The following is a 57,671-nucleotide window of genomic DNA, read 5'->3' on the forward strand; positions in this document are numbered from 1 at the left end:
GACGGCAGCTATCAAAGCGAAGCGCAGCTCGAAGAAGAGTTCATTAACATTTTGCAATCCCAAGGCTACGAGTACGCTCACATTCACAGCGAGAAAGATCTTATAGCAAATCTTCGCGTGCAAATCGAAAAGCTCAACGACTACCATTTTTCGAATGACGAGTGGGAAAGATTTTTCAAAGAAAATATTGCAAACAGCACTGACGATATAGTTAAGAAAACAGATACTATTCAGCGAGATAACGTTAAAATACTCAAAAAAGATGACGGCGTAGATAAGAACATTACTATTATTGACAAAGAAAATATTCACAAGAATATTGTGCAAGTAATCAACCAATATGCTGTTAACGCAAACGATAATGCAAACGATAATGATGCAAATGGCCCTGCGCGTAGCAATCGTTACGATGTGACTGTTCTGGTAAACGGCTTGCCAATGGTTCATATTGAGCTAAAGCGCAGAGGTGTGCCTATTCGAGAAGCGTTCAATCAAATTAACCGTTATGCTCGTGACTCATTTTGGGCTGGGAATAGGCTATTTGGATACGTGCAAATTTTCGTAATCTCAAACGGCACTGAAACGAAGTATTACTCTAACTCAACGCGCAATAATGCTTACAATGAGCAGAAAAGTAAAGGATCTAGTAAAACAACAACAAGTAACAGTTTTGAATTTACAAACTATTGGTCCGATGCTCAAAACACTATAATCTCCGACTTATGCGATTTTGCTAAAACCTTCTTTGCAAAGCACGTAATTCTTAACATTCTTACAAAATATTGCGTTTTTAATGCAGAAGACTGCTTGATGGTAATGCGACCATACCAGATTACTGCAGCAGAAAACATAGTGAATCGCGTAAAATACATGTTTGCTAATGCAAGCAAAATGCCGGCAGCAGAGCGTCAAAAGGGCGGATATATTTGGCATACTACTGGATCTGGTAAAACGCTAACTAGCTTCAAAACATCGCAGTTAGTAAAAGCTTTGAAAGACGCAGAAGGCAATAATCTTGTTGACAAAGTTTTGTTTGTTGTAGATCGTAAAGATCTTGACTATCAAACAATGAGAGAATATGACACGTTTGAAAAAGGAGCCGCAAATAGTAACACTTCAACAGGTGTGCTTACAAAACAGCTAGAAGACAATACGGAAGAATGCAGGCTTATTATAACCACTATTCAAAAGCTTAGTAGATTTATAAGCAACAACCCAAGCCATGAAATTTACAAAAAGCGCATAGTGTTTATTTTTGACGAATGCCACAGAAGCCAATTTGGAGGCATGCACGCGGATATTGTAAAACACTTTAAAAATAGCTTGCTTTTTGGGTTTACTGGCACGCCAATTTTTGAAGCGAACGCTACTGGCTCCGACGCTGCGCATATTTCTACAACAGAGCAAACCTTTGGGCCTTGCTTGCACACGTACACAATCATTAACGCGATTAACGATAAAAACGTGTTGCCATTCCGCGTGGAATACGTTGCTACTGTAAAAACATCGAGCGAGTTGGAAAAAGCAACCGACGAATTGGTTAAAGATATTAATCGACCAGATGTAATTAGGCATAAAGATCGCGTGCATAATGTTGTTCAATACATTATTGAGCATTTTAGTCAAAAAACGTATCGCAACGAGAAAACTTACAAATACAAGCGCATTCTTAACGTTAAAGAACTTGCCGCAGATAAGCATAATACTTTAGAAGCTAAAAAATCTTCTGAAGCAGTCGACGTAAACGGCTTTAATTCAATCTTTGCTGTTGCAGACATTCCTCTTGCAAAAGCGTATTACAACGAGTTCAAAAAGCAGCAGCAAAACTTGCCTACAAGCGAACGCTTAAAAGTAGCAACTATTTTCAGCTATGCAGTAAACGAGGGTGAGTCAGATTCTTCGGAGTATAGCAACGGCATGGGTTCTCTTGGAGAAGAAAATTCCGAAAGCACGGCAAAGCTAGACGCAAATTCGCAAGAATTCTTGGAAAGCGCAATAAAAGACTATAACGAAATGTTTAATACTGCGTATGATGCGTCAAATAACAAATTCCAAAACTATTACAAAGACGTTTCAATTCGCATGAAAAATAAGGAAATTGACGTTTTGATTGTAGTCAACATGTTCCTAACTGGTTTTGATGCAACAACTTTGAACACGCTTTGGGTAGATAAAAATCTTCGCATGCATGGGCTTATTCAAGCGTTTTCGCGCACGAATCGAATCTTAAATTCCGTTAAAACATTCGGAAACATTGTGTGCTTTAGGGATTTGAGTTATAGAGTTGACGAAGCGGTAAGTCTTTTTGGAGATAAAGATGCGCAAGGTATTGTGCTTTGCCCTACGTTTGAGCAGATTTTCAACGGTTACGTTGACGATAAAGGAATTGAGCGCTGTGGATACAGTGATTTAGTAAATGAGCTTATGGAAAAGTATCCGCTGCAAGGCTTCAACATTGTTGGAGAAGAGAATCAGAAAAAGTTTATATCGCTTTTTAGCAATATTTTGCGCTTGCGTAACATGCTGAAAGCTTTCGATCAATTTGAAGGCAACGAAATAATCAAAGAGCGTGATATGCAAGATTACTTGGGGCATTACCAAGATTTGCATGAAGAGTGGAAGCGCAAAGAGCAAAAAGGCGAGGTCGCCGACATTACGGATGACGTTGTGTTTGAGATGGAGCTTGTGCGCCAAGTAGAAGTAAATATTGACTACATTTTGATGTTAGTAGAACATTACCATAGCAAGCATTGTAAAGATAAAAATGTTCTTGCCTCTATTAGGGTTGCGGTTGACTCTAGCCCGCAGTTGCGTAGTAAAAAGAAGCTTATTGAAGGGTTTATTGCGCAGCTTAATGAGAATGAGCTTGATAAGCTTGTGGATTCTGGCGATACAATTACCGTTTACGATTCTAACGGAAACAAGTTGAGCATTGTTGATTGCTGGAGCGAGTATGTTGAGCAAAAGTATAATCATGATTTGGCGCAACTCGTGCAAAGCGAAGGGTTAAACGATGCTTTGACTCGCAAGTTTATGGAGAAATCTTTTAGCGCTGGCGAAGTGAGTGAGCTTGGTACAGACATTAATGATTTAATGCCTAGAATGAGCAGATTTGGCGCTGCGGCTAAGGCGCGCGCTGAGAAGAAAAGTCGCATTGTAGAAAGTATGAGAAACATGTTTAATGAGTTTGTTGGGCTTGTCGGCTTTAGTAAAAACGAAAGATAATTCTCGTTATCAATATCATTTTTGTAATATTTGCGTGTTTTTTGCGTTGAACTATATCAATCTACTTGATATGTCGATATTATGTACCTGTGGGGCCTTTGTAATGGCAAGTTTTAGTTGGGTGCGCTCAATTTGGGGTAGAGCGCGTAGATATGCAGGAAATGCGTTAACGCAAAAGGCGTAAAACGCGTGAGAAGTGCGGAATCGCAAGAAGACGCGGAAGAACGCGAGGAGATGTTATGCGCGCGTGTGTAAAAGTGCGCCGAATTATTCGTGACTCGGCTGCACTGATTCTGGCTGTGTGCATGTTGGTAGGTTGCATAGTGAGCTCGTTTGCTACAACTATTCCAGCTTTTGCAACAGATGCAGATCGTTCGTATACTAGCTGGACAGAAGTTTCTAAAGCAATTAACAAAGAATTGCTACAAGGTCAATCAGAATACAATAGTGGCAACAATTCTGGAGCTGCAACTCGATTTGAAGCAGCATACAATTCCGTTTACGTTGCTTCTAACATGATTACGGTTGTGCGAGATGCAATCGGGCAGAATAAAGTTCAGGCACAAACTGATCAATTCCAGCAGCTACAAACGCTTGTATACCAGCAAAATCAAGGTTCACAAATAAGTGCTGTTTCAACGGCTCTTTCAGTGGATGTTGCACAAACTGCATCTAGTCTCGATGCCAACTTAAAAGTGGATAAGCCAAATGTTTATGCACAAAAGTTGCGTGCGCAAATTAAAGCAGAGCGCAAAAAGCTTGATGCTGCAAAAAAGAAAAACCTCGGGCGCAATGGTCGTACGTGGGGTCAAGTTGCTCGAGAAATGAACGTTATTCTCGACGAGTCTGTTGCAAAATACAAGTCTGCAAAAGGTAATAAAACTCAAGTAGCATCTGCAGTTGATTTAATTAACGAAGCCTATTACCAGTATTACGAAAAGCTTGGTTTCGAGAAGAACGTGATGAATGCAATAAGCGGAAGTCGCGTTTCGACTGTCGAATATCAATTCAAAGAGTGCCGCCAAACAATGAACAACGGTGCAACTGTTGAGCAAGCTAAAAAGTTCGTAACGGATCTTAAAGCGATGCTTATTGAAGACGCAGCAAAATTAGACAAAGGCGCATCTTCAAGCGCAAATCCATTTATGCAATTCATAACTAGCTCATTTGGTCAAGCTTTCGTGATTTTGCTTCGTGAAGGTTTGGAAGCGTTGCTAGTTGTTGCAGCAATTATTGCATACCTTGTTAAATCCGGTCACAAGAATATGGTGAAGTATATTTACTTAGGTATTGCGGCTGGAATTGTGGCATCTCTTGCTGTAGCTGCACTATTCGGCTTGCTATTTAATGGCTCTGGTCCGCAGCAGGAGATTACAGAAGGCGTTGTTGCATTGTTCGCAATGCTTATGCTGCTTTACACGAGTAATTGGATGATTTCTAGATCTTCAGTGCAAGCATGGAATAAGTATATTAGTGAGCAAACAACGGCAGCAGTTTCTAAGGGAAGCTTGGTTTCTTTAGCGTTATTGAGTTTCCTTGCGGTGTTCCGCGAAGGTGCCGAAACTGTAATCTTCTATCAAGCAATCTTTGCAGTTTCAAACGGAGCTGACTCTATGATTTGGGGAGGCTTCATTTCTGCTGCTGCAGTTCTTGTAGTGATATTCTTGCTGATTCGTTTCGCATCTGTGCGCATACCAATTCGCCCATTCTTTACTGGAACAAGTGCTCTTATGTCTGTTCTCGTAGTGATTTTTGCAGGCGGTGGTGTGCACGCGTTAATCGAGGGTGATGCTCTCGAAGGAATGTATATTCAAGGCTTGCCAACTAACGATTGGCTTGGGTTCTATCCGTATGTTGAGACGATTGTTGCTCAAATTGTGGCAGCAATTGTTGTGATTTCACTGCTTTGCGTATCTATTGCGCGAAGTCGTGGGAAACGCGCGATAGAAAATAAATAAGCAAAACAACAAATAACCAACTAATAAATAATTAATAAACAACCAATAACAACAATTAAATAAAAATAACTAACAACAAACACAGAAGGTTAGATATGAAGAATAATAAAATGATGGCAATTGCAGCTTTGGCTCTTGCTGGGCTGCTTGCGCTCGCTGGATGCGGTTCTAATGGCAATTCAGCTAAAACTGATGCTAAGTCACAAGCAACCGAGCAGAAGGCTGACGACAAGGCTGACGACAAGGGCGGTGATAAGGGCTTTGAGGAGGTTCCAGTTGGTCCTCACCAAGATCAGAACATTGGACCTCTTACTATTGGCGCTGTGTACTTCCAGCCAGTGGACATGGTTCCAGCTGGCATGGGCTTGAAGGCAAGCGAAGCAAGCTTCCACCTTGAAGCCGATATCCACGCTAACCAAAAAGGTACAAAGCTTGGCTACGGTAAGGGCGAGTTCATTCCAGATTTGACTGTGAATTATGAGATTGTCGATAAGGCAAGCGGCGAATCCGTTGGTAAGGGCACGTTTATGCAGATGAACGCTTCCGATGGTCCTCACTACGGTGCAAACGTTAAGCTTGACAAAGCTGGAAATTACAAGCTCGTGCTTTCTATTGAATCCCCAGAAAAGAAGGGTTGGATGCTTCACGTCGATCCTGCTACCGGCGTAACTGGTCGCTTCTGGACTGAGCCAATTAAGGCAACCTTCGACGATTGGAAGTACACTCCTCGTCAGTGGTAGTGATAGCTAGTTAATAATTAGCGATTAATTAATAATTTTAGTAAATAATAAGTAATAGCAAAGGAGGGAGTTATGCTCAGACTGTTTGTGGCAGTTATGCCTGGGCTGCTCCCTCTTGCGCTACTCACAATGGGATTAAGCACATCGCTTACTGTTGGCGAGGGGCGAGATAAGCCTCTGAGTGCACGTTGGAGATTGTATGGGCTGTCTGCAGGCACAGTCGCAGCTCTTATTTTTGCTATACTCCGCGCATCTGTGGTAATTAATCAGCGAAACTTTATTAATATGCCGGCGTTGTGTATTGCGGTTCCGCTTGATATTGCTGCAATTATTGTGGTTATTTTTTCACACAAAATAATAAAAAATTGGCGTAATTGCCCGCTTTTAATGCACATAAGTAACGCGATTGGTGCATGTTGCTTAGCGTTTACTGTGTTTTATGCTTTACCAGATGTTATTTTGCAACTTACTATTTTCGTAGATTCAAGCACTCCGCCTTTTACATCAGACATGTTACTTCGCGCGCTTGGTTTTGTGCTTGGCGTTATTGCTGCTATCTGCTTAAGTCTTATGGTGCGTTCTTTGCGCACTACGTCTAACGCTATTTGCTTCAAAATTGCTGTAGTTTTAAGCATGATTATTTTGCTAGTGCAGCACATAACTTCACTTTTGCAGATTATGCAAGGAAGCATTCTGCTTTATATGGATGACTTTTCTTTCAGCGTGCTTGTTTGGCTAATTAATAACGCTCCATTAATGATTATGGCGCAAATTAGCGTGTTCATGATTCCTGCTGCTGCGTCTGTAATAATCGGCTTTAAAACGGCTGTAGTTGGTGAAAATGCAGCAGAAATTCGCACGAAGCGAGCGTTTAAAAGGAAATCTCGAAAGTCTGCGCTCGCAGCTCTTTTGGCTGCTATCACAGTAATACTTACGCTTACTGTAGGCGTATCTATTATGAATATTAAACCAACTCTTACGCCTCCAGAACCGTATGAATTGCACGATGGTGTTGCAACTATTAATTACGTTCAAGTTTCAGATGGTCATTTGCATCGTTTCCAATACAAAGCAAAAGACGGCACTATTATGCGTTTTATAATCATTAAAAAGAATGGTGGAGCGTATGGCGTTGGATTGGATGCTTGCGAAAACTGCGGCGATGCAGGCTACTATGAAAAAGACGGTAAGATTATTTGCCGTAAGTGCGACGTAGCAATTAATTTGGCAACTATCGGTTTTAAAGGTGGTTGCAATCCGATTCCGTTCCCGTATAAGGCTGGGCATGGCAAAATCACAATTCATACTGCTGATTTAGACGTGCTCAGTTCGCATTTTAAGTAAGGGAGAGTTGCTATGTTTATGATGCGCATGGTTGCTCGATCTCTTGTGCGGCAATTGAAAAAGCGTGTGTTAATTGCGCTCGTAGTGTGCTTAAGCGCGTGCGTTAGCGTGTCAATGCTTAGCGTTGTGTATGACGTTGGAGACAAAATTAACGCAGAGCTGAGTTCATATGGTTCAAATATTGTGGTTCAGCCAAAATCTAGCGCTGTTGTAAATGATTTGTATGCTTCTCGAGAGCAGATTGATACTAATGGTTCTGAGAGTTTAAAGGCTGCGGAAAGCCACGAGTCTACTGCTTCGCTAAAAGAATCTGATGCTGCAAAAATAAAAATGATTTTCTGGGCGTTTAATATCACTAATTTTGCGCCGAAAATAATTGTTCATGCAAATCTTGAAGCGAAATCTTCTGGCGATTTGGTAGTGCCTATTATTGGAACTTGGTTTAATCGTAAGCTTGCGCTCGCTTCCGGGGAAACAACAGTTGTTGGTGTTAGAGGTTTGCGCTCTTGGTGGAAGATTAATGCAGGTCGTTGGGCAAAAGATAATAAATCTGAAGCAATGGTAGGTGCGCAGCTAGCTGAGCGTTTGCACTTAAAACTTGGCCAGCGTTTGCGTTTGATTCGTGACGGACGCGAGGTTTCGTTGCGCTTGGTTGGCGTATACGATTCTGGCGACGACGACAATAACGCAATCTACGCAGGTTCTAGCGATGCTCAAGGCCTTGCAAATAAGCCGAATAAGGTTGATTCGATTGAAGTAAAGGCGCTTACTACTCCTGAAAATGATTTAGCGCGAAAGGCTGCTAAAAATCCGGCAGCGCTAAGCCAGGAAGAGTGGGAAACTTGGTATTGCACGGCTTACCCGAGTTCGATTACTTACCAAATTGAGGAGGTAATTCCTGGAGCTGTTGCAAAGCAGGTTCGTCAAGTTGCGGCGTTGCAGGGTAACGTATTAAATAAGACGCGTGCTGTTATGGTTTTGATGACTGCGTTGAGTTTAATTGCTGCTGCTGTTGCTGTGGCGAATCTTATGGCTGCTTCAATTTCTGAGCGTTCTGGCGAGCTTGCATTGCTTAAGGCTTTGGGTGCACGTGATGGTGCTGTTGCTCGTCTTATGCTTATGGAAACTGCGGTTATTGCGTTTGGTGGAACGTTACTCGGCATGGCTTTGGGATTTGCGGTGGCGCAGATTATTGGTTTCACAGTGTTTGGCTCTTCGATTTTGTTCCGACCAATGGTATTTGTTCTAGTGTTCGTGCTGCTTGCGTTGACTGTGCTTGCGGCTGCAGGCTCGTCGATTCGTTCGATTTTGAGTGTGCGTCCTGCGGAGGTGCTTCATGGCAGGTAAATCTTATATGACTTCCAACAATTCTATGTTTATTACCATGCTATTTAGCGCGGTATTTCGTAGAAAATCGCGTGCTTTGATGGCTGTTATTGCAACGCTTGTTGGTGCTGCTACGCTGTTTTGTTTAGCTGCAATCTGCCTGGTTGTGCCTCAGCAAATGAGCGATGAAATGCGTGCTTATGGAGCGAATATTATCGTAACTCCAATTGAGGGTGAGTGGAAAAACGGTATTGATCGCGCGATGGTTTTGCACACAAACGATATGGTTCTTGCAAAAGGTGCTATGCGATCTGCTACATATCGTTACGAAAACGTGCGTATTAACGCAGCTCCGTATGTTTTAGCAGGAATAGACGTTCGTTCAGTAAAGTCGCTTAATAAGCATTGGAATGTAGACGGCTCTTGGCCTAGCAGTGGAAATGTTATGGTTGGGCGAGATGTAGCTCTTGCGATGGGCTTAAAAATAGGTTCTCGAATTGCGATTGCATATAGATCTTCGGATAATACTGCCGGCTCGCATAAGCCAGCAGAGAAGTCTGCAAATAAGTCTGCAAATAAGTCTACAAGTGAATCTGCAAATAAGTCTACAAATCAGTCTGCAGATAAGCCAGCAGAGAATCAAGCGCAAAATTCTTCTGCAAATTCTTCAGATCAGTCTGCGCAAAATTCATCTCAACAAAAGCTCGTTGAAGGCAGAGTCTCAACGGATATTATGGATACTCACGGCACAACTTTCCGCGTTTGTGGCATTTTGGATACAGGCGGTGCAGAGGATTCTATGCTATATGCGCTAAACGCAGATGTAAATTCTCTTACGGGAGTTAAGCGTGGAGCAGATGTAATTGCTTACTCGTCTTCTTCACCTAGCGTTGATGCGGTTGTGAGAAGTATTAACGACATGACTTCTATGCGCGTGCGCGCTCAGCAAGTTACTAAAGTTACTGCTGCTGACACTGGTATTATCACTATGCTTCGCAGCCTGTTCTGCATTGTATCGCTAGTTGTTCTAGTATTGATGATGGTTGGCGTGAGCACTACGATTTCTTCGATTGTGCAGCAGCGTCGAAATGAAATTGGTTTGCGCAAAGCTTTGGGTGCGAGCGCACGGAGTATTGGCGTGGAGTTTACTGCTGAAGCTGGAGTATATGGCTTCGTTGGCAGTATTGCTGGTACTGCGGTAGGGTATGTGTTTGCCCGTTTGCTTGCTGCAATGGTGTTCTCGAGAGATTTGGGCGTGAATTGGTGGCTAGTCGTGTTCTCTATTGTATTTAGCGTTGCTGCGTCTTGCGTTGCTGCTTTGCCGCCTGTTTTGCGTGCTTCAAAGATCGACCCTGCGATTGTGCTTCGAGAAGAATAGCTTTTAGAGTGATTTTAGAGTGATTAGTTAAGGATTTAATATGACAGAGAATATAGAACATAAGTTAGATAGCGCGGAGTCTAAGCCAAAAATGCTGTTGACGTTGGATCATATTTCCAAGATTTACGGATCTCTTCGAGCTGTTGACGATTTGTCGCTTACTGTGCCAGAAGGCGAGTGGCTTTCTATTGTTGGCTCCAGTGGTTCTGGCAAAACAACGTTAATGAACATTATTGGCTGCATGGATTCACCATCCAAAGGTTCCGTGTCTTTGCAAGGTCGCAAACTTGAGGATTTGAATGCCGGTCAACTCGCTGACGTTCGTAAAAACGTAATCGGTTTAGTTTTTCAAAAGTTTTATCTTGTTCCGCATTTAACGGCAGTTGAAAACGTGATGGTTGCGCAATACTATCATTCTGTTGTTGACGAAGCTCAAGCAATGGACGCTTTGGATCGCGTGGGCTTGAAGGATCGCGCTCACCATCTGCCAAGCCAGCTTTCTGGTGGCGAGCAGCAGCGTGTGTGCGTTGCTCGTGCGCTTATCAACTGCCCTAAGTTGCTTCTTGCGGATGAGCCGACTGGTAATTTGGACGAAAAAAATGAGCAGATTGTGCTCGATTTGTTTAAGCAGCTGCACAATCAAGGCACTACGATTATTGTTGTAACTCATGATTCTTTGGTAGCTCAATGCGCGGATCGCGAAATTATGCTCAACCACGGTGTGCTTGTTGGTGAGCGTTGGAATAACGAGGATGCTCGCAAAGCGTACGAGGCGATTGGCGGCAAGCCTGCATTTACGAGTGCTCACGTTGATGAAAGTGTTGTGGAAGCTTTGCAAGACCATGAGCCTACTAAGTCGCCTAAATTAGCGAATTTAGATGATTAGTTGCGCAAGGTTTTAAAATATACAAGATTTAAAGGCGATGATTTTATGGTTTCAGATAATATGTTTCACGATGTTTCATGCGACGATTTGAAATCCAAAAAAGTTACGAAAACCGTTGCTGCGCTTGCGATTGTAGCTGCATCGTCCGCTATGTTTTCTGCTTGCGGCGAGCCGAGCGCTGTGCCGATGAACGATGAGTTTGCTGGCAATTCTGGTCAAAGCGCGGATGATGGTGGTAATCCTTCTGGAAAGTACGATGCTGGTGCTCAGCAATCTAAATCTTCTGCGCAAAGTGAGGATTCTCAGAACCAGCAGAATCAGCCTAAAACAGACACTGGCAATTACAAAGATGGCGACTATAAAGTCAAAGCTACGTATGGTCCGGTTGCAGAAGACAGTTTTGATGTGCGCTTAAGCGTTGCAAATGGGGATGTTAGCGATGTGCAAATGACGCCTCATCCGTTTACGCCGATTTCAAGAGGCCATATGGATGCATTCTCAAAGGATATCCCTGGAAAAATCGTTGGAAAGCCGTTGAAAGATTTGCATATTTCGGTTGTTGCTGGAGCAAGTTGGACTAGCGATGCCTTCAACAAAGCACTTGATGTTGCTCGCCAAGAGGCTTCAATCGCATCCGCGCAATAAATGTACTCAAAACTTAATACTCAACGTAATGGTAGATTGCCAATAAGTCTTAAATCTTTACAAATCGCTTTCATCAATAGGGTGACCTTGTGGACGCTTTATTACTCGCCACAAAATCACCAATGTTAAGACGCCATTTGCAATTCCGTAGTAATAAATCCAAGGAACGTGAATAAGCCCACAAATAAAGCATGAAATAATATTTGTTAAATTATTTGAGTAATTGTTAAGTATTTGCTTATTTTGTGATTCGACTTTTTTGCGTTCTTGCGTAAGAGCCATGCTTTCTTTGTTGCTGTCTATGCTCTTAACGTCACTACTTATATCGCTAGAGTTAGTGCTATCGAGCTCTGCAGTATTATTTGCTTCATTTGCATTAGTTGCGTTACTTGTGTTTTTTCCTTCAAGAACACTTTTGCGCAAGAAAAAATATGCATAAGAATACAATGCAACAGAAAGAAGTCCTAGAACAAGCCACAAAACGAAGAAGCCAAAGCTACGCATAAAAGCAGCTGTTGAGGCAAGCGCCATCGCAGCTACTTCTGCGGAGTGCAATACTACTAGTCGTTTTGTCATATAATCCTGCTGCAATCAATATTGAAAATGAATTTTCAACGCAACTAAAAGCTGCATATTGTTACTTATTATAATCACATTTGACTTACATGCATTACTTGTAATCATTTATTACTACACGATTTGCCCTACTTTGCGCATGCTTATAAAGTAGAATATAAGAAAAGTAGCATAAGATTGCAAGAAAGCCATTATGCAAAAAACGTATGCAATAGTAGATAACGACCCACTAGTTTTAGCGGTTATGCGAAACGTGCTCAGCAAGCTTTTGCCAAGCGAGTACGTGTGCAAATGGTGCGTAAAATCAGGCGTGCAAGCTTTGAAATATTGCCAAGTAACAAAAACGACTCCGGATTATATTTTGATTGATATGTCAATGAAAGACATGTCTGGAGTAGAGGTAATACGCGCAATTCGCGAGAAAAACAATAACATTATTTTAATTGGTATGACTTCGTATGACTGTAGATCCTACGCTTCGTCAGTAGCGCAAGTTGGTGGGCAGGCAATGGTTGCTAAAGACAATTTCAAAGGACTAGCAGAAGCTTTGCAATATTGCGATAATCAGAAGGTGTATGGCTGCCGATGTGTTAGAGATGTTGCTTACGATTTTGCTACTCCGCAAGAATCTTTTATTAGGCTTTCTAAATCAAGGTCGCGTAGCGTTTTGCCGCCTCAAGAACTAAAAATCATGGATCTGCTCTCTAAAGGTTGCACAACAAATCAGATTGCGGCTCAACTTGGTCTTATGCCAAACACTATTAACACGCATATTCATAGGATTTACAAAAAATTGCATGTTTCTAACCGAGTGCAAGCAATATCCGCGTTTGCTGCAATGCAAAATCGTGAGCAAACTAGCAATCTGCAATATTTTAATAATTCGCTTCAGAATCATCCGAATCCTTCTCAAGAAACGGATAACGCATGTTAATGAAAACATTTTCGCGCGTTATTGAGTTGGTTAAAAGCTGGAAAATTCAGCGAACTTTATTCATAATATTGGCGATTCTTGTAGTGTCAATGGATGTGCAATCGTGCAATACAGCTGGGCTGTGGCATAACCCGCAGCAATCTGCGTGTCAATACGTTTGGATGTTTGCAATATTTCTTTTGATTGCTTTTCCGCGTCAAGTATCACTCGTAACTCCGATTTTGTATTGCGTAACGTTAGCAGTACCAGGTGTAAATGCAACTTGCGTGCTTTTTGCGCTGATTGCTAGCATGTTTGTTGCAGGCTTTTATGATTCGTGGAAGTATTTGCTTTGTGCGTACATAGTTTCGCTGAATATTATGTACTTTGCAAAAATTGCGTACATTTCGCTTACTTTTCCTTGTTTTATTCTTATTTCCATGATTTGTGGTTACGTTTTGCGCAAATATTTGAACATGTTGGAAGAAAATAATCGCGCAAAAATGGATATTGTACGGAGTAAGTTCCAGTCTTATATTGCGTCGGTTGCGTTGCAATTGCATGACGATGTGAACAATGAGATTACGGATATTACACTGCTTGCAACGGATGCTTTATATGCTAAGAACAATGAACATACAAAAGAATCGTTAGAGCAGATTATTGAACATTCGCGTAATGCACTTTCCAAAGCGAGACTTGTTATCAGCCTGCTTGAGCAAACTGAACAAAAGTATGATGATTCTTTAGATTCAAATATTGCTAGTACGCAGTTTGTTTATAGTTCTAATAGCAATGATTGCATGAATTTGGCTGATTTCTTATGCAATATTCGTGCGCGTTTACAGGCTGAACGGCAAATTTGTGAGCAGCTTGGGTACTATGGTTCTCTAACAGTGGTTGATAAAAGTTCGGGGAGTGGTGATTTTGCTGCATCTGCAACTGTTAGTACTGAAAAAGCTCAATGTGCTATTCGCATGTGCAGTGAGTTGCTTACTAATATTCGTAAGCATTGCAGTACTAGCGTTGACTTTTCTATGAACGTTACTGTTGATGAGCGAGAATGCAAAATAATGTGTATGAATTCGTTGTCGAATAAGTTTGGTGGAAGACTTGTTTTTGGCAAAGGACTACTATTCCACAAAAAATCCGTGGAACGTTTAGGTGGATCTTTAAACGCGCAAAAAGATGATGATGCATGGTTGGTCAATGTTGTTATTCCGCTAAACTAGTATCAATCAGACTCTCGCTTTATCGTGGTTAATTTACGCTACCTGTCCTCTTCAAGACCAGCAGTGAATTTTTCTGCTAAGATGTGAAAGCCTTCTAAATATTCTTCATAACCATCGGCAATAATCGCATCGTCATGAACTACAAACTTATTATTTTCTAACACTACATACTTGGTAAAGAATTGCTCAAGCTCTGTAGCCAATTTATCAAAATCTTCTTCAGAAAGATTATCGTCATCGTTACTAATATTTGCTGCAGCAGATGGATTCCAATTTTTTACTCCAAAATCTTGACTCATGACATTCCTTCTTCTTAATGTAATCTATGAATATTGCATATTAGCATCTTAGACAGCAACCGAAAAGTTACTGATAAATAAAAACAACCAAATAGGATTAAAATCTACCGTAATATAACTTAGAAAATATGAAATAGAAGATTAGCGAAGTGCTGTGTGCATTTCGCTAATCGTCATGAAATAAATTGTTCAATAACGATTATCAGGTATAAAGGCACGTGCAAAAGCAACAATAAGTGTAAAAACAAATGTTTCAATCCACCTATTTGGAGATGAAATGTAAGCAATTGTATTGCCACTAAATATTGCAAAAATTCCAAGCAAGCCAATAAATGTTAACGGCATATAAGTAGCTTCTCGTTTGATAAGTCGCTTAAAATAAGCCAAGATTTGCTTTTTCATAATGATTTACCTACCACTGGTTGCGACACATTGTCACTGTTGTAACTATTGCAGCTACTGTCTTTGCTAAGCACTTCACCGCATAACTCCTTTATTTAAAACGCTATTTTGCTGCGCAAATAAATTGTGCAATGGCTCTCAGTGTAATAAAAAATACTGTCATGTAATCAGCTGTAACTATTTTTAGCGACACAGTAAAATTGGCAATACTTGTAATTGTTATTTTTGGCTCAGTAGAAATTTTATGCTGCAAAAATCAACCCAAACACATACGTTATAGTGGCAGAAATTGCAAAATTAGCAAAAACTGTCACGATAACTGATATGATTGTTTACTTATATTGCAAAACTGTATCCTACAGGATAAAATACTTTTATGGAGATACTTAAAACAGATGAGTATCGCAATTGGATGAAAAACTTCGCGATACTCAATCTAAAGCTCGAATTAACGCGAGACTGAGATTATGCGAAATTGCAGGTAAGCCAGTAGGTGATTTACATCCAGTTTGCAATGGTATTAGTGAACTGCGTTTCACTTTTGGACCAGGGTATCGTGTGTATTTTGCACAAAAAGGCTTAAAACTAATGCTATTACTTGCTGGTGGAGATAAAAGTAGTCAAAGTAAAGATATTAAGCAAGCGAAGATACTTCTCGCACAATTAATTGAGGAGAAAAAATGGTAAATATAAGTAAATGGGATGCGAGTGAGTATCTTGAGGACGATGATGATGTTATTGCGTATCTCAATGCTGCAGCAGAACTTAACGATCCTCGCTTGTTGCAAGCTGCTATAGGCGATATTGCAAAAGCTCGAGGCATGAAAGAGATTGCTCAAAAAGCTGAGGTTGGAAGGGAAAGCCTTTACAAAAGCCTAAGACGAGATGGCAATCCTAGCTTTCAAACTATTGCGAAAGTTGTTCGAGCGTTAGGTGGACGCATTGCAATAGAACCAGCAAATGCGTGACATACCAAGTTATCGTGGCAGTTTTGCTAATTTTGCAATTTTTGCCACGATAACTCGTATAGCATAGCGACTGTGCAATTAAAGTTATGCGATACAGTCGCGTAATCAGTTAAAAAATATTGCCTGTTCATCAACGATATTGATGAACAGGCAATATTTTCAAGACAACAAAATTTGGAAACTAATCTAAGTTATATTGCTAAATCGTTTACTATTTTGCTACGTCAAGAACTACTAAACGTTGTCCGCCATAAGTTCTGGCATCGAGACAAGTTTGAATAAAGTAAGCAGATTTAGGGAATTGCTCAACGTACTCTTTGAATACTTTTAGCAACTTATCCGAGCTTCCGCCACCCTCAAAGTCTTTATAATCCGCCACTTTGTAATCTTTGCCGTTTAATTTAACTGGCATGCCTTTTTGGAGTTTCTTTAATAAGATGCCTGAACTGTTCAAACGGTCTACAACCATATAATGGCCAGTGTTAACCTGGAACCAGTCGTCTTGAAGAGTCCAGTGATAGAAAGCATCTTTAACGTAAGCCAACTGATCAGGATAAGCGTCCCAAATAACGCGTTTAGTTTCACCTAGGGCTTCCAAAGTCCCTTCTTGTCCCTTTACAAAAGCTTCGGCGATTTTCTCTTTTGAGGCTTTTTTGATTGGTTTTGAATGTTTTTTGGTAGAATGACGGCTTATTTTTGTTGGTACTGGTTTGTTTGCTTCGGAGTTACCGCAGGCTGCTAGCCCCACTAGCGAGCTGAAGAGCACTACAACACAAAGTAATTTTTTATAAGTCATTTTCCCCATAAATGGATTTCTTTCTTCTTGTAGATGCGTCTAACGGATGTTAGTCATCTTTATAAACTTGAACTCCAACTTTAGTGCCTGCTCAGTTCAGTTCAAAAATCTTGGTTTGAACGTGAGTAGGAAGTGATAATCGCTGCCGATTTTTGCATAAACGAATCAACAAGACCAGTTCCTTTTCACATAGTGTACCATAAAGGCTGAGTGACCTGTGTTGCTTTCTGACTTTTTAGCTTTTTATATAGACTCTATTTAGCTGCAATAATTAACCTAACTAAATTAAAATTGGTTAACTAATTAAATTAATTAGTTAACCAATCAGTTAGTTATTCAGTTATTCAGCAAATCAGTTAGTAAATCAACTATTTGATTAGAAATCCCAATCATCGTCGTCGGTTTCAACTGACTTTCCCATAATGTAGCTGGAACCAGAGCCGGAGAAGAAGTCGTGATTTTCGTCGGCTGCAGGAGAAAGAGCAGCGAGAATTTCTGGGCTTACGTGAGTTTCTTCTTCGCTGTACTTAGCAGGGTAGCCAAGGTTCATTAAAGCTTTGTTAGCGTTGTAACGCACGAAGTCAAAAACGTCATCGTGGAAGTCAAATCCTTCATAAATCTGACCAGAATACTCAACTTCCAGATCATACAAAGTGTCGAGCAAGTTCATAGTGAACTTTTCAAGATTCTTCTTATCGTTCTCGCTTCTAAGCTCCAAACCGCGCTGGAACTTGTAGCCCGAATAATAGCCGTGAATTGCCTTATCGCGCAAAATCAAGCGAATCATATCGGCAGTGTTCATCATCTTGCCGCGAGAAGCAAAGTAAAGCGGAAGATAGAATCCCGCGTAAAGAAGCAACGAAGAAAGCATAGTTGCAGCAATCTTGCGCTTAAGCGGATCTTCGCTCTCATACTCGCAAAGCACAGTGGTGACGCGCTGCTGCAAAACGTCGTTGCCAACAGCCCAACGATAAGCTTCGTCAATCTCTTCGCTAGAGCAAAGAGTAGAGAAAATAGAGGAGTAGGAGCGAGCGTGAATCGACTGCATAAAAGCAATATTCGTGTAAATAGCCTGCTCGTGCTCCGTGCGAGCGTGCTCAATCTGGCAAAGCTCGCCAATAGTTGCCTGGCTGGTATCAAGCAAAGTCAAGCCTGTAAAAACGCGAGTAGTGGTCTTGCGCTCAAGATCGGTGAGGGAACGCCAAGAAGGAATATCGTTGCTCAGCGGAACCTTTTCTGGAAGCCAGAAGTTAGCAATAAGGCGATTCCAAACGTCCAAATCCTTGTCGTCAACAATATTATTCCAATTAACTGGGCGTACGCGCGATCCGTGATGGTAGCGGTACTGAGATGGTGTGATAGAAGCTGCCATCATAGCGTCATCTGCGATTACGCGATTTGTGCCGAAAGGCTTATCGAGGCTACTTCTAAGCTCGGTTGGGCTGAGTTCTGTCATTATTACTCCTGATTCTGTGTTTACGTTTTATAAAATTTTTAAGTTTTTGATTTGGCGTGCGAAAAATTCACAGCGTTACGACTTACAGCGTGCAGCTTACGCAACCTTCGATTTCCGTACCTTCCAAAGCCTTCTGGCGAATACGAATGTAGTAAAGAGTCTTAATGCCCTTACGCCATGCGTAAATCTGAGCCTTGTTCAAATCGCGAGTAGTCGTAGTGTCTGGGAAGAACAAAGTAAGCGACAATCCTTGATCCACATGCTGAGTTGCTTCGGCATAAGTGTCAATAATTGCCTTCCAGCCAATCTCATAGGCGTCCTTAAAGTACTGCATATTGTCGTTCGTCATGTATGCAGCAGGGTAGTAGACGCGTCCAACCTTGCCTTCTTTGCGAATCTCAATGCGAGAAGCAATCGGGTGGATTGAACTTGTGGAATGGTTGATGTACGAGATTGAGCCAGTTGGAGGAACAGCTTGCAAATACTCGTTGTAAATGCCATCGCTCAAAATCTCGTCGCGCAACTGCTCCCAATCGCTGACGGTTGGAATCGCAACGTTAAAACGGGCAAACAAATCGCGAACTTTTTGAGTTTTAGGCTCAAGCGAGCGGCTGCCATCTGTGTACTTATCGAAGTAGTTGCCTTTTCCTGCAGGCTTAGCGTAAGCGCTCGTCTTAAAGTTTGCAAAAGCGTGGCCGCGCTCTACAGCCAAAGCGTGAGAAGCCTTATAAGCGTGGTAAGCAACCGTCATAAAGTACATGTCTGTAAAGTCAAGAGCTTCCTCGCTTCCGTACTGCATGTGTTCACGCGCAAGGAAACCGTGCAAATTCATTTGACCCAAGCCAATAGCGTGACCTTCCGCGTTACCGCGACGAATCGAAGGCACAGAATCAATAGAAGTATGCTCCGAAACAGAAGTGAGCGCACGCACAGCCAAATCAACGCTTGTGCCCAAGTCGCCATCCATTGTCTTAGCAATATTAAGAGAGCCAAGATTGCAAGAAATATCGCGACCGACGTGGCTATAAGACAAGTCGGCGTTATAAGTGCTTGCTTCCTGAGTTTGCAAAATCTCTGAGCACAAGTTGCTCATAGTAATGCGACCCTCAATAGGATTCGTGCGATTCACAGTATCCTCAAACAAAATGTAAGGATAGCCAGACTCGAACTGAATTTCTGCAATCGTCATAAAGAATTCGCGAGCGTCGATGTACTTCTTGTGAATACGAGGATTTGCAACCATCTCATCGTAATGCTCGGTAACAGAAATATCTGCAAAAGGCTTGCCATATTCGCGCTCAACATCGTAAGGACTAAACAAAGCCATCTTTTCCTTACGCTTAGCAAGCTCGAAAGTAATATCTGGAATCACAACACCCAAAGAAAGCGACTTAATGCGAATCTTCTCGTCTGCGTTCTCGCGCTTAGTATCGAGGAAACGCATAATATCTGGGTGATGCGCGCTAATATACACTGCACCTGCACCCTGTCGAGCGCCAAGCTGATTAGCGTAAGAGAATGAATCTTCCAAAAGCTTCATAACAGGCACAACGCCACTCGACTGATTCTCGATTCGCTTAATAGGAGCGCCAAGTTCGCGCAAATTCGTAAGAAGCAGAGCCACGCCGCCGCCGCGCTTAGAAAGCTGCAAAGCAGAATTAATTCCGCGCGCAATAGACTCCATGTTATCTTCCAAACGCACGAGGAAGCAGCTCACAGCTTCGCCGCGCTGAGCTTTACCAAGATTCAAGAACGTTGGGGTGGCTGGCTGGAAGCGGCCTGCAAGCATTTCGTCTAAGTAGTTGGTCGCTGCTTTTTCGTCACCATCTGCAAGTTCCAATGCAACAGCAGCTGCGCGCTGAGCGAAGTTTTCCAAATACTGCTTGCCGTCGAAAGTCTTCAAAGCGTAAGAAGTGTAGAACTTAAAAGCACCCAAGAATGTGCCAAAAGTGTGGTGTGCGGCTTCCGCATGCTCGTAGAATTTATCGAGAAATTCATCGCTGTATTTGTTGAATACGTTACCGTTGTAGTAATAGTTGTCAATCAAATAGTTCAAGCGCTCGCGAGTTGAAGCAAACTTCATGCTATGTTCTTGCACGTAACCCGAAACGTAAAGCTTTTCTGCTTCTTGATCTTTATCAAACTGAATGCCTTTTTCTGGGTCAAAAAGACCGAGCATAGCGTTAAGAACGTGGTAGTCGCGGCTGTTGCGGATGCGCTCTGCTGTTGTACTGGCAGTTGCGCTTGCAGAATCAGTGTGATCAAGATTAAGCGAAGTAGATTCGCTCATCGGATCCGTGCTATTCATGGGGTTTGTTCCTTTCTTCATGCGTTATTTTTGCTTTTTTAAACGCTTTTTGTTTTGTTTCTTTTACTTATTTCGTTTGTTTTGTTTATTTTGTTTCTTCTGTTTCTTTGAGTTGTTTTAAAAATCTCGGTATGCCCTGCGCTACTTTTTCTATATCTTCTGCAGTTCCCGTAAGTTCAAACGAGTACATATTTGGGATTCCACACTTTCCTGCAATTTGATCACCTGCAGCGCAATATGCTTCTCCAAAATTCGTATTTCCGGAAGAAATTACTCCGCGAATAAACGAACGATTTTCGCGATTATTTAAGAATTTGCGAACTTGCATCGGTATTGCTTTCGCAATATTTCCACCGCCGTAAGTTGGAACAATCAAAACATACGGTTCGCGCACGTTTAATTCCGGTTCTTTAGGACGAAGCGGTATGCGATATACGTTCACGTTATTGCTTGGAAAATCGCAATTTTGCACAAATCTTAACGTATTTTCGGAAACTGAGGAAAAGTAGACTACAGCTCCGATTGATTCACCTTGTGCGCTAGATTCTGGTTCGCTTTGTTGTGTTATATTTTCTTGCTCACACATTTCTTATGCTTCTTTTGCTGCCTCTGCGGAAGTTCCAAGTTTATCCGCAATTTGCGCAATTAAATCTGGACGGTACCCACTCCAGGATGCGTCGGGAGCAATGACTACTGGAGCTTGACGGTATCCTGCATTTTTTAACTGTTCGAGTGATTCGGGGCTTTTTGACAAGTCTACAGTTTCGAAGTTCACGCCAAGTTTTGTGAACTGTCGCTTAGTTGCATCACACTGTGGGCAATGAGGTTTAGTAAACACTGTGATAGTCATTTCAATCTCCTCTGGTGATGGGGAATTTTGCAATTCCGTGTTGTATCGACAAAAGCCAAGTAGTTAGCTTACTCTGAATAAGCACTATTTATAGTGGTGTGTCGACTGTGTAAACACTATATATAGTTATTATTAAAATAGCTAAAAATAGCGTGTTTGTAAGCGTGTCGTGTTTTATGAAGTAAATATGAGCTTAGTTTTAACGATTAAAAATGTAATTTATTTCACAAAATTTATATTTAAAACTACTTAACTTGCACATTGTTAAGCCTTGTGCATATCCGCCTATAAAATTATTAAGTGCGTTTCTTGAAGGGGCGTAACGCAAAATAAAAAATTGTGTATTTTGTAGATAATGCAGATTGCTTGGGTGCGCAAAGCATGCGTGCAAATAACAAAACAAGTACAAGATAAGAGGTGTCATTATGACTCAAGCTCAGGCAAATATTGGTGTTGTTGGTTTGGCTGCCATGGGTTCGAATTTAGCGCGTAATCTTGCGCATCATGGAAATACAGTAGCTGTTTACAATCGTCATTATTCGCGCACTGAAACTTTAATGAATGAGCATGGCAGTGAAGGTGCTTTTGTGCCTTCAAAAACTGTTGAAGAATTTGTGGCTTCTCTCAAGCGTCCGCGCACCGCAATCATTATGGTAAAAGCTGGTGCTCCTACGGATGCTGTTATTGAAGAACTTGCAAATGCTATGGAGCCTGGAGATATTATCGTCGACGGCGGAAACTCTTATTTTGAAGATACGATTCGCAGAGAGCGTGACATTCGCGCGCGTGGTCTTCATTACGTTGGTTGCGGTGTTTCTGGTGGCGAAGAAGGTGCTTTGCGAGGTCCTTCGATGATGCCTGGTGGCACTGAGGAATCTTGGAAGACTCTTGGTCCTATTTTGAAGTCTATTGCTGCTGTTGCTGAAGGTGAGCCTTGCGTAACGCATATTGGTACCGATGGTGCTGGTCACTTTGTGAAGATGGTTCACAATGGCATCGAGTACTCGGATATGCAGCTTATTGCCGAAAGCTACGATTTAATGCTTCGCGGTTTGGGTATGAAGTCCGACGAAATCGCGGATGTGTTTAGCGAGTGGAATAAGGGCGAGCTTGATTCTTATTTGATTGAGATTACTGCGGATGTGCTTCGCCAGAAGGATGCTAAGACTGGTAAGCCTTTGGTTGAGATGATGGTGGATCATGCTGGCATGAAGGGCACTGGTACTTGGACTGTACAATCTGCGCTTTCGCTTGGCATACCAGTTACGGGTATCGCTGAAGCCGTGTTTGCTCGCGGACTTTCCAGTCAGGTTGCTTTGCGAGAAGCTGCCGAAAGTCAAGGTTTGACTGGTCCGGATGTGCATTTTGATTTGAATGATGCTGAGCGTAAGGCGTTTATTGAGGATATTCGTCAAGCTTTGTACGCTTCTAAGATTGTTTCTTATGCTCAGGGCTTCGATGAGATTGCGGCTGCTGCAATTGAGCATGATTGGAAGATTGATCAGGCTGCAGTTGCTCGCATTTGGCGAGGCGGCTGCATTATTCGCGCTCAGTTCTTGAACCGCGTTTCCGAGGCTTTTGAGTCCGGTGAAGCAAGCGTTTCTTTGCTTTTTGCACCGTACTTTAAGGCTGCTATTGAGAAGTCTCAGGCTGCTTGGCGTCGTGTTATTGCGCGTGCGGTGGAGCATGGTGTGCCTGTGCCAGCATTCTCTAGCTTGCTTGCATACTACGATGGTTTGCGTTCTAAGCGTTTGCCGGCTTCGCTTATTCAGGCTCAGCGTGATTTCTTCGGTGCTCATACTTACGGTCGTATTGACGAGCCAGGCGTATTCCACACTTTGTGGGCAGATCCTAATCGCCCAGAAGTAAAGCAAGATTAGTGCATGTAAAAGTGTATATATAAAATTTAAAATGTCAATTATGTAAAAAGCGTCACATGCGTTGTTATTCTGCATGCGACGCTTTCTTTTTACAATACAGAAGCCATGTAGTACGGTAGGTAAAGCAGTTTGCCTTCGCGCTTAATTTCTCCGTGGTGAAGCACGATTCCTTCGCTGCTGGTTTTACTAAAAGCTTCCATAAAGTTTGTAATTGACTTTACATTTTTACTGCTGCCAGATTTTACTTCTATCGGAATAATCTTGTTATTTTTTCTTAAGAGAAAATCTATTTCCATTACTGTCTTTTTGGTATTGGTATTTGTTTTTTTGTAAAAATACGCGTTGTGTCCATTTGCTTTTAGGCACTGTGAGACAATATTTTCTATTATCATTCCTTCATTAATGTGTAATTTGTCTAGCAGAATTGCCTTATAAAGTTCGTTTTCTAGGTAAGGCTTATCTTTGTATGCTAACGAAGTTAAGAGTCCTGTATCCATCATGTAGCATTTGAAAGAAGGATTGATAGTAGATAGATTCAAAGCTACACTCGGATCTTCAACGCTGTTTGCAATGTTTACTATCATCGCTTCTTCAAGCCAGCGTATTGGATCCCTATACTCTTTAATGCGCGCGTTGGAATCTACGTGAGATAGCATGTAACGTTTGTCATGTTTGGAAAGCTCTGCTGGAATTCTATCGAAAAAATTAGTTACGTAACTAGGGTTTTCTTCTTCCTGGTCTTGCATATCTTGCTTATAAAGATTGATTATTTGTTGTTTAGCAAAGTCAACCTTCGCAAAATCTTTTGTATCAACATATGCTTGAACAGCTTGTGGCATTCCTCCAGCCAACATGTACTCTCTAAAAGACTTCATTATGCTCTGGTGCATACTGCCCATAGGTTTAAGTGATTCAAAGTGATCTTTAATAGTAGGGAAAATCATGTTGTTATTGTTCGCTAATAAATACTCTTCATAGTCAAGTGGAAGTACTTCTAGCGTGTACTCTTCTGAGGGTATGAGAATATCCTTGCTTTTCTTTGTAATAGAAGCAAGTGAGCCTGTTTCAATGTAATCATAGCGAGCGTCTTCAAGCAGAGTTTTTATTGCTTGCCGAGCTTGCGGAAATAGTTGTATTTCGTCAAGTATTATAAGAGATTCTCGCTTATAAAGTCTGGTATTATAAGCTAACTGTATTGTGTTAAATAGAGTATCTAAATCTCTTAGACTGTTTATAAAAAGTTGCTTAATGTCTTCTTCGGTTTGATCGAAACGAATAAGAATATAAGACTTATACTCTTCTTTGCCAAGTTTTTCAGCTAATGTTGTTTTGCCAACTCGTCTTGCTCCTTTAAGAAAAAGCGCATAATTTGGCGCATATTCATGCTTCCATTTCAGCATTTCTTTGTATATTTTTCTATCAAACATGCGATTTTTGTGCTCTTTCTTTTATTACAAATTTGTGCTTGATTTGTTCAAGTGTTGCCGAGTGCGGTTTTCCTTGTAATTTCAACGGTTTTATAAAGATTTTCCCAAATGCGACATATTTTGTCAAGCAGATTTTCCCAAATGCGCCATGTTTTTAGGGGTCGATTTTCCCAAATGCGCCATGTTTTGAACACGCTATTTTCGCATTTGCGCCAATTTGTGTAGCGCATTTAATCTTTGACTTGCTGAATATTATGCATATTGCTAGAAAACTATGCAGTTATTCAATAGCAGCTTGCAAAGTTTCTGCGGTGGTTAGCCAAGAGATTTCGTCTGTTCCGTTTGCAAAAGACGCAGGATATTCAGGATTATTAGCTCCCGAAAGTGAATTCATTAAAGCAGCGCCCTTTTCTGCTCCGGCAGTCAAAAACCAAGTGCAGTGACTGTGAGCTAATACAGGAACAGTAAGAGTTAAGCGCATAGGCGGCAACTTAGGGGAGTGATTTACTCCAACAACAATGCGATCGCGATTATTAACCTGCGGTAATCCTGGGAAAAGTGAAGCCATATGCGCATCCGGCCCCATACCGAGAATTGCTAAATCAAACACTGGCTCTTTGCCAAGTATGCTCACAATTTCTTCCTCATAGTCGCGCGCTGCAGCATCTAAAATAGCGTCATTTTCAGCGTCGCTGGCTGCTGCAATTTCCTCCGCATTACGCTCATCTGCAGGCATTTCGTGAATATGAGATTCTGCCAAAGCTTTGTTAGAAGTAAGTAAGTTAAGAAACATTTCGCGAGCCTTGCGTGCATTGCGATCCTCGCTATCATAAGCTACGAAACGCTCATCTGCCCACCAAATATGCACTAAATTCCAATTAATTGCTGGTAAAAGTGGATTGCTAGCAAGCATTTGGAACATGCGTATTGAATCTGTGCCACCAGTAAGAAGTAAATGGAATGGTTTATTGAGATTTTGCACATCATTCTGTGATTCCATAATAAGAGTCACCAAGCGTTGGGCTGCAACAGCTGCAAGCACATCGCGATTATCGTATCCGTAAATACTTGCGTTATGCGCAAAAGTAACTTCATTATTTGTCATAGTTGTTCCTTTTATGCCATTGAAAATGTTTCACGAATTGTTTCACGTAATGATTCACGCATTTTCTGCAGGATTATCTCGCACCAACTGCGCGTAAATTTCGTCAGGATCAATGCGTCGCAATTCTTCGCTTAAGCAATCATCCAGAGTGCGAATAGGAAGCGCAATAGGTTGTGCAGCCTGTCCAGGCAGACTAATCAAAGCTTGATCTCCGCCAGCAGGGCGAGTGAGTGACAATGTGCCATCCTCGCGTTCTAAAGTTACGGAAGTAATAGCTTGAGCTTCAGGATTTTCAACTATTTCTACAGGAACATGCAAGCTACTCTTAAGCCAAGCTGCCAGTAAGTGCAAAGATACGTAATGAGTAGGACCCACAATCTTCGCGCTAAGAATAGGCAAATGTGGAGGTTGATCGAGCATAGAAGCAAGTAACGCGCGCCAAGGAGTTAAACGCGTCCAAGACAAATCTGCATCTTGCGGAGACCAGTTTTTGCGCAAGTTTTGCACAGTTTTAAGAGTATCGTCTGCTCGCTGTGCGTCAGTAATTCTGCTACTTGCCATAGCTCCAAGCAAATCGTGAGCAGGATCTTCAGGAGCGTTTGTTGGCCACCATGCAACAATCGGCGCATCTGGCACGAGTAGTGGAATAACAAGCGTATCCGGATGACGAACTAAACCGTTGTGCGGATACAAAATAATAATTTCACCAGCTCCAGCATCTGCGCCAAAACGCACTTGAGCATCAAGATTTGGCACAACTTCACCGCGCTCAGCAGCGTGTTCGCTAGACCAATCTCGAACCATTGCAATAACTCGGCAAGGATGCTCGCGACTAGCTGCGTTTGCTGCATCAAGTGCATGCTCTAATTCTTTAAGAGTTGTATCAATAAGCAAAGTGAGCACTCGACCAGTAGCGGATTCGCCGCGCTCTTCGTGCAATTCGTCGATTTTTGCTGCAATTTTGCTTGTATTGGTATCAGGAAGGTTGATAATCATGGCAATCTCCAATGGCGATTATCTCGAGCAAGCATAGCATCAGCTTCTGCTGGACCCCACGTTCCAGCGCGATACGGTTGCGGTTGTGTGCCAAGCGAACTCCAGAATTCCTCAATAGGGTCAAGAATTTTCCAACTTAAATCTACTTCTTGCGTAGTTGGGAATAGCGGTGGTTCGCCAAGAAGTACGTCAAGAATTAATCGCTCGTAAGCTTCAGGGGAACTTTCAGTAAAAGAGCGTCCGTAACTAAAGTCCATAGAAACGTCTCGAACTTCCATAGCTGTGCCGCCAGGAACTTTTGCGCCGAAACGCATAGTAACGCCCTCATCCGGCTGAACTCGAATCACAATAGCGTTACTGCCAAGTTCGCGCACAGCAGTAGACTCAAACGGCAAATGCGGAGCGCGCTTAAAAATAACAGCAATTTCCGTAACGCGCTTGCCTAAACGTTTTCCGGTTCGCAAGTAGAACGGAACTCCAGCCCAACGGCGAGTATCAACGTCAAGTCGCACTGCAGCGTACGTTTCAGTAGTGCTTTGAGGATCAATGCCTTGTTCTTCCAAGTATCCAACAGCTTTGTAAGAGCCCTGCCATCCTGCTGCATACTGTCCTCGAGCAGTGTTGGCAGCCAAGTCTTGAGGTAGTCGGATTGCAGATAATACTTTTGTTTTTTCAGCAGTCAAATCGCTAGCGCGGAAGCTTACAGGCTCTTCCATAGCAGTAAGAGCCATAAGTTGAAGCAAATGGTTCTGAATCACGTCACGAGCAGCACCGATTCCGTCGTAGTATCCGGCTCTTCCGCCAATGCCAATATCTTCAGCCATCGTAATTTGCACGTGATCGACGTAATTTGCGTTCCAGATCGGCTCGTACATTGCGTTAGCAAAGCGGAAAGCCAGCAAGTTTTGCACAGTTTCCTTGCCTAAATAATGGTCAATTCGGAATACAGAATTAGGATCAAAAACTTCAGAAACGACGCGATCCAATTCTCGTGCGCTTGCTAAATCGTGGCCAAAAGGTTTTTCAATAATTACGCGTCGCCAAGCATGCTCAGAAGAGTGCGAAAGACCTGATGCTGCAAGCTGTTGGGCAACAACTGGGAAGCTGGAAGGCGGAATAGACATGTAAAAAGCGTGATTTCCGCGAGTACCTCTGTCTCGATCAAGTTCGTTCACTGTTTTGCTTAAACGCTCAAACGCGGACGCATCGTCAAAGGTGCCGCGTACGAAACGTATGCCTTTAGCGAGATTAATCCAAGTTGACTCACGAAATGGCGTTCTGCAATGCTGCTCAATATTTTCGCGCACAAAGTTTACGAAATGTTCATCCGTCCAATCGCGTCTCGCAAAACCAGTTAAACCAAATCCTGGAGGCAAAAGCCCGCGATTAGCTAAATCATATACTGCTGGCATAAGTTTTTTGCGTGCTAAATCGCCAGTAATGCCAAAAATTACTAGGCTGCACGGACCCGCAATGCGAGCTAAACGCAAATCACGCGGATCGCGCAAAGGATTCGTCCAAGTAGATACGCTTTCCCCAGCGTCTTGCGAATCACGTAGTGTCCTCAACTCAGTCATAGATACTATCGTAATATTTCGTAGCTATTTTCACCACGCAAAACGCAATTTATTATGCTTAATAACAGTATTAAAAAGTTTTAGCGCGTTATAACTCTAATTTTCAGCCGCCGCATACAGCTAAACGAATCATCTTCGCGTATTGTGGACCGCCGATTGGAGTTAAGTGAACTCCATCGTCAGTCAAATATTCCGAGTGACCATTACTCAAACCATGCCAGTCTATAATGCCAACATTATGATGAGTTGCTGCGAACTTGCGTAAGCTATCGTTCGTTGCATCCTGCCAAGGTTGCGGAACTCGTGTGGTAACGAAATAAACAGGTCTACCTTTTGCGACATCAACCATGTGTTGAAGCACGCTATCGTCATGAGGAGGACCGTTGGTTCCAAGAGCGAAAATCACCACATCTCCAGCGTGTTTTACCGAAATATCTTTCTCGTATTCATCAGCTCCGTGGAAAATTTGTCTACTCACTTTTCCATCTATATAAGCGTTAGGCATAACTTGCATCAAATATGGTTTAGCGCCTTCAGTAATAGAATCTCCAACCATAGTTAAGTTTACGGAACAAGTATTGCGTCGTTTGTCGATCCGCGTATGAGTAGTAACAAGATTTCGTGGAACTTTTTCCGCAATAGGGAAGAGAATGCGATACTTCGATGGTGTAGGTGGAAGAGACTGTTTTACTACATTCTTTTGCACACCTTTTGGAACTGCTTTTTCTTTTGTTTCTTGCTTAGAATTAGTTTTGTCAAAAGCAGTAGGTTTTTTATTTGACGATGAAGATTGCTCTACTTGTGCTGTCAATTCTGGGCGAAGCTGCATTGACCTATGCTTAGCTATATCTTGCCAATTTACTGGCAAGATAATTAACGACACAATAATTATGCAGCACAAAGTTAGTGAGACAGAGCGAATAAGCTTAAATAATTGTTGATCTTGTATTGGCTTTTCAAATAATTGATACAAGCATTCTGCAAGTGCAACTATTACTAGTGCTTGCAAGACTTGCTCTCCTGTAGATACAGCAGTTGTTCTATTTGCTGGGTTGAATAATTCAAGAACAGGGAAGTGAACTAAATAAATTGCAAAAGAGCGTCTGCCGATATAAGCGAGCGGAGCCCATGCAAATATTCTCGAGCAAATATTATCAGTTTGCGTGCACGACCACAGTATTAGTGTGCAAGCGGCTGCTGTTATTGTGTATCCGCCAAAAACAAATACTGAAGATGTGCCTTCTGCATACACAAAGCAGTAGCACAACACAATTGTTGCCAACAGTCCAATGCAAGATCTCTGCCATGCATGAAGTGGATTATAAAAAACAGTTTTTGGCTTATTGAATGCGTTATTTGGAAGTTCTTGTATATCTGGAGCTACGCTATTATCTGATAAATCAATTTGTAATCCTTCGCGCAAGTCAGCAGGTATTCCATCTTCAATAAACTCTTTTTCTTTATTTGCGCAGGATTTATCTGATTTTTTCGTTAGTGCTGAATTATCTACACTACTGTCTAACTTAACTGATGAAGCTAAGCTGACCGATATGTTCTTTTTGCCCATTAGCAAATGTAATGCATGAATAAGCCACGCGTGGAATGAATGTTTTGCAAACCAAGCACCGTACATTGCTAGCATTGCACCCATTAAGAATTCTGATGCTCTCGTATCTAGAGAATAGTAGACGCGAGCTGGAGTTGTGTAATTGTTAAATAAGTAGGCAAAAGTAAAAGTAAGAATAGAAGAAAGTATGGCTAAACCTGCTGTGATATACATGCGTATTAGCTTGCTACGCACGAATTTAATAAGTGCAGCAAGGATAATAGGCCATATAACAAAAGCCTGCATTAAAAGTCCGAGATACCAAAGATGTTTGATAGGAGAAGGTAGTCCGGACTGTTCAAAATATGAAAGTTTACGGGCAACATACATTATATTGCTAAAGAATCCGGAGCCTGAAAGAGCATCCGCTTGTAACTTTGGTAGTAGACTTGGCGAAAAAAGCCACATAATTGGTGCTGTTATAGCGATAATTCCAAGTGTTGGCGGCCAAATTCTTTTTACGCGCTTTAGTAAATACTCCCAGTAATGCCTGATTCCTTGAGTATTTTTATTATTATCTTCGATATTTTTTGCATTTTTTGCGTTTTCATCTGCGTTTAAATAGCGCAGAACTGATCTCGTGCAAAAATATCCTGCCAATACCAAAAACAGTGTTACTCCAAGGAATCCTCCCATAAGAAGGCTTGGACGCATATGAAAGCATACAATACCAATAATTGCTAGAGCTCTTAAACCGTCTATTGCTTTATTTCGCTTCGAAACAGTATTTGTAGGTAAAGTAGATGATTGTTTATTTTCAGCTTTTGCGCTATTAATAGTTTTTTCTACGGTAATAGTTTTTTCTACGGTATTATTTGCGTTTGCTGAAAGATTAGTTGAGGTCGTTTTACTAGCATTTTTTTCTGTAGGAACCTTCTTTGTTTTGAAGGATTGACCTGCTTGTGAAGCAGTGGAAGTGTTCACGCATCTCTTTTTTGTCATCTTGCCTACGCTTCGGTAACCATACTGGTATGTATGCAACATATCGTGTGTAAAACGTAGCAATAGTAACTGTGTATTGAGACACTTTTATAGCTTAAAGCGTGTCTTGTTGCTATGCCTAGGATGTGCTAGAAATATGTGATTTTATGCTACTTCTGTAAGTGATACAAAACGTTTATTATTTAACGAAATTTGTTAACAAAATTTTGTTTTATATGCTCTATTGCTGTCGTTCGTCGGTGCGCGCTAAAGTGAGATAGAACAGTTATATGAATTGTTATTAAAGTTATCAAAGGAGCCAATATGGCAGAAACTTTTAACGTTGTGGTAGAGATTCCACGCGGTTCTAAGAACAAGTATGAAGTGGATCACGAAACTGGTCGCGTATTCTTGGATCGCACCCTTTTCACAGCTATGGGTTATCCAGATGATTACGGTTATATTGATGGCACTTTGGGCGAAGATGGCGATCCACTCGACGCTCTTGTTATGATTCCAAATTCTGTGTTCCCAGGATGCGTTGTTGAGTGCCGCGCTGTTGGCTTGTATCACATGGTTGACGAAGCCGGTGGAGACGACAAGGTTTTGTGTGTTCCAGCGGACGTTCGTTTCGACGACATCAAGGATATCGATGACGTGAACGAGTATCACAAGGCTGAAATCAAGCACTTCTTCGAGCAGTACAAGGCTTTGGAACCAGGTAAGGAAGTTCTTCCTGGTGACTTCTGGGCTGGCGTTGAGCAGGCTGAGAAGGAAATCGTTGCAGCTCGCAAGCGCTTGGAAGAAAGCGAAAAATAAGTTTCGCTTTTAATGAGTAAAACAATAAAAATTAAAAGTTAAATAAAACGTCGAAGACACATGCCGTGTTTTCGACGTTTTTATGTAAGCAGGTGATTTCAAAAGTAAATTAAAACGTAACGTTACATAGGCTTTAAATAATTTTAAGCAGCTACTAGCATTCCAAGGCCTGCAATATACACGAGCATTCCTGAAAGCATTATTGGCAATATAGAAATGGCGATATCGTGTGAAACTATTCCAGTTTCGTATTCTTCATAATTGTTGCGAACCCATAAATATGAAAGACCTGATAGCGCGATTAGCATAAATATGCACAGTACTATAACGAGTATTCCACCGTCTAAATTGCGAAGCGATGGCATAAAACTAATAATTGACGGCAAAAATAGCCAACCCGGAAGTGCTGCACAAGCAATACTTGCAGTCAACGTGTGCGAAAGATTTCGTACTAAATTTGTGCGATTCTCGCGCAGCATTTGCCTCAAGAATGTTACAAATGTTGCTGCTACAAGAATTAGAGCAAAAGATACAGCCCAGCGTTCGTAAGGGTGAATTGCAGCAATGAACTTACTCATTGACACAGTTTCGTTATCAATAATGACGCTTTTTGGTAGCCATCCCTTTAATACTCCGGTTGCAAACCATGTAGAAGCAATTCCTGCGCATAATGCAATAGCTCGGTCAATTACATTTCCGTGCAGTGGCCACAACGCTATAAATGTAAGCATTATGATAAGGCATAATATAAGTGTTATTTTTGCTGTTGCGATTGGCAATATTGCTGCAATTGCGAGAAGTACTACAACAAAAATTTGGCTTACAAACATCGCTAATGCGTTCATGCTAGGTATACGGGTATGTTTTTGAACATTTACGCAAGAATTATCATTTTTCTGCATCTTGTCATTGCAGATACGTGTTTCATTGCTCATACACACTCCCTAGTGCCGTAATTTTATATTTATAAAGCGTAATATGTCCGTAAAACATTAACAAATTACTTTGTTTATTTACTAATGTAGCCTATAACCTGCACTGCGCTTTATTGTGTTGATATTTTTTATCTTTGGAAAATGCAAGTGTTGCGCTTATCGCTATTTTTCGCAGTATGGTTTACAATTCCTGTAAAGGCTGAATTTGCTACTACATCAATTGTTTGTTGGAGGCATCATATGACTGATATCACATTGATGACTTCGTGTGCTTCTCCCTCTTCAGTTTTACCTTCACTTACTTTGTTATCTCATAAAGTGCGTTTACTTTCTTTGGATACGTCAAGTTTGGCAAAACTGCCCGCACAAACCATTCTTTTGCTTGATGCGCGTGAGGATTTAGCTCTCGCTAAATCAATGTGTTCTTCTCTGCGTGTTGCAAATATTACGGTTCCTGTCATATTAGTTATAACTGAGGGTGGTTTTACTGTAGTAAATCCTTCGTGGAACATTTCTGATGTTGTGCTGACTAATGCTTCTCCTGCAGAAGTAGAAGGTCGTTTGCGTTTGGCTTCTTTGCAACACGGATCTTCTGATGATTTATTTGTGCATTCGCAAGGCTCTGAAATTGATGATTCTTTCAATTCAGACAATGGAACTATGCGTTCTGGAGATCTTGTTGTAGATATGCGTAGCTACACAGTGAGTTTGCATGGTCATCCTGTTGATTTAGCTTATAAAGAATTTGAATTGCTGAAATACTTTGTGCAGCATCCGCGCAGGGTGTTTACTCGCACTCATTTGTTGCAAGAAGTATGGGGCTACGACTACTACGGTGGCACTCGTACTGTAGATGTCCATATTCGTAGGCTTCGCGCAAAACTTGGTGTTGAATATGAACATTTGATTGGCACAGTGCGTAATGTTGGCTATCGCTTCGATCCTTCGGAATCAGATGAGAATAGCGAGATTTCCGAAAGCAGCATTGAAGATGATTCTGAAAATGATGCAGATAAGCAGTCTGCGCAATAATGATTTATCAAAGTTCTAATATGCGAGAATCAAAACAAGCGAAATTAGCTCGTATTTATGCAGAGTACGATTTATTGTGCAAAGAAATACCGGAACCTAAGTGTGCATTAAATTTCAAAAATCCATTTGAGCTACTAATTGCTACTGTATTAAGCGCGCAAACTACAGATAAGCGTGTGAATATCGTGACGCCTGAACTCTTTTCTATTTTCCCCAACGCGAGTTCTTTAGCTGCTGCTCCTGTATCTCAAGTTGAGTCAATTATTTACCCTCTCGGATTTTATAGAGTAAAAGCACAGAACATTATTTCATTATCTGCATGTTTGCTTAATAATTTTTCTGGTATAGTGCCATCAAATATGGAAGCTTTAATATCGTTGCCAGGTGTTGGTCGTAAAACTGCCAATGTCGTTCTTGGCAACGCATTTGGATTACCGGGGTTTCCTGTAGATACTCACGTAATACGTGTTACAGGTCGTCTTGGTTGGCGTAAGGTTCAGAATCGTCCAAATCCTGTTGCTATTGAGCGCGAAATAACTGCTTATTTTGCTCCTAAAGAGTGGACTAATCTCTCTCATAGACTTATTTTGCATGGCAGAAAAATTTGCACTGCTCGGAATCCAAAATGTGTTTCATGCCCTTTAAATACAACATGTCCGTCGGCAATTATTTAAAGCGTGTTGTTCCCAATTCAGATATTGATATAGACTGTAGGTTATGTCAAGAACAGGCAAATATGCGTGTCACGCTTCCAGGTCATATCATACTCGTACTAGTGCAGACTGGATACCATGGGTTGTGTTTGTGGTTGTGTCTGTAATAATGAGCGGCATTTTGTGGTGTGGATGGCAAATGTACCAGGGTCATTCGCCTTTTGCTGCAATAATGCATCCAGCTAGTAACTCAGTGCTAAAAGTTGGTCTACGTACTGCTCCTGAATCTCTTGATATTAGAAACGACGACAGTGACGCTTTACAGCAAGCTTTAATTGGTAATGTTTACGAAACTCTTGTTAAACGTGGCGATGATAATAGTTTGCAACCAGGTCTCGCGAAGTCATGGGATATTTCGAAAGACGGCTTAACATATCGTTTTAATTTGCGTCAAGGTGTGCATTTCTCTAACGGTAGTGAGATGACTTCAAATTCCGTATTACAATCTTTGAAACAAGGCATCACAAATAATTATCCTGGTTATAGTGCACTTACAAATATTAAAACTGTTAATAATCCGGATGATTACACTTTAGTAATTACACTTAATAATCCAGATGCTTTACTTCTACGTCGTCTTGCTGGACGTGTTGGCATTGTCTATGACACAAAATCGATGATCGACTATGCAAGTGCTGCTCTTGGCACAGGTCCTTTCACTGTAAGTGACTACAATAAAGGCAATTCTTTAGTATTACTTCGCAACGATAAATATTGGGGAACCCCTGCTTCTTGTGCAAGTATTACTTTGCAATATTTCAATAGCGATACTGCTCTAGCTGAGGCAATGGAAAAGGGCAATATTCAAATGGCAGTTCCGCTTGAAGGTAACGAAAATAAGCGCCTTGCTGCTGTTGCTAATACGCAAATGGTAGAGGGTCAGAGCACAAGAGTGCGATTTATTGCAATAAATACAACAGTTTCGTCGATTTTCTGCGATGAGCAGGCTCGTAAAGCTGCGAGATACGCTTTGAATGCGCAAACTGTACTTGCAGCTGATGGCAATGGTGGTGTTCCAGTAGGAGGACCTATTGATCCTCTTTCAACTGGTTATGAAGATTTAAATGGATTGTATCCTTATAATCCAGGCAAAGCTGCTCCTTTGTTCCATTACTTTAGCGCAAGCTATTTAGGAACTATTAATTTTCTTGTTCCACAGGGCGAAGGTGGAGTTGGGGGCGAGCTTTCAAAACAGATTAGTTCCGTGAGCGGTTTTAAGGTCAATCTTGAAGAAGTTGATCAACAAACTATGCGTAAGCGTATTAGTGAAGGTAAGTATGATCTTGCGCTTACTACGAGCAATCGTACTTTAGATGAAGGCATGTTTGCAGAAAGCGGTTCTCCGTTTGTTTTGCAAGACGCGCGTGCTCAACAAGCTTGGACCGATGCGGTTCATTCTAAGAATGCAAACGAATATGAGGCAAATGCTCGTGCATATGCGCGCGAAGTAAGCAATAATGCTGCAGCTCACTGGTTATATGCTCGAAAGAGCATTATGGCTGTAAAGTCTAATGTAAGCGGCTATACGAAAAATATGACGGATCAGCTTCTGCCATTGCAGAGCATAGTGGTGAAATAGAAAAGCGTAAGATTTGCGTTGTCGCGCTGAGTTTCTAATATTCAGTTCATGAGTGAACAGGATAATAACGCAGTAAAACACGCACATTTAACACCATTGCCTAACAAGGTTGGTGTTGATGGTCTTGAAGACAAGTGGCGTAGCAATTGGGACGAAGCTAAGACTTACGCATTCCATAATTCTCGCGACCGTAAGGCCGTATATTCTATCGATACTCCACCTCCAACCGTTAGTGGTCACTTGCACGTAGGTCACGTATTCTCTTACACGCATACGGATGTCATTGCGCGATATAAGCGCATGCAAGGCTTTGACGTGTTCTACCCAATGGGTTGGGACGATAACGGCTTGCCAACAGAGCGCCGAGTACAAAACTATTACGGCGTGCGCGTAGACACTTCGCTTAAATATGATCCTGATTTTAAGCCTCCTTTTGAAGGTACTGAAGGTAAGAAGATTGAGGCAAAAGATCAGGTTCCTGTAAGCCGACAGAACTTTATTGAACTTTGCGAACGCTTAACTTCTCAGGACGAGAAGCTTTTTGAAGCTTTGTGGCGTAGGCTTGGTCTTTCTGTGGACTGGTCGCAAACTTACCACACTATTGGTGAGCAGCCTCGCCGAGTTGCACAAAAAGCATTCTTGCGCAATCTTGCTCGCGGAGAAGCGTATCAGAAAGATGCTCCAGGTTTGTGGGATGTTACATTCCAGACTGCTGTTGCTCAGGCTGAGCTTGAATCGCGCGAATATCCTGGTTTCTACCATAAGATTGCGTTCCGTTTTGAAGATGGTACGCCAATTTATATTGAAACTACGCGCCCAGAATTGCTTGCCGCATGCACCTCTTTGATTGCAAATCCAGAAGATGAGCGTTATAAGAAGTACTTTGGTCAGGAAGTTTATTCTCCACTGTTTAAGGTGAAAGTTCCAATTTTGGCGCATTCTGCTGCTCAAATGGACAAGGGTGCAGGCATTGCAATGTGCTGCACTTTCGGTGATGTAACCGACGTTGAGTGGTGGCGTGACTTGAATCTTCCAACTCGACCAATCATTCAGCGAAACGGCCGCATTGTAATGACCACTCCTGATTGGATTACGGACGAGTCCGGCCGCGAAATGTTCGAGAAAATTGCTGGTAAAACCACTTTCTCTGCTCGTAAGGAAATTGTTGAAGCTCTGCAAGCAGCTGGAGATATGGAAGGCAATCCAAAGCCAACAAAGCGCATGACGAACTTCTACGAAAAGGGCGATAAGCCTTTGGAAATCGTCACTTCTCGCCAGTGGTACTTAAAGAACGGCGGTACTGACGAAAAGTTGAATGCTGAGCTTATTGAGCGTGGCAAGGAACTTAATTTCCATCCGGACTTTATGCGCGTGCGCTATGAGAATTGGGTTCACGGCTTGAATGGTGACTGGCTTATTTCTCGCCAGCGCTTCTTTGGTGTGCCATTCCCATTATGGTATCCAGTAAATGAAAATGGGGAAGTTGACTACGAGCATCCTTTGACGCCTAGCGAAGACCGTTTGCCAATCGACCCAACTATTGACGTTCCAGAAGGATTCGATGAATCTCAGCGTAACCAGCCAAACGGCTTTACTGCTGAGCAAGACATTATGGACACTTGGGCAACATCTTCCTTAACTCCGCAAATTGTGACCCGTTGGGAAGAGCCTGGTGAGGAAAATCAAGCTTTGTTTAAGGCTACTTTCCCAATGGATTTGCGTCCACAAGGTCAAGATATTATTCGTACTTGGCTGTTTAGTACGGTTGATCGTGCGCATCTTGAAAATGGCTGCTTGCCTTGGAAGCATGCTGCGCTTTCTGGTTGGATTCTTGATCCTGACCATAAGAAGATGTCTAAATCTAAGGGCAATGTGGTTGTGCCAAATAAACCAATCGAAGAGTTTGGCGCGGATGCTGTGCGCTACTGGGCAACTTCTGCAAAACTTGGCTTGGATGCAACTTACGACGAAGGTCAAATGAAGATTGGTCGACGTTTAGCGATTAAGCTTTTGAATGCTACGAAGTTTGCGCTCGCAATTGGTCGCGAAGATGATGAGCATCAGGTTCTTGAGTCTGCTAGCGCGGATTGGGATTTTGCAGACGTTACGGAAGTTTTGGATCGCTCTGTTATGGCAAAGCTTGCATCCGTTATTCGTACTGCGACTGATGCGCTTGAATCTTACGAGCATTCTAAGGCTTTGGAAGCAATCGAAACATTCTTCTGGGAGTTCTGTGACGATTACATTGAGCTTGCAAAGAATCGTGCTTACGGTACTGCAGAATCCACTGGACGCACTCCAAGTGAAGCTGCTGTGAAGTCTGCTCGCACAACTCTTGGTCTTGCACTCGATGCTTTGGCTCGCTTGCTTGCTCCTTACTTGCCTTACGCTACTGAAGAAGTGTGGAGCTGGATGCATGACGGCGAAGGATCCGTGCATCGTGCTAGCTGGCCATGCGCTAAGGCGTATGAGTCTGCTGCAAACGGAGTTTCTGCAGACACTTTGGCTTACGCGGGTGAAGCTTTGGCTACTTTGCGCAAGATTAAGTCTGAAGCAAAAGTTTCTATGAAGACTCCTATTTTGCAAGTAACTTTGAACGTTGCAGAAAACGCTTACAAGGCTGTTGAGGAGACTTTGGATGACGTTGCTGAAGCTGGTCGCGTTACTGGAGAAGTAAAACTTAACGCTGTTAAGGCTGCAGTTGCTGGAGATTCTTCTGCTTCTGAATTTGAATCTGCTTCTGATTCTGCAGAATCTGATGCAGCTAACGTAAACGTTTCAGTTGCTCAAAGCGAACTTGGCGAAGCTCCTGCAAAAAAGAAGTAGTTGCAAGTAATCGAAAATAATGAATCGCAAAACAAAAGCGCTGGAAGTCAATCTTCGACTCCAGCGCTTTTTGTGTATTTAAAAACTAAGCATCGTCACTTATTTCTTTTCCAAGTCAAGGCGCTTCACCACGTCGTCGAGTGGGGATGTTTCTAATTCTCCACGTTTGTATGCTTCAATATCTGCCATTAGACCATATTCATGTTCAAGTTCATCAATTTGAGCTTCTAGTGCTTGATTCATGTAAAATGAACGGGTGCGGTGAGTGGTTTTAGCGAGCTGATCATAACGATCTAAAACGTTAGAGGGTACTCTTAATCCTGTAATTGTTGCGACCATTTTTAATCTCCAATGTAAAACGTGTAAAACATATATTACCTTACACTCAGAATAATGCAATCCAATGGGTTGTAATCGCGAAGCATCGCGCGGTAACGCTAGACTGTAAACCATGAATCCAGAAAGCTTAAGTGAATTAATTGAAAAAATTGCTAAAGATTTAGTAGCAAGCGGTAAAGCTGGCAATCTAACAGAAGATTTGATTCCTGCTGCCGAAAAACTTGCAGTTATGAGGCCAAAAGATCGCGCACACGGCGATTGGGCTACGAATGTTGCTATGCAACTCGCTAAAAAAGCTGGTATGAAGCCTCGCGATTTAGCTGAACTTTTTGCCGAGCGTTTGCAAGAAGCAGAAGGTATTGCGTCTGTAGAAGTTGCAGGTCCTGGCTTTATTAACATAACGCTTGATTCTGCTTCTGCGGCGGCGGTCGTAGACGAAGTCTTAAAGCAGGGTGCGGCTTTTGGCAAGAATACGCATTTGAGCGGCAAAACTTTGAATCTTGAGTTTGTATCCGCAAACCCAACTGGTCCAATCCACATTGGTGGAACTCGCTGGGCTGCAGTTGGTGATTCCATGGCTCGAGTTTTGGAAGCGAACGGCGCAAAAGTTGTGCGTGAATACTACTTCAACGATCATGGCGAGCAAATCAACCGTTTTGCAAAGTCTTTAGTTGCTGCAGCTCACGGCGAAGAAACGCCTGCAGATGGTTACAAAGGTGCGTATATTAACGAAATTGCGGACGCTGTTATAAAAGAAGCAAATGCGGATGGTGTTGACGTTCTCTCATTGCCACGAATTGATCTTGGAAAAGACGAAGAAGGTTTGCCTCTTGGCGAAGGCGATTCCGAGCAGCGCGAAGAGTTCCGCAAGCGCGCAGTGCCAATGATGTTTGCTGAAATTCGCAAATCAATGCGCGATTTTCGTGTTAGTTTCGACGTGTGGTTCCACGAAAACAGCCTGTACGAGGATGGTGAAGTTGAGCGCGCTATTGCAGACTTGCGTGAGCGTGGAGATATTTTCGAAAAAGACGGCGCAACTTGGTTTGAATCCACTAAGCATGGCGACGACAAGGATCGCGTAATTATTAAGTCCGACGGAAACTACGCTTACTTTGCTGCTGATATTGCGTACTATCGCAACAAGCGTCACCGCGAGCAGAATCCTGCAGACGTAGCAATCTACATGCTCGGCGCGGATCATCACGGATATATTGGCCGAATGATGGCAATGTGCGCGGCTTTTGGCGACAAGCCGGGCGAAAACATGCAGATTCTTATTGGTCAGCTTGTAAACGTTATGAAGGACGGAAAACCTGTGCGCATGAGCAAGCGTGCTGGAAACGTTATTACGATTGACGATTTAGTTGATGCAATTGGCGTTGACGCTTCGCGCTACTCGCTTGCTCGCACCGACTACAACACAAGCGTTGATATTGATTTGGATTTGCTTGCTTCTCACAGCAACGATAATCCTGTGTACTACGTGCAATACGCTCACGCACGCAGCTGCAATGTGGCTCGCAATGCGGCTGACGCTGGAATTACGCAAGATGGCGCTGATTTAAGCTTGCTTAATACCGAGGCTGACGGCGAAGTGTTGGCTGCTTTGGCTCAATGGCCTGCTGCTTTGGCTCAAGCTGGCGATTTGCGCGCTCCTCACAGAGTTGCGCATTACCTTGAGGATTTGGCAGCAAGTTACCACAAGTGGTACAACCTTGAGCGTGTTGTACCAATGGAGTTAACTGACCCTGAAAATCGTTTGCCAGAAGCCGAGCGTGAAGCTCAGCGCATTACAAAGTGCCCAGAGCCAGCTCGTGCTGCAGCTCGATTAAAGCTTAACGATGCTGTGCGTACTGTAATTGCAGCTGGTCTTGATTTGCTTGGAGTTTCTGCTCCAGAAAAGATGTGATTTTGCTTATTTTATATAAGATTTAGAGCAAAGCTATAGAGCATTTTTGATTACATAGGACGTTGGTAGCTTGCCAGCGTCCTTTTTTATTTTTTATTAGAGACACGCACGAATTATAAGTTTCTATCGATTAAGTACATGCAATTTATTAATATACCCTCTAATATTATTTTTGCTTTAAATCCACAAAATTACAAGGTAAGAGATTTAGCTGAATAGTATGTAAATACAAATTTATCCTTATGGGAGGTGTAAGCATGAGCGTCACAACACAAAGTGTCAGCACAGATAGTGCCCCGAAAAAAAGGAACTTGACCATTATTGAGTCCGCGTACGTGGCGGTCATGTTGTTTGGTATGTTCTTTGGCGCAGGAAACCTGATTTTCCCTGTGTTCCTTGGAGCTAATGCAGGAACTAATTTCGTGCCTGCAACAATTGGCTTTATTGTTACTGGCGTTGGTTTGCCATTGCTTGGTGTTACGGCTCTTGCAATGAGTCGTGCAAACGGTCTTTTTGAACTTTCTAGTAAGCCGAGCAGAAAATACGGCATGTTCTTTACTTGTGTGCTGTATTTAACAATCGGACCATTCTTTGCAATTCCTCGTTGCGCAACAACTTCGTACACTGTTGGTTTGGAGCGCGTTATTCCACAAGACGGAAACGGTCAATTGTATTTGTTCTTGTTCTCTGTGGTTTTCTTCGCGTTAGCATTCTTCTTTGCTATGAAGCCTAGCGGAATACTTACATGGGTTGGTAAAGTTCTTACGCCGATATTCCTGGTTTTCTTAGGTATTCTGGTATTTACTGCACTGTTTTCTCCTGTAAGCGGCGCTTCTGCGGATGCTGCTCCTATAGGGAAGTATGTTAATGAATCATTCTTTACAGGATTCTTAGATGGCTACAATACAATGGATGCTTTAGCTAGCTTGGCTTTTGGCATTATAGTTGTTAGTACTATTCGATCCTTTGGCGTAAAAGACCCTAAAGATGTGGCAGTGAATACTGTGCGATCTGGATTCTTTAGCTGCTTGCTTATGGCGTTGATTTACGTCGCAATTGTTGTTGTCGGTGTGCGTAGCCGTGCACTGTTTAAGCCTGCTGAAAACGGTGGCGTAACTTTGGTGCAAGTTGCACGCTACCATCTTGGAAACGTTGGTTTGCTTGTTCTTGCTGCAACTGTTACTCTTGCATGCTTAAAGACGGCAGTTGGTTTAATTGTAAGCTGCTCGGAAACCTTCTCTAAGTTATTCCCTAAGGGTCCTAGCTATCGCGTTTGGTCTGTGTTGATTACGCTTGTTTCGTTTGGCCTTGCAAACTTTGGTTTGAGCACAATCATCGAATATGCAGTTCCAGTATTGATGTTCTTGTATCCACTGTCAATCGTATTGATTCTTTTGGCTTTGTGCGGTCGACTTTTTGGAAATTCCAAAGTCGTGTACGCTTGGACGCTTGGTTTTACTGGTGTTGCAGCGGTATATGATTTTTTGAATAGTTTGCCACAAGCTTTACGCAGTGCATTGCATATGAACGATATGTTGGTGGTTGTTCAAAACTGGCTACCGTTCTCAGAATTTGGCATGGCGTGGGTTTGCCCTGCTGTTGTTGGATTTGTTGTTGGTTATGTCCGCATGGTTTTATTTGAAAACAAGGACATGGAAGAGGTGGCTCGTCTAGCTGCTGGTCCAGATCTTGAAGGCAGTGTTGCTAGCGACGATTATTATTCTTCAAGCGATGCTGAGTTTAACGAGCCTGCTGACTTCGCTGTATCCGCTAAATCTACTGTTGACGAACCTAATTTTAGTGAGCAATCCTAAAGTTTTGTAGCGTCGCGTAGACGTCATAATAATCGCCATATTTTGATGCGTATTTTACGTAACAAGATATGGCGATTTTATGCGACTTGCTAATTGAGGCTTGCGACTTGCGCCTAGAAGTTGCCGCCGTTCCAACCCCAGTCAGTAGTTGCAGTGTAACGAATATAAGTGCGATCCTGTGGAATCCCAAGCTCTCGCTCTAAAGCTGCCATAATCTGCTCAGTTAACTTTTCCCAAGCAGACCCTGGCACGCTGGAACCAAACACGTTCACCTCAACGTAAGCTGCAGGCTTAGTATTGTCTCCTGCAAAATAAATCGGCATATTGTCCTCGAATGGGCACATGAGCCAATGCTCGCTTTTTCCTGGAACTGCGCTAATTGCTTTGCCATAAGCAGCTTTTAATGCGTCGCGCTGGGCAGGTGTTGTGCTTACAGAAACATGAGTATGAATAACTGGCATAATCGCTCCTTTGCTAAATTTGGTAAGCTTTATTACGTAACAATTATATGTTATTTGTTAGCAGCCGCGTGTTTAATGGATATTATGAAAAAGCTTATTGAACAGGTTGTAAAGTTTGGAATTGTGGGCGTTATTGCCCTTATTATTGACGTTGCGCTACTCAATTTATTAATGCTTGCGCACTTAAATAATGTGGTTGCGGGTACGATTTCTTTCGTAATCTCACTTATCTTCAACTATATTGCCAGTATGAAATACGTCTTTAAACATCGTGAAGATATGGCAAAGTGGATGGAGCTTCTGATTTTTGTTATTTCCGCAGTTATAGGTTTGCTTATAAACGATTTGATTATTTGGGCTAGTACGTTAGGAATGGTTGAAAGCTTACGCGGATCTGCAGTATACGTTTTGCGCACAAATATAGGAAAACTTGTAGCTACTGTTGTTGTTGCTGTGTGGAATTTTGTTATACGAAAGTGGCTGCTCGATGATACTAAATCTCAACAGCCTGGGTATGTTGCGCAAGAAGATACGAGTTTTGCTCACCGTTTGGGAATGTGGTCGCTTAATCATACAAAAAATCGCAAGTAATTGATTTAATCTTTTAAACAGAAAGTAGAACGCAATGCCAGCTACGACAATTCATTTTGTGCGTCATGGAGAAGTTGATAATCCAAATCACGTGTTGTATGAGCGTCTTTCTGGATTTCATCTTTCGGCTCGCGGAGTGAGAATGGCGCAAGCTACAGCAAAATATATTGCCACTGTTCCGCAAATGCGCGGAATTACTGCAATTTATTCGTCTCCTCTTGAGCGAACACGTGAAACAGCGCGTGAAATCGAAAATGCTTTGCGCAATATTGCAGATTCTGCCTATGTAAAAGCGCACTGTGACGAAGATTCTGCGCAATCTCAAGAAAGCGACATTATTTTAGATAAACGCTTAATTGAAGCTGGAAATAATTTCCGCGGGAAACGCATAGGTTACGGTGAAGGCGCACTGTGGAAAAACAACAATTGGAAGCTTGTTGCGAATTTGTGGAAGCCAAGTTGGGGAGAAAGCTACAGAAGTATTGCCACTAGAGTTGGCGATTTTGTGCGCGAGCAGGTTCGTAAGCATCCGGGTGAGCAAATCGTTGCAGTTACTCATGAGTCGCCAATCTGGTCTTATAGACACCTACTGGAAACCGGCCACGCTGAACATAATATGCTTCTTCGTCACACGGCTTTAGCTTCGATTACTTCTATTACTTACGATTGCGAGACTTTGCGTGTGCTTTCAATTACGTATGTTGATCCTGCTGGGCGAGTGAAGTAAGTAACATATAATGCGAAGGAGCATTGAAATGGTTAGTTCTGTTGATTCTGTCAAAGATTCTGAAGATATTAAAAATAATGAAAAAAGTATGCTAATGCTGAATGATGCAGCGCAATCTGCCGCAAAACTAACGGAATTATGGCCATTGACGGAAGCGCGACACTTAGATAACGACGCAAAATATGCGGAAAATCTTGAGGTGCGCTCAATGCGAGCAATAGCACGAATACTCACGAATCTTGATGTTACTGTGCCGGATGCTGAATTTGTGTATGAAGGTGCGGATGAAATTCCTGGACGTCCGCAAGAAATAGTAGACGCGCTACTTGCTGCCGCCGATGCTTACGACAATATGGATTCATGCTATGAGCCTAACTATGATGAAGCAGAAGAAGCAATACTAGAAAATAGTAATAATATAAATTCTATTTTTAGTAAGATTGTATCTCATTCTGCCGAAGATTCTAATGCAATAAATGCAGCAGCCGATACGTTAAATGTTGAAGGTAATTGGAGTATTAGCGATATTGACTTTGCAATTAATTATGCGAAACAAATGGTTTCTTGTTATGAAAATAAATCATTGGAAACGCAAAAAATTATTGTAGTTTTAAGCTTATTAACAAATCTAATTAAAAAAACTAACGAGATTTGCGAAACTTTACCAATCTTCTTATATATTAACGAAATATGTGAGTGTGCTGGTTTGCCGCGAATGATGTTCAAGGATGCTCAATGGCGTGAGATTGTTGATTGTGTGCGCAATTCTAGCGATAAGTGTAATTGTGATATAAGTGGCGATATAAGTGCGTTGGTCAATTTTATTTCGCCGCTGCTTATTTCAGAGTGGGGAAAGCATCGTGAAGACGTGCTGTGGGATCCTGAAGTTGCGAAGAAGCTCGCAAAAGAAGAGGATGATAGAAAGTCCCGCGAGGCTCTTGCTGCGAAGTTTGCGCACGTTGAGGGTAATAAAGAATCTACGCAGGCACTTGATTAGTTTTTAGGTTGACTTATGTTTGATGCGAATGCTGCACGTCCGTAACGCGCGGCACAATGGAACCTATGACTGATATCGAGGAAACTCAAGAAGTTGCTAATAATGCAACAAAATCCGCAAAGCCTGAACTTCCAAAGAATGTTCGCGTGCGTTTTTGCCCTTCGCCAACCGGTACACCTCACGTAGGTATGGTTCGTACCGCGCTATTTAACTGGGCGGAGGCTCGCCATACTCACGGCAAATTGCTTTTCCGTATTGAAGATACCGATAATGAGCGCGATAGTGAGGAAAGCTACCAGCAGATTATTGAGGCTCTTCGTTGGCTCAATATTGATTGGGACGAGGGCATTGATGTTGGCGGAGATAACGGACCGTATCGCCAGTCCCAGCGCATGGAAATTTATAAAGACGTAGCACAAAAGCTTTTTGAAGCAGGATACGCTTATGAATCCTTCTCTACTCCTGAAGAAATTAAGGAGCGTAATATTGCTGCTGGCCGTCCTGCTGAATTTGGTTACGATGGCTACGATCGTAATCTTACGGAAGAACAGAAGCAAGCTTTCCGCGACGAAGGTCGCAAACCTGCACTTCGCTTGAAGATGCCAAATGAAGACATTACTTTTAACGATTTAATTCGTGGTGAAATTACTTTTAAAGCCGGATCTGTTCCAGATTATGTGATTGTGCGTCCGAATGGCGATCCACTTTATACGCTTACGAACCCTGTTGATGATGCGTTAATGGATGTGAATGTGGTTTTGCGCGGTGAGGATATTTTGAGCTCCACACCTCGTCAGATTGTGCTGTACCGTTACCTTATGGAAATGGGTATTGCTAAGGAAACTCCACTTTACGGCCATATGCCTTACGTTATGGGCGAAGGTAAGAAGAAGCTTTCTAAGCGAGATCCAGAGTCCAACTTGTTCTTGCATAGGGATAACGGCTTTATTCCAGAAGGCTTGCTGAATTACTTGGCTTTGCTTGGATGGTCTATTGCGCCTGATCGTGACGTGTTCACTATGGACGAGATGGTTGAAAAGTTCGATGTGCGCGACGTTAAGGCAAATCCTGCACACTTTGACTTGGATAAAGCAATTTCGATTAACGCTGAGCATATTCGTATGCTCGATCCGCAAGATTTCTTGAACCGTTCTGTGCCTTACTTGCATAAGGATGGCGTAGTTAGTGCGGATAATTGGGATGCGTTAACTGACCGCGAGCGTGAAGTACTCACCGCTGCTGCGCCTCTTGTACAGCCTCGCGTGCGTTTGCTTGGCGAGGTCGCTGGAATGGTTGGCAGCCTGTTAAGTGAAGATGGCTACATTGCTCCAGATGACGACGCTCGTAAGCAGTTGAAGGAATCTGCAGGAGAGGTTCTTGACGCTGCGCTCGCTGCCTTGAAGGACGTTGATGCTTCTGATTGGCATACTGATTCCTTGCACGAGCTTTTGAACAAGAAGCTTGTTGAGGAAGCTGGCTACAAGCCGCGCTTGGCATTTGGCCCTGTGCGAGTTGCACTTTCTGGTCGTCGCGTTTCGCCTCCACTGTTTGAGTCCATGGAAATCGTGGGCAAAGACGTGACTTTGGCGCGTTTGGCTGGTTTACGCGAGCATTTGTAAATTACAAATAATTTATAAGCGCAAATAAAATTTGAATAAGGCGGGAGTGTGGCACTATTGCTGCATTTCCGCCTTTTTATTTGTTTTATGCTTAATATATTTTCGACACGCCGCGGTTGCAAGTATTTGCTTTATGTTGTAAAGTCGCTATTTGTTGCGTCAAGAGGCGTAGCTGATAAATGAAAGCCCCCGTCGTCTAGCGGTCTAGGACTACGCCCTCTCACGGCGCCAACACCGGTTCAAATCCGGTCGGGGGTACGAAGACGGAACGGTTCCAAGAGCCGCGAAGCTTGTCAATTGGGGTATGGTGTAATTGGCAACACAGGTGATTCTGGTTCATCCATTCTTGGTTCGAGTCCAGGTACCCCAGCGAATAGCTCTCGTAGAACGAGGGCTTTTTTGTTATCTATCTGTATTACTGCGATTTGTCTCAGCGCGCGACCTTTTCTTTACACGGCTGTAAAGTTTCTGCCGCTTGTTGGCGTGAAAGCGGCAGTTTCTTTACATACATGCTCAGTTTTTGCCGTTTACTCCCATTTACCACGCTTGCCGCACGCTTCTTATGTAGCCTTAAAATCAAAAACCCCGGTGCGTGACCGGGGCTAGAGAAAGAAGAGAAGAAGAGAGGTTTAAGTTATTAAAGTCAAATTCAACTACTTGCTTGTAGTTTATTTCCTTTTGATGTATATATAATAACCACCTTATGCTGAGTGCAGTAATGCGATTACCTGTGAATTGTCTGTGAATTTGTAACTATTTTACTGAAATTGCACGTTTTTATCGCTTTTAGGTTATTTCTTATCAGTATTTGCTTAATTTAGTATTTTTGAATGTAAATAATTTATGTAAACTTGCGCACAAAATTGAGTGAGTCGCGGCATATCTGCCGTATGCTTAAAGTATGACTGATTCTGCACAATCTGAAGCTCATGCATCTGCGGCACTTCCTTTATCTGTTTCGGCGCGTTTAGGACGTTTGCAGTTCCATCTTTCTGGTAAATTCCGGGTGCTTCAGTGTGCAGATGTTCAAGATGGGTTACGTATTTCACAAGATACTATTCGACTTATTGCTTCTGCTTGCGATGCTGTGCGACCAGATCTTGTAGTTTTTAGCGGAAACCAGATTGCAGGTTATGAAAAAGTATTTGCAAAAACTTTTCAGCGTAGACGCTGGCAGGAATCTTCCAATATTTCAGCTTCTGATAAGAAGCAATTGGTTGATAAGGTGCACGAATTTGTTGCTAAGTTAATGAAGCCACTAGAAGATCGCAGTATTCCGTGGGTTGTTACTTATGGGAATCATGATTTCCAGTGCGGTCTGAGTAATGAAGAGCTTGATAAGATATATCAAGATTTTCCATGTTGCATGAATCGCAGTGCTTCTAATGCATCTTCTGCAAGTGCTATGCAATCGACAAAATGTGTGTTACCAAAGCAGATTATTTTTACATGTGAGCCTGGTACTTTTGCCTTGCCTGTTATGGATGAAAAGCATGAAAAGGTTGTTTTTTCAATAGTTTTAGTTGATTCTGGAGATTATGCTAAATCCGGCGGATATGGTAGCCCTTCTAAAAAAACTATCGAGTTTATTTCTGGTCTTTCTTCTTATTTGCCTGAGCATATTTGTGTTTTTCAGCATTTTCCATTGCCGCAATATTATCATGTTCTTCGTGAAGTTCCGCAAGAACTTGCTGCGCGCGAACATGCTATTGAAGGGTATCGTACTTTTGCTGGTCGCTATTATGCTCTTGACGAAAAACATGTTCTGCCCGATGGGTATTTAGGTGAAGGAATTAGCTGCCCTGACGCCGATAGTGGTGAATACGCTGCTTTGCTTGATGCAGGAGCTTTTGCGCTAATTGCCGGTCACGATCACCGCAATTCTTTCGCAGCTAAAGATCCCGAGAGTAATATGCTATTTGTTGCCACTCCTACATGTGGTTTTGGATCTTACGGTCCTGAACCTGCTAAAAGAGGCGTGCGCTTGCTCGAATTTGATATTCGTCACCCGTTTGAACCGCGTACGCAAATGCTTGAATTTGGGAATCTTGTTGGCAAACCTTCTTCCAAAAAAGCCTATACTTATGCTCTTACAGCTGAGTCTGAGCATGAATTGCCAGAAGTAGATTTATTGCGTAAACCATCATTGCTTACTAGATTGATTCGTCGATGGCGTCAACGATCTACGCGCTAATTTAATCAGTTTTAATAGATTGCATGAGCGCGTTGGCAAATATGCCGGTATTATAGTGAATAGTGTTTTAGCGCGAACGAAAGAGGTAAATGTGTCCGCACACAATACGGCTGAACAGAACAACAATAGTGGCATTGACGCTGCAGATGTGTTGCATGTAGAAGGTGGTAAGCCGCTTAATGGCACTATTAAAGTGCGTGGCGCAAAAAACTTTGTTAGCAAGGCTATGGTTGCAGCTTTGTTGGCACCTGGCAAGTCTGTTCTAAAAAACGTTCCTGAAATTCGCGATGTTCATGTAGTTTCTGATTTGTTGCGTTTGCATGGTGTTGACGTTGAGGTTAATGGACCTGAAGGTATTGTGATAATTGATGCTACAAAAGTGCAGCTCGCAGATGTAGCTGACGTCGACACTCTTTCTGGTTCGTCTCGTATTCCAATTCTTTTCTCTGGTCCTCTTCTTCATCGTCTTGGAGAAGCGTTTATTCCTGCGCTTGGAGGATGCAATATTGGTGGCCGTCCAATTGATTTTCATCTTGAGACGTTGCGTAAACTTGGTGCAAATGTAGATAAAGATCACGAGGATGGTATTCATATTACTGCACCTAATGGCTTACATGGCACTAAAATTCATTTGCCTTATCCTTCTGTCGGCGCAACCGAACAGACTTTGCTTGCAGCGGTTCTTGCAGAAGGTCGTACAGAGCTTTCCGGAGCTGCAATTGAGCCAGAAATCATGGATTTGGTAGCCGTTTTGCAAAAGATGGGTGCGATTATTTCTGTAGATGTTGACCGTACTTTCCGTATTGAGGGAGTAAAAGAGCTTCAAGGATACACTCATACGTCATTAACTGATCGCATCGAAGCAGCTTCTTGGGCTTCTGCTGCTCTTGCAACACACGGAGATGTGTTTATTAAGGGCGCAACTCAGCCAGAAATGATGACTTTCTTAAATGTGTTCCGTAAAGTTGGTGGACAGTTTGATGTTACAGATAAAGGAATTCGTTTTTGGCATCCGGGTGGGGATTTGCGTCCGGTTGCTATTGAAACCGATGTGCATCCTGGTTTTATGACTGATTGGCAGCAGCCTCTTGTTGTTGCGCTTACTCAAGCGAAGGGTTTGAGTATTGTGCATGAAACTGTTTATGAAAATCGTTTTGGCTTCACAAAGCCACTTGTGCAAATGGGAGCTATGATTCAGCTTTATCGTGAATGCTTAGGTTCGCTTCCTTGTAGGTTCCAGCAGCGCAATTACAAGCATTCTGCAGTTATTTTCGGGCCTACTCCGTTGACAGGTCAAGATATTGACGTACCTGATTTGCGCGGAGGCTTTAGCCATTTGATTGCAGCTCTTACTGCTCAAGGTCCGTCGAATGTGCGCGGAATTTCGCTAATTGATCGAGGATATGCAGATTTTAGAGGCAAACTTTTAGCTTTGGGTGCTAATATCGACTGATATATTCTTCTATTTTTTCTACAAAACGTGAGTTTTGTAGGCTTATAAGCTTTTATCCACAATGCTATAAAAAGCTTTTTTACGCATAAATTTATCGGTACAGTAGTCGCAACTGTAATTCAATTACTCAAAAAATTAACTGAAATATTTGATGAGTAATTGGAGTTTTCAATATTGCGGAGGCGTAACGATGGTTTGTGTAGGCGGACGCTATCAGCTGCTTGGTGAGCTGGGGCGTGGTGGCACTTCAACAGTCTTTCTTGCTGTTGACACCGTTTTGCACAAGCAATGGGCTGTTAAAGAAACGCTTCTGCAAGGAGACGAAGAGTATCAACAGCATATTATTCAATCCTTACGCGTTGAAGCGAATGTTTTAAAGGAATGCGATCATCCAGCTATTCCGCGAATTGTTGATTTTTTTGAAGAAAATGGTAGAGCTTATGCTGTTCGCGATTATGTAAAGGGGCGTTCTTTAAAATCTATTGTAGAAGAATCTGGATTGCAAAATGTTGAAACTGTTCTTGATTTAGGTATGCAACTTTGCTCAATACTTTCTTATTTACATTCGCATTATCCGCCAATTATATACGGTGATCTTAAGCCTTCTCAGGTTATGATTTCAGAAGATGGCACAGTTCGTTTGATTGATTTTGGTGCTGCAACGCAATTATATGCAAACGAGGGAGTGCTTGATTTACGTACAATAGACCAGTGCGACGCTCGATTTGCTACTAATATTTTTACTGCTCCTGAAATTTTGAATGAAAACTCTGCAGCAACTACTTCAAGCGATGTGTATTCGATTGGAATGACATTACGTTACGCATTATTGCCAACTGAAGTGCCTAAAACAAACGTGCAATCTGCTGTACTATTGCCTCATGAGAATCGTGAAGTAGTAGAACAATTAGTGTCTGTGCTCGCAATAGCTACAGCTACTAAACCATCTCATAGATATAAAGATTGCGACGAAATGTTTTCTGCACTGGAAGCGTGTGAGCATACAGAAAAACATTCGCAACAATGCGACACTTCTACGGATGTATTGCGACGCAAACAATGCAGAAATAGTTCTAAGCCTAGAAAAAAGCGCTATGCAATTACGGCATTAATTGTTGTAGTACTAGTTTTTATAGTAATTTTATTCAACTGCTTAGGTTTATTTGTTGGGAATGCTTTTGTAAATCGAAATAAGCAATCTTTTGATGGTGAGCCAAGTAGTAAAAGAATTGAGGAAATACGCAAAAATAATAAAAGCTACGATTCTTACATGCAATTAGCTGAGCGTGAAAGCAATTCGGATATTGCGTGTCGCTATATTTCTCATGCAATGCAAGTGCAAAATAGTATGATCAAGAAGAAATATATAAGCAAAATATCATTTAAACCTCTCCAAATTTTATTGCAAATTCAACTTGCAGATCAGCAATGGAGTGCCAACGAAGAGCAATGTTTTGTTGGTTTGATTAATAAATACGAGCAAAACTTGCGTCCTGTAAATAAAGATTGGTTGAATATTTCTATAGAAATAGGCAAAGCGTATTGGTACTATTTTGCAGGATTTTCTGGAAAAGTTTCGCAAACAGAACGATTATCTCGTATGCGAGTAGCAAAAGTATGGTTCCAAGAGGCTCAAAAATATGAGATAGATGCGAATAAAGCGTCTTTGCAAGCTGTAGAAACTAATTCTGATGGCATATCGCATACTGTTTCAAATCAAAAAATGTTAAGCGCGTACATCGCTATTTCTGACGCTTATGCGCAACTTGTTGATGTTTCTAAAGATTGTGCAAGCGTAGAAACGTATAAAAATTATGTGAATCAATTACAGCAGCTAATGCAAATTGTTGAGAAAGATCACGGAGACATTTTATTTGTGGATACTGGAGAACTAGTTTTGCAATCAATTCATTCGTGGTTGCCGATGTTTCTAGAAAGTGGATCCAGTAAACAAGAAATTCAGCAAATGTGCGACAAGGCAGAATATCTTCTTAAACAAGCGCATGTGTCAAATGATGAAGCTGTAAGTAGAAAGAAAAACGCAATCGACAGTGTCAAAAAAGTTCAAGACGAAATTAATCTAGCTTTTTTGCAAAAGAAATAAAAGAAATAAAAGGAATAATAAAAGGGAGGGAATAAATGTGTAAACAAAGAAATTTGGGGGATATGTGGTTTTTCAAGCGATTTCAATGCGGCTGCGCTCGCATTGGCGTTTATATTGGGATTATTGTATTTATTAGTGCTGCTATAGTTGTTGCATTATTGCCACTTAATTCTATTGCGTATGCAAAAAACAGCTATAACGCAGCCAAAGGATTGCATATAGCAAATGTTTCTGTTATGACAAAACAGAAAACTGTTCGCACTCAAGGCGAGTACATGTTTACTAAACGTGCTGCTTCGCTACTTATAACTTTTGATGGATTGGACGCTTCGGAAATTAGGAACGCGCATAAAGCTACTGTTAGCGTTGGAAGATATCAAATAGTGAGTGCCAAAGTTGATTTAGCTAAGATTGAGGCGGTGTCGTCGCTAGTTAATATTCGTTATAAGATCCGACCTCGAGTATTAGGAATAGTAAGAGTTGAATTGCAAAAAGAAGGAATATACGATTTGCAAGATATCTCTATAAGACTTGCTGCTGTAACAATGCATCCTAAACGCATATGGGGAGGAGTTGACTCTAATTCTCATGTTTCAAAGCAAACTAACTATATTTCTAATGAAAGTAAACTTTCTGGCAACAAATTGCGCTCTCGTAAGCCAATATTAAGTATTCCTGATTCAGTTTTGAATGCTTCAGATTTAACAAAAGATAATTCTTATAGCAAGCGTCCAAGATATATTGTTATTGACAAAACTGTTCCTCGCTTGAGTGTTAGTTATGACAACAACGCATCGTATGAAGGCAAATATTTTCGTAATAATCGAGCTTCAAGAATATTAATACAGGATGATTCGTTCGTTTTCTCGTATTTGCTTCACGATTCTTATCCTATTGCGAAAGTTTTTGCTGATGGTAAGCAGGTTATGGTACTTACAGCTAAAAGCTTTAAAAACGATGGTGTGCATACAAACGTGTGGTATGCTGATGTTTCTTTTTCGGGGGATGCTTCTTGGGATGTTCGCTATTGTGTTGAAGATTTATCGGGTAATGCGAGTTCTTCTATCAGTAATAAATTCATTATTGATACGCTTTCGCCAACTGTTTCTATTACTGGAGTGCAACAAGGCGGAGCGTATTCTCATGCTGTAGTTCCAACATTAGTTATAAAAGATCGTTGGCTAAAACCTGCAAGCGTAACGTATTCGCTGAGAAGAATGCGATATGCTAAGGAATTGCGTTCTTTTGTGTCTAGAAAAGCTGATTCGCAAAGCGTAAGTGTGCAATACGCAGGTTTTTATAATGGAATTCAAGACGATGACGTATATCAGCTTCAGTGGAGTGCTAAAGATTTAGTAGATCATGTTATTTCTGGTAAGTTGCAATTTTCTATAAATAGAAGCGGTTCCTCATTTAGTATAGATAGTTCCACTAAAGCAATGAATCGTAAACAATTGCAAAATGCTAAAGATATTCATATTGAAGAACTCAATCCTAGCGGACTGGCAAGTCCTGCAAAAATTAGTGTTATGCAAGACGGTGTAGAGAAGATTTTATCAAAACAGGATTTTTCTGTAAACAGTCGCACAGATCGTGGCTGGCAACGATTGACTTACACTATTTTTAAACGGAATTTTGCCGATAACGCTCATTATCGTGTGCGCATTATGTCAGTAGACAAGGCAGGCAATCATTCTTGTAGCGAAAGTGCAGTTAGCAAAAAGGAAGGAATGTTGCAATTTGCACCAGCTTCCGTGCAATTTACAGTAGATAATCTTGCTCCAATCACAACAGTGTTTGATATGCAAAATAATTCTACTTATCGCACTAATAAAGAAGGAAAAATTTTACGTATTAGTGCAAAAGATAACATGGCATTGCAATATGTAACAATCGATGTTGATGGTAAAACAAATCGTATTTGGAGCGGTAAAGATGTGAATAAATCAGTTTTATCTATAAAACTAAAACCAGACGGTTTTACTCACGACGTATTAGTAAAAGCTGCAGATTATGCGGGAAATATAACAACTTTGCAATATAAAAATGTAAAAATTGTTTCTATTGCAAATAAGCTTGTAAAAAAATCTGAAGCAGATAAAAAATCTAAAAATAGCGAGAGTAAAGATGCTGATAGTTCTGATGATGGTTTAGATGATGATTCCGACAATAGCTCCGATAACGATGATTGGATAGCTCGTTCGCAAGTGAAAAAATCGGAAAAATCTTTTGAAAATGCTGATTCCTTTAAGCGAAAATCGGTAAATTATATAGAAATTGTGGCTTATATTGGCACTGGAATTATAGCAATTCTTTGTGCTGCATTAGGAATTAGCATTATTTTTAAAAAGAAAATTAGCAATCAGTAAACTATTCTAATTAGTTTTGCTAGATTTGACAGGCATTGTGCGAGAAAAATAAAAAGCCCACTGCGGTGGAATGAATGCAGTGGGCTCAGTGGAGCTAATGGTAATCGAAACCACGACCTCTTCGATGCGAACGAAGCGCTCTACCAACTGAGCTATAGCCCCAATGTCTAAGACAAATCATCTTACGACAACTCTGCACACTGTACTACAAAGCTTGTATAAAAACAACATTTCTTGTAGTGCAGCGTGCTTGAGTGTCGTAAGTTAAAATACTAGTTTATTTGTTTTCTTTATTAAGTTTTGCTGCTTTCTTTGCTTTGTGCGCTTTGTATAAACCAATAAAAGTTGGCACAAGCGAGATAAGCAAAATTGCAACAATTACTAATTCAAAATTCTTCTGTACGAAATCAATCTTGCCGAAGAAATATCCAAGAAATGTGAAAAGCGACGACCAAACGAGACCGCCTAGTACAGAAAATGGTGTGAAGCGTATCCAACGCATTCCAGAAATTCCGGAGATGAACGGCATAAAAGTGCGTATGAATGGGAAGAATCTACCCAAGAATACTGCCAGCGGACCCCATTTATCAATCATTTTTTCGGTTTTTGCAACTCGTTCTGGAGTGAGCGCTTTTACTTTCCCGGATTCTACAATCTTTCGTCCGAAGAAATGACCAATAAAGTAATTGCACTGATCGCCAATAATTGGGGCTAGCCACACTACGGCAAGTAATAGTGGAAGTGGAAGCGCGCTATGACCTGTTTGAGCGTCAGGAGCTGCAAAAAACCCTGCTGCGAAAAGAAGTGAATCTCCTGGAAGGAATGGGAAGAATACTACGCCTGTTTCAATAAAAACAATGAGAAAAATAAGGCCTAATGCTGGAGCTGTGCCCATTGCAATCCAACTTGCAATAGCTGAGCGTGGATCCTTGAGTAGGTTAACAATAAAATGAATAAATCCCATAATGTCCTGTCATAAATTTTGCGTATTTAGTGACGCTTGTTAATTAAAAATCAAGCGAAACAACTGTTATTTTGAGCCTAGCAGTCGCCATAAACGGTTGACACTTTTTGTGCACACGCTATCAGTTAATTGCGTTATAACATACAATAATAGTTAGTAATGTAATGTTGCATGGTTAAAACTTGAGAAATTGCTTGGCAATTAAAGATTGGCAGGAGAAGTAACGTATGAAGTTAAATGATGAGCATGATGGTGAATATCCACAAAGTTTTGCTCCGCTAAAGCCTAGGAAACGTTCTGCTCGTGTAATCAATGCTAATGAAGTTTTAAAAAAGAATGATGATTCGAAAAGCAAAATTCCTGACGAATATGTAAACATTGGTTTGCCGGAAACAGACTTATCGATTGCTGATTTTTCTCGTAAGCATTCTAATCCAAAGAATTGGTGGATTTATTTTGGCGTTCTGCTTGTCGCTATTGTTATTCCGTATTGGATTGGTCGCACTATGGCCGCTCGTCATACTTCATGGGTTATTTCGCATTGCTCTGGATTATCTTCGCAAGGTGTTGTTTTTATTTCGTGGGTAATCACAGTGTCTGCTTTTACAAGTCTTGCTATGGCGTTAATTGACACTCATCGTTGGATTTGGCGGATAATGTTTGCTGTTTTTCTGGCTTTAGAACAACTTATTGCCGGATTATGCATGCTAAACATGAGCTTCTGGTATTCGACGTATGTGGTCTATGGTCATGCTTCAGGTTTAGCGAATGCGGCAAATCTTGGCATTATTTCTGCAGGTATTGGAGTAGCTGTATTTGCTGTCATTTTTGTTGGTTTGCTTGTCATTGTTCCTAAAACCTCGGCTTTGAATGTTCTTACGCGTAGTTGGGCGTCGTTCATAATGTTTTATGCGATTGAGGTTTTGGCAATTCTAGTTGTGCTATTTGGTGGCTTTATGACCGCAATGTAATATTTGGATTTTGCGAAAATAAGTTGTTTGCAAGTGGTTGTATGATAGAGACTTGGCGTGTAACGCCCGCGGATTGAGAGCGCTACAGCAGAAGGTTGTGGCACCGCGCAGTGATATTAAGGAGGACGCCGTGGCATTAACGGCTGAAGATAAGAAGAATATTATCAACGAATACGCGACGCACGAGGGTGACACGGGTTCCCCAGAAGTGCAGGTCGCTTTGCTTAGCAAGCGCATTGCTGACCTTACTGAGCACTTGAAGGAGCACAAGCACGATCATCATTCTCGTCGTGGCTTGTTGCTCATGGTTGGTGATCGTCGTCGTCTTCTCGATTACTTGAAGCGTGTTGACATCAACCGTTATCGTTCTTTGATTGAACGACTTGGCTTGCGTCGATAGTCTTGTAGCCCGGGCTTAGCTCGGGCTTTTGTATTCTTTGT

47 protein-coding genes and 3 tRNA genes (1 of these 50 only partly in view) are annotated in these 57,671 nt (G+C 41.8%); 32 read left to right on the forward strand and 18 right to left on the reverse strand.

Annotation, left to right across the window (positions count from 1 at the left end):
- From HXT37_RS01000 to HXT37_RS01035, 8 genes are all read left to right on the forward strand, one after another.
- On the forward strand, positions 1–3,225 hold the 3' portion of the coding sequence (locus HXT37_RS01000; protein WP_421779582.1) for a type I restriction endonuclease subunit R. 66 nt of this gene lie to the left of the window's left edge; only the last 3,225 of its 3,291 coding nucleotides appear in the window; its start codon lies beyond the left edge, outside the window; it ends in the stop codon at positions 3,223–3,225.
- A 239-nt stretch (positions 3,226–3,464) separates the two neighbouring features.
- Complete coding sequence (locus HXT37_RS01005) at positions 3,465–5,183, forward strand: FTR1 family iron permease (protein ID WP_410310248.1); 1,719 nt, start codon at positions 3,465–3,467, stop codon at positions 5,181–5,183.
- A gap of 95 nt (positions 5,184–5,278) precedes the next feature.
- Positions 5,279–5,923, forward strand: coding sequence for an iron transporter (locus tag HXT37_RS01010; RefSeq protein ID WP_012913768.1), 645 nt, complete (start codon positions 5,279–5,281; stop codon positions 5,921–5,923).
- Between the two features lie 72 nt (positions 5,924–5,995).
- Entirely contained in the window at positions 5,996–7,267 is a 1,272-nt protein-coding gene (locus tag HXT37_RS01015) for a DUF2318 domain-containing protein (protein WP_012913769.1), read from the forward strand.
- Between the two features lie 12 nt (positions 7,268–7,279).
- Positions 7,280–8,614, forward strand: coding sequence for an ABC transporter permease (locus tag HXT37_RS01020; protein ID WP_012913770.1), 1,335 nt, complete (start codon positions 7,280–7,282; stop codon positions 8,612–8,614).
- The gene (locus HXT37_RS01025) at positions 8,604–9,971 is read left to right on the forward strand and encodes an ABC transporter permease (RefSeq protein ID WP_012913771.1); all 1,368 of its coding nucleotides are present in this window, start codon (positions 8,604–8,606) and stop codon (positions 9,969–9,971) included. Before HXT37_RS01020 ends, HXT37_RS01025 begins: the two co-directional genes overlap by 11 nt.
- 40 nt (positions 9,972–10,011) lie before the next feature.
- On the forward strand, positions 10,012–10,857 hold the full coding sequence (locus HXT37_RS01030; RefSeq protein WP_102703319.1) for an ABC transporter ATP-binding protein: 846 nt from the start codon (positions 10,012–10,014) through the stop codon (positions 10,855–10,857).
- Between the two features lie 45 nt (positions 10,858–10,902).
- Positions 10,903–11,502 (forward strand): FMN-binding protein, encoded by a 600-nt coding sequence (locus HXT37_RS01035; RefSeq protein WP_102703320.1) that lies wholly within the window; start codon positions 10,903–10,905, stop codon positions 11,500–11,502.
- A gap of 57 nt (positions 11,503–11,559) precedes the next feature.
- Here the strand turns inward: HXT37_RS01035 and HXT37_RS01040 are convergent, their stop codons facing one another.
- Positions 11,560–12,078, reverse strand: a complete 519-nt coding sequence (locus HXT37_RS01040; RefSeq protein WP_102703321.1) for a hypothetical protein — start codon at positions 12,076–12,078, stop codon at positions 11,560–11,562.
- 193 nt (positions 12,079–12,271) lie between these two features.
- On the opposite strand from HXT37_RS01040, the gene HXT37_RS01045 reads away from it, so the two are divergent.
- Entirely contained in the window at positions 12,272–13,012 is a 741-nt protein-coding gene (locus HXT37_RS01045) for a response regulator transcription factor (protein ID WP_012913774.1), read from the forward strand.
- Complete coding sequence (locus HXT37_RS01050; protein WP_012913775.1) at positions 13,006–14,223, forward strand: histidine kinase dimerization/phosphoacceptor domain-containing protein; 1,218 nt, start codon at positions 13,006–13,008, stop codon at positions 14,221–14,223. Before HXT37_RS01045 ends, HXT37_RS01050 begins: the two co-directional genes overlap by 7 nt.
- A gap of 38 nt (positions 14,224–14,261) precedes the next feature.
- Here the strand turns inward: HXT37_RS01050 and HXT37_RS01055 are convergent, their stop codons facing one another.
- Complete coding sequence (locus tag HXT37_RS01055; protein ID WP_004109882.1) at positions 14,262–14,522, reverse strand: hypothetical protein; 261 nt, start codon at positions 14,520–14,522, stop codon at positions 14,262–14,264.
- Positions 14,523–14,711: 189 nt separating this feature from the next.
- Entirely contained in the window at positions 14,712–14,924 is a 213-nt protein-coding gene (locus HXT37_RS01060) for a hypothetical protein (RefSeq protein ID WP_004109881.1), read from the reverse strand.
- 408 nt (positions 14,925–15,332) lie between these two features.
- Between HXT37_RS01060 and HXT37_RS01065 the strand changes: the two genes are divergently transcribed.
- The gene (locus HXT37_RS01065; protein WP_004109878.1) at positions 15,333–15,611 is read left to right on the forward strand and encodes a type II toxin-antitoxin system RelE/ParE family toxin; all 279 of its coding nucleotides are present in this window, start codon (positions 15,333–15,335) and stop codon (positions 15,609–15,611) included.
- Positions 15,605–15,892, forward strand: coding sequence for an addiction module antidote protein (locus HXT37_RS01070; RefSeq protein WP_012913778.1), 288 nt, complete (start codon positions 15,605–15,607; stop codon positions 15,890–15,892). Before HXT37_RS01065 ends, HXT37_RS01070 begins: the two co-directional genes overlap by 7 nt.
- 211 nt (positions 15,893–16,103) lie before the next feature.
- Here the strand turns inward: HXT37_RS01070 and HXT37_RS01075 are convergent, their stop codons facing one another.
- The 5 genes from HXT37_RS01075 to nrdH form a co-directional block, all read right to left on the reverse strand.
- The gene (locus HXT37_RS01075; protein ID WP_004109871.1) at positions 16,104–16,697 is read right to left on the reverse strand and encodes a hypothetical protein; all 594 of its coding nucleotides are present in this window, start codon (positions 16,695–16,697) and stop codon (positions 16,104–16,106) included.
- A 367-nt stretch (positions 16,698–17,064) separates the two neighbouring features.
- Positions 17,065–18,144, reverse strand: a complete 1,080-nt coding sequence (nrdF, locus tag HXT37_RS01080; protein WP_012913780.1) for a class 1b ribonucleoside-diphosphate reductase subunit beta — start codon at positions 18,142–18,144, stop codon at positions 17,065–17,067.
- An 82-nt stretch (positions 18,145–18,226) separates the two neighbouring features.
- Positions 18,227–20,452, reverse strand: a complete 2,226-nt coding sequence (gene nrdE, locus HXT37_RS01085) for a class 1b ribonucleoside-diphosphate reductase subunit alpha (RefSeq protein ID WP_103013777.1) — start codon at positions 20,450–20,452, stop codon at positions 18,227–18,229.
- An 85-nt stretch (positions 20,453–20,537) separates the two neighbouring features.
- Positions 20,538–21,038: a class Ib ribonucleoside-diphosphate reductase assembly flavoprotein NrdI gene (gene nrdI, locus HXT37_RS01090; protein ID WP_004109846.1), complete on the reverse strand. Its 501-nt coding sequence runs from the start codon at positions 21,036–21,038 to the stop codon at positions 20,538–20,540.
- Between the two features lie 3 nt (positions 21,039–21,041).
- Positions 21,042–21,302: a glutaredoxin-like protein NrdH gene (nrdH, locus tag HXT37_RS01095; protein WP_012913782.1), complete on the reverse strand. Its 261-nt coding sequence runs from the start codon at positions 21,300–21,302 to the stop codon at positions 21,042–21,044.
- A gap of 425 nt (positions 21,303–21,727) precedes the next feature.
- Here nrdH and gndA point away from each other — a divergent pair, with 425 nt between their 5' ends.
- On the forward strand, positions 21,728–23,182 hold the full coding sequence (gene gndA / locus HXT37_RS01100) for an NADP-dependent phosphogluconate dehydrogenase (RefSeq protein ID WP_004109841.1): 1,455 nt from the start codon (positions 21,728–21,730) through the stop codon (positions 23,180–23,182).
- Between the two features lie 89 nt (positions 23,183–23,271).
- Here the strand turns inward: gndA and HXT37_RS01105 are convergent, their stop codons facing one another.
- The 5 genes from HXT37_RS01105 to HXT37_RS01125 form a co-directional block, all read right to left on the reverse strand.
- Complete coding sequence (locus HXT37_RS01105) at positions 23,272–24,609, reverse strand: ATP-binding protein (protein WP_421779589.1); 1,338 nt, start codon at positions 24,607–24,609, stop codon at positions 23,272–23,274.
- A 280-nt stretch (positions 24,610–24,889) separates the two neighbouring features.
- Positions 24,890–25,714: a 6-phosphogluconolactonase gene (gene pgl, locus HXT37_RS01110; protein WP_004109833.1), complete on the reverse strand. Its 825-nt coding sequence runs from the start codon at positions 25,712–25,714 to the stop codon at positions 24,890–24,892.
- A gap of 54 nt (positions 25,715–25,768) precedes the next feature.
- Positions 25,769–26,710, reverse strand: a complete 942-nt coding sequence (locus tag HXT37_RS01115) for a glucose-6-phosphate dehydrogenase assembly protein OpcA (protein WP_004109831.1) — start codon at positions 26,708–26,710, stop codon at positions 25,769–25,771.
- Complete coding sequence (gene zwf / locus HXT37_RS01120; RefSeq protein WP_012913784.1) at positions 26,707–28,287, reverse strand: glucose-6-phosphate dehydrogenase; 1,581 nt, start codon at positions 28,285–28,287, stop codon at positions 26,707–26,709. The genes HXT37_RS01115 and zwf overlap by 4 nt, the downstream gene beginning before the upstream one ends.
- Before the next feature lie 103 nt (positions 28,288–28,390).
- Positions 28,391–30,817, reverse strand: coding sequence for an acyltransferase family protein (locus HXT37_RS01125; RefSeq protein ID WP_421779592.1), 2,427 nt, complete (start codon positions 30,815–30,817; stop codon positions 28,391–28,393).
- Positions 30,818–31,138: 321 nt separating this feature from the next.
- Between HXT37_RS01125 and HXT37_RS01130 the strand changes: the two genes are divergently transcribed.
- Entirely contained in the window at positions 31,139–31,633 is a 495-nt protein-coding gene (locus HXT37_RS01130) for an inorganic diphosphatase (protein ID WP_004105658.1), read from the forward strand.
- A gap of 143 nt (positions 31,634–31,776) precedes the next feature.
- On the opposite strand, the gene HXT37_RS01135 is transcribed toward HXT37_RS01130, so the two are convergent.
- Positions 31,777–32,568, reverse strand: a complete 792-nt coding sequence (locus HXT37_RS01135; RefSeq protein ID WP_032842348.1) for a hypothetical protein — start codon at positions 32,566–32,568, stop codon at positions 31,777–31,779.
- Between the two features lie 240 nt (positions 32,569–32,808).
- Between HXT37_RS01135 and HXT37_RS01140 the strand changes: the two genes are divergently transcribed.
- The 4 genes from HXT37_RS01140 to valS all read left to right on the forward strand — a co-directional run bounded on the left by HXT37_RS01140 (position 32,809) and on the right by valS (position 38,718).
- Positions 32,809–33,600 (forward strand): response regulator transcription factor, encoded by a 792-nt coding sequence (locus HXT37_RS01140; RefSeq protein WP_033888627.1) that lies wholly within the window; start codon positions 32,809–32,811, stop codon positions 33,598–33,600.
- Entirely contained in the window at positions 33,600–34,274 is a 675-nt protein-coding gene (gene nth, locus HXT37_RS01145; RefSeq protein ID WP_004109815.1) for an endonuclease III, read from the forward strand. The genes HXT37_RS01140 and nth overlap by 1 nt, the downstream gene beginning before the upstream one ends.
- A gap of 130 nt (positions 34,275–34,404) precedes the next feature.
- Complete coding sequence (locus HXT37_RS01150; protein ID WP_102703325.1) at positions 34,405–35,892, forward strand: ABC transporter substrate-binding protein; 1,488 nt, start codon at positions 34,405–34,407, stop codon at positions 35,890–35,892.
- 48 nt (positions 35,893–35,940) lie between these two features.
- Positions 35,941–38,718, forward strand: coding sequence for a valine--tRNA ligase (valS, locus tag HXT37_RS01155; RefSeq protein WP_119504604.1), 2,778 nt, complete (start codon positions 35,941–35,943; stop codon positions 38,716–38,718).
- Positions 38,719–38,817: 99 nt separating this feature from the next.
- On the opposite strand, the gene relB is transcribed toward valS, so the two are convergent.
- Positions 38,818–39,057 carry a type II toxin-antitoxin system RelB family antitoxin gene (relB, locus tag HXT37_RS01160; RefSeq protein WP_119504603.1) on the reverse strand — a complete coding sequence of 80 codons (240 nt, stop codon included), beginning with the start codon at positions 39,055–39,057 and terminating at the stop codon, positions 38,818–38,820.
- A gap of 112 nt (positions 39,058–39,169) precedes the next feature.
- Here relB and argS point away from each other — a divergent pair, with 112 nt between their 5' ends.
- Both argS and brnQ read left to right on the forward strand, forming a co-directional pair.
- Positions 39,170–40,966 carry an arginine--tRNA ligase gene (argS, locus tag HXT37_RS01165; protein ID WP_421779595.1) on the forward strand — a complete coding sequence of 599 codons (1,797 nt, stop codon included), beginning with the start codon at positions 39,170–39,172 and terminating at the stop codon, positions 40,964–40,966.
- 257 nt (positions 40,967–41,223) lie between these two features.
- The gene (gene brnQ, locus HXT37_RS01170) at positions 41,224–42,780 is read left to right on the forward strand and encodes a branched-chain amino acid transport system II carrier protein (protein WP_421779597.1); all 1,557 of its coding nucleotides are present in this window, start codon (positions 41,224–41,226) and stop codon (positions 42,778–42,780) included.
- Between the two features lie 113 nt (positions 42,781–42,893).
- Here the strand turns inward: brnQ and HXT37_RS01175 are convergent, their stop codons facing one another.
- Positions 42,894–43,241: a phenylpyruvate tautomerase MIF-related protein gene (locus HXT37_RS01175; protein ID WP_004574134.1), complete on the reverse strand. Its 348-nt coding sequence runs from the start codon at positions 43,239–43,241 to the stop codon at positions 42,894–42,896.
- 84 nt (positions 43,242–43,325) lie between these two features.
- Between HXT37_RS01175 and HXT37_RS01180 the strand changes: the two genes are divergently transcribed.
- The 10 genes from HXT37_RS01180 to HXT37_RS01225 all read left to right on the forward strand — a co-directional run bounded on the left by HXT37_RS01180 (position 43,326) and on the right by HXT37_RS01225 (position 55,295).
- Positions 43,326–43,832, forward strand: coding sequence for a GtrA family protein (locus tag HXT37_RS01180; protein WP_064622127.1), 507 nt, complete (start codon positions 43,326–43,328; stop codon positions 43,830–43,832).
- A 34-nt stretch (positions 43,833–43,866) separates the two neighbouring features.
- On the forward strand, positions 43,867–44,559 hold the full coding sequence (locus tag HXT37_RS01185; protein ID WP_004109791.1) for a histidine phosphatase family protein: 693 nt from the start codon (positions 43,867–43,869) through the stop codon (positions 44,557–44,559).
- 28 nt (positions 44,560–44,587) lie between these two features.
- Positions 44,588–45,556: a hypothetical protein gene (locus tag HXT37_RS01190; RefSeq protein WP_421779599.1), complete on the forward strand. Its 969-nt coding sequence runs from the start codon at positions 44,588–44,590 to the stop codon at positions 45,554–45,556.
- A 56-nt stretch (positions 45,557–45,612) separates the two neighbouring features.
- On the forward strand, positions 45,613–47,175 hold the full coding sequence (gltX, locus tag HXT37_RS01195) for a glutamate--tRNA ligase (RefSeq protein ID WP_102155476.1): 1,563 nt from the start codon (positions 45,613–45,615) through the stop codon (positions 47,173–47,175).
- Positions 47,176–47,360: 185 nt separating this feature from the next.
- Positions 47,361–47,433: transfer RNA gene (locus HXT37_RS01200), tRNA-Glu, on the forward strand.
- Between the two features lie 40 nt (positions 47,434–47,473).
- Positions 47,474–47,545, forward strand: a tRNA-Gln gene (locus HXT37_RS01205).
- Between the two features lie 531 nt (positions 47,546–48,076).
- Complete coding sequence (locus HXT37_RS01210) at positions 48,077–49,369, forward strand: metallophosphoesterase (RefSeq protein ID WP_116773832.1); 1,293 nt, start codon at positions 48,077–48,079, stop codon at positions 49,367–49,369.
- Between the two features lie 91 nt (positions 49,370–49,460).
- The gene (gene murA, locus HXT37_RS01215) at positions 49,461–50,822 is read left to right on the forward strand and encodes a UDP-N-acetylglucosamine 1-carboxyvinyltransferase (RefSeq protein WP_116773831.1); all 1,362 of its coding nucleotides are present in this window, start codon (positions 49,461–49,463) and stop codon (positions 50,820–50,822) included.
- Positions 50,823–51,012: 190 nt separating this feature from the next.
- Positions 51,013–52,926 (forward strand): serine/threonine protein kinase, encoded by a 1,914-nt coding sequence (locus HXT37_RS01220; RefSeq protein WP_116431945.1) that lies wholly within the window; start codon positions 51,013–51,015, stop codon positions 52,924–52,926.
- Positions 52,927–52,961: 35 nt separating this feature from the next.
- Complete coding sequence (locus tag HXT37_RS01225) at positions 52,962–55,295, forward strand: hypothetical protein (RefSeq protein ID WP_421779602.1); 2,334 nt, start codon at positions 52,962–52,964, stop codon at positions 55,293–55,295.
- Positions 55,296–55,384: 89 nt separating this feature from the next.
- Here HXT37_RS01225 and HXT37_RS01230 read toward each other — a convergent pair.
- Together HXT37_RS01230 and HXT37_RS01235 are read right to left on the reverse strand one after the other, a co-directional pair.
- A tRNA-Ala gene (locus HXT37_RS01230) sits at positions 55,385–55,457 on the reverse strand.
- 115 nt (positions 55,458–55,572) lie between these two features.
- Positions 55,573–56,259, reverse strand: coding sequence for a DedA family protein (locus HXT37_RS01235; protein ID WP_004109778.1), 687 nt, complete (start codon positions 56,257–56,259; stop codon positions 55,573–55,575).
- A 227-nt stretch (positions 56,260–56,486) separates the two neighbouring features.
- Between HXT37_RS01235 and HXT37_RS01240 the strand changes: the two genes are divergently transcribed.
- On the forward strand, positions 56,487–57,230 hold the full coding sequence (locus HXT37_RS01240) for a hypothetical protein (protein WP_004109776.1): 744 nt from the start codon (positions 56,487–56,489) through the stop codon (positions 57,228–57,230).
- 130 nt (positions 57,231–57,360) lie between these two features.
- Complete coding sequence (gene rpsO, locus HXT37_RS01245) at positions 57,361–57,630, forward strand: 30S ribosomal protein S15 (protein ID WP_004109774.1); 270 nt, start codon at positions 57,361–57,363, stop codon at positions 57,628–57,630.
- The last annotated feature ends 41 nt before the right edge of the window (positions 57,631–57,671 follow it).

The organism is Gardnerella sp. DNF01151 (genome assembly GCF_049244235.1).
In the GTDB taxonomy this organism is placed as follows: Bacteria; Actinomycetota; Actinomycetes; order Actinomycetales; family Bifidobacteriaceae; genus Bifidobacterium; species Bifidobacterium swidsinskii.

Coding starts and splice junctions, on each gene's coding strand:
- HXT37_RS01005 (WP_410310248.1), top strand. CDS start 3,465: ATGCGCGCGTGTGTAAAAGTGCGCCGAATTATTCGTGACTCGGCTGCA.
- HXT37_RS01010 (WP_012913768.1), top strand. CDS start 5,279: ATGAAGAATAATAAAATGATGGCAATTGCAGCTTTGGCTCTTGCTGGG.
- HXT37_RS01015 (WP_012913769.1), top strand. CDS start 5,996: ATGCTCAGACTGTTTGTGGCAGTTATGCCTGGGCTGCTCCCTCTTGCG.
- HXT37_RS01020 (WP_012913770.1), top strand. CDS start 7,280: ATGTTTATGATGCGCATGGTTGCTCGATCTCTTGTGCGGCAATTGAAA.
- HXT37_RS01025 (WP_012913771.1), top strand. CDS start 8,604: ATGGCAGGTAAATCTTATATGACTTCCAACAATTCTATGTTTATTACC.
- HXT37_RS01030 (WP_102703319.1), top strand. CDS start 10,012: ATGACAGAGAATATAGAACATAAGTTAGATAGCGCGGAGTCTAAGCCA.
- HXT37_RS01035 (WP_102703320.1), top strand. CDS start 10,903: ATGGTTTCAGATAATATGTTTCACGATGTTTCATGCGACGATTTGAAA.
- HXT37_RS01040 (WP_102703321.1), bottom strand. CDS start 12,078: ATGACAAAACGACTAGTAGTATTGCACTCCGCAGAAGTAGCTGCGATG.
- HXT37_RS01045 (WP_012913774.1), top strand. CDS start 12,272: ATGCAAAAAACGTATGCAATAGTAGATAACGACCCACTAGTTTTAGCG.
- HXT37_RS01050 (WP_012913775.1), top strand. CDS start 13,006: ATGTTAATGAAAACATTTTCGCGCGTTATTGAGTTGGTTAAAAGCTGG.
- HXT37_RS01055 (WP_004109882.1), bottom strand. CDS start 14,522: ATGAGTCAAGATTTTGGAGTAAAAAATTGGAATCCATCTGCTGCAGCA.
- HXT37_RS01060 (WP_004109881.1), bottom strand. CDS start 14,924: ATGAAAAAGCAAATCTTGGCTTATTTTAAGCGACTTATCAAACGAGAA.
- HXT37_RS01070 (WP_012913778.1), top strand. CDS start 15,605: ATGGTAAATATAAGTAAATGGGATGCGAGTGAGTATCTTGAGGACGAT.
- HXT37_RS01075 (WP_004109871.1), bottom strand. CDS start 16,697: ATGGGGAAAATGACTTATAAAAAATTACTTTGTGTTGTAGTGCTCTTC.
- nrdF (WP_012913780.1), bottom strand. CDS start 18,144: ATGACAGAACTCAGCCCAACCGAGCTTAGAAGTAGCCTCGATAAGCCT.
- nrdE (WP_103013777.1), bottom strand. CDS start 20,452: ATGAATAGCACGGATCCGATGAGCGAATCTACTTCGCTTAATCTTGAT.
- nrdI (WP_004109846.1), bottom strand. CDS start 21,038: ATGTGTGAGCAAGAAAATATAACACAACAAAGCGAACCAGAATCTAGC.
- nrdH (WP_012913782.1), bottom strand. CDS start 21,302: ATGACTATCACAGTGTTTACTAAACCTCATTGCCCACAGTGTGATGCA.
- gndA (WP_004109841.1), top strand. CDS start 21,728: ATGACTCAAGCTCAGGCAAATATTGGTGTTGTTGGTTTGGCTGCCATG.
- HXT37_RS01105 (WP_421779589.1), bottom strand. CDS start 24,609: ATGTTTGATAGAAAAATATACAAAGAAATGCTGAAATGGAAGCATGAA.
- pgl (WP_004109833.1), bottom strand. CDS start 25,714: ATGACAAATAATGAAGTTACTTTTGCGCATAACGCAAGTATTTACGGA.
- HXT37_RS01115 (WP_004109831.1), bottom strand. CDS start 26,710: ATGATTATCAACCTTCCTGATACCAATACAAGCAAAATTGCAGCAAAA.
- zwf (WP_012913784.1), bottom strand. CDS start 28,287: ATGACTGAGTTGAGGACACTACGTGATTCGCAAGACGCTGGGGAAAGC.
- HXT37_RS01130 (WP_004105658.1), top strand. CDS start 31,139: ATGGCAGAAACTTTTAACGTTGTGGTAGAGATTCCACGCGGTTCTAAG.
- HXT37_RS01135 (WP_032842348.1), bottom strand. CDS start 32,568: ATGAGCAATGAAACACGTATCTGCAATGACAAGATGCAGAAAAATGAT.
- HXT37_RS01140 (WP_033888627.1), top strand. CDS start 32,809: ATGACTGATATCACATTGATGACTTCGTGTGCTTCTCCCTCTTCAGTT.
- nth (WP_004109815.1), top strand. CDS start 33,600: ATGATTTATCAAAGTTCTAATATGCGAGAATCAAAACAAGCGAAATTA.
- valS (WP_119504604.1), top strand. CDS start 35,941: ATGAGTGAACAGGATAATAACGCAGTAAAACACGCACATTTAACACCA.
- relB (WP_119504603.1), bottom strand. CDS start 39,057: ATGGTCGCAACAATTACAGGATTAAGAGTACCCTCTAACGTTTTAGAT.
- argS (WP_421779595.1), top strand. CDS start 39,170: ATGAATCCAGAAAGCTTAAGTGAATTAATTGAAAAAATTGCTAAAGAT.
- brnQ (WP_421779597.1), top strand. CDS start 41,224: ATGAGCGTCACAACACAAAGTGTCAGCACAGATAGTGCCCCGAAAAAA.
- HXT37_RS01175 (WP_004574134.1), bottom strand. CDS start 43,241: ATGCCAGTTATTCATACTCATGTTTCTGTAAGCACAACACCTGCCCAG.
- HXT37_RS01180 (WP_064622127.1), top strand. CDS start 43,326: ATGAAAAAGCTTATTGAACAGGTTGTAAAGTTTGGAATTGTGGGCGTT.
- HXT37_RS01185 (WP_004109791.1), top strand. CDS start 43,867: ATGCCAGCTACGACAATTCATTTTGTGCGTCATGGAGAAGTTGATAAT.
- HXT37_RS01190 (WP_421779599.1), top strand. CDS start 44,588: ATGGTTAGTTCTGTTGATTCTGTCAAAGATTCTGAAGATATTAAAAAT.
- gltX (WP_102155476.1), top strand. CDS start 45,613: ATGGAACCTATGACTGATATCGAGGAAACTCAAGAAGTTGCTAATAAT.
- HXT37_RS01210 (WP_116773832.1), top strand. CDS start 48,077: ATGACTGATTCTGCACAATCTGAAGCTCATGCATCTGCGGCACTTCCT.
- HXT37_RS01220 (WP_116431945.1), top strand. CDS start 51,013: ATGGTTTGTGTAGGCGGACGCTATCAGCTGCTTGGTGAGCTGGGGCGT.
- HXT37_RS01225 (WP_421779602.1), top strand. CDS start 52,962: ATGTGTAAACAAAGAAATTTGGGGGATATGTGGTTTTTCAAGCGATTT.
- HXT37_RS01235 (WP_004109778.1), bottom strand. CDS start 56,259: ATGGGATTTATTCATTTTATTGTTAACCTACTCAAGGATCCACGCTCA.
- HXT37_RS01240 (WP_004109776.1), top strand. CDS start 56,487: ATGAAGTTAAATGATGAGCATGATGGTGAATATCCACAAAGTTTTGCT.